Source organism: Pseudoalteromonas sp. OFAV1 (genome assembly GCF_021532595.1).
Lineage (GTDB): Bacteria > Pseudomonadota > Gammaproteobacteria > Enterobacterales > Alteromonadaceae > Pseudoalteromonas > Pseudoalteromonas lipolytica_C.
Map to the genome: position 1 here is coordinate 1 of NZ_JAKGBG010000026.1, position 57,671 is coordinate 57,671.

The window sequence follows — 57,671 nt, forward strand, 5'->3', positions numbered from 1 at the left end:
TGTTATTTCGCAACAGCGCCACAATCGCAAACTCAGAACCGGCTGCCATAAAGGCAACCGCTTCACCATCACTTTACGTAATGTGACTGAACCACTGGATATTTTATGCCGTATTAACGCGGTGCGTGCCGGTGTACCTAATTACTTTGGTGAACAACGCTTTGGTCATGGTGGGCACAACCTTGAAATGGCAAAACGCATGTTTGCCGGAGAGCGTATTCGCGACAAAAAATTACGAGGTTTAGTGATCTCTGCAGCGCGCTCTTATGTGTTTAATGAAATTGTGAGCTTGCGCGTTGCTGAACATGGCCTTGCGAAAACCATGCACCGCGAAGTATTTATGTTAAGTGGCAGCAATGCCTTTTTTGAAGATAACATTAGCGACGATAATATTGCCCGCTTAGCGTCTGGCGATATCGTGATGTCGGCCCCTATGGTTGGTAAAGGTGAAAAAGGCCTTACCGAGGCCGAAAAAACGTGGCTCGAACCTTATCAGTCTTGGATAGCTGGCCTTAGCGAACTTGGTCTTAAAAACGAGCGTAGAATGTTACGCTTGATCCCAGATTCATTAGCGGTTGAAACCCTAGACGAGACAACATTAAAGCTGAGCTTTGGGTTACCAAAAGGGTGTTTTGCCACAGCCTTGTTGCGTGAGCTGGTGGACTATCAAGATGCCAGCCCAAAAGAACAAAAACAAAAGGATGCGTAGATGAAAATTTTATTAAGTAATGATGATGGTGTAAATGCAAAAGGGATCGCAGTTTTATATCAAGCCCTGACCCAAATTGCTGATGTGACACTTGTTGCACCTGATCGTAATTGCAGTGGTGCAAGTAATTCATTGACCTTAATGAATCCACTGCGTGCAACAACCTTAGAAAATGGTTTTATTTCCATTAATGGCACGCCAACTGATTGTGTGCACCTTGGTGTCAATGAGTTAATGGATGAGCAGCCGGATCTTGTGGTTGCAGGCATTAATCATGGTGCCAACCTAGGTGATGATACTTTGTATTCAGGCACTGTTGCTGCTGCAACCGAGGGCCGCCATTTAGGGCTTCCGGCTATCGCCGTATCTTTGTGTTCTAAAGAAGGGAATCATTTTGAAACCGCCGCCGCTGTTGCTGTGAGTATCATTAAAGAATTAGCTTCGCACCCGTTACCAAAAGATCAAATTATCAATCTAAACGTACCTGACGTGCCACTTGTTGAATTAAAAGGCGTGAAAGTAACACGCTTAGGAGCACGCCATAAAGCCGAAACCATGACTAAACAGCAAGATCCATGGGGCCGCGATATATACTGGTATGGTACCTTGGGTGCTGAAAGTGATGCAGGGGAAGGCACTGATTTTTATGCCATTAATAATGGCTACGCATCAGTCACACCACTTAGTGTTGATATGACGGCTAAAGAAAGCCTACAAGCCGTTGATAGCTGGTTAGCAAATATGGAGATTAACGGTGCTGACTAATTATAATCGCAGTGCACTTGCATTAGCTGAATTATTAAAGCGCGAGGGTGTCGAAGACAGTGTCGTGCTAGAGGCAATAGCAACAACGCCTCGCCATATCTTTGTTGATGATGTTTTACAGCATAAAGCCTATCAAAATACCGCATTACCAATTGGTCAAGGGCAAACTATTTCGCAGCCTTACATTGTTGCACGTATGACAGAGTTACTTCGTTTAGCTGGGGTTCGCGATAAAGTGCTTGAGATAGGCACTGGGTCTGGCTACCAAACAGCGATTTTAGCTAAAACCTTCACCAAAGTGTGCTCAGTTGAGCGCATTAAAGCACTACAGTGGCAAGCGAAACGCCGCTTACATAAGCTTGATTTATACAATGTCACCATGAAGCATGGCGATGGCTGGCAAGGATGGCAGTCACAAGCGCCCTTTGAGGGGATCATTGTCACTGCTGCGGCAGCAACAATGCCGCACGGATTACTTGAACAACTTGCTGATGGTGGCGTGATGATTGCACCCATTGGTGAGCAAGATCAGCAATTAATGATGGTTGTTAGAAATGGCGACACATTTACAGAACATAAAGTTGCACCAGTGAGATTTGTACCTTTGGTGCCTGGTGATATTGAATAGGACCTAATACTTTGAAGTTGTTTACTAAGTTATATGATATGGCGCTTGTATGGGCTAAACACCGACATGCTGAGCGTTATTTAGCAGGGATGAGTTTTGCTGAATCTGTTTTTTTTCCGGTGCCGCCTGATGTCATGCTAGCACCGATGTCGCTTGCACAGCCAGATAAAGCATGGCGCTTTGCCAGCTTTACCACCATTGCTTCAGTGATTGGTGGTATTTTAGGTTATTTACTTGGCTTTTGGTTATTCGAACCAGTTGTTGAACCTCTTATTGCGCAAATGGGTTGGCAAGCTAAATTTGATACAGCCTTAAGCTGGTTTGAAAATTACGGTGTTTGGGTGGTTTTCTTAGCTGGATTTTCGCCTATCCCCTATAAGGTATTTACCATAGGCGCAGGTCTAATGCAGATGGCATTTTTGCCATTTTTACTTGCTTCTGCTGTTGGTCGTGGGGCACGTTTCTTTCTTGTTTCGGCACTAATGAAATGGGGTGGAGTTAAAATGGAGCAAAAATTACGTCAATATGTTGAAGCCCTTGGCTGGGGATTGGTTGTTTTAGTGGTGGTTGCGTACTTTTTACTACGATAAGCCATAAAACCATTAGTTAGTACGATAAGGAGCATTTTACGATGAGCAGGCAGATAACAGTCTATGTTACTTTGTTTACTAGTATTTTGCTCTTTGGCTGTACGTCTCGCGAAGCACCCGCTCCGGTCAGTAGTTTAGATAATCATGTAAAGCCGACGACGCGCAAAGTAAATATCACAGGCTCAAAATACACAGTGAAAAAGGGTGATACTTTATATTCAATTGCCTTTAGTTCTCAACGAGATTTTCGAACCCTCGCAAAAATAAACAATATTCCAGCACCTTACACTATCTTTCCCGGCCAACGTATCTTGATTACAAAGCAGGAACAAAAACACAAAAAGGCGAAAAAATATACGAATTCGAGTAAAAAGTCTACTTTTTCCACACAAAAAAATAACAAAAAATTAAAGAAAGAGCTTGATCAGCCAAAACAACGAGAGTATGTTCAGAAACAAGCCAACAAAATAATTAGTGACAAAAACGGTAATTCTAATTCTAAAGTTGTATGGAGCTGGCCGGCTAAGGGCAAGGTCACGCGACGCTTTTCAAATAAAGAAAACGGCTTTAAAGGGTTACAGATCACTAACAAAGAGGGGGCTTCTGTTTTAGCTGCTGCACACGGAACTGTGGTATACGCGGGTAACGCGTTGCGAGGTTACGGTAATTTAATTATTTTGAAACATAATGATGATTACCTAAGTGCTTACGCGCATAATTCAACGTTGCTTGTAAAGGAAAAACAGGAAGTAAAGGCAGGGCAGAAAATAGCAGAAATGGGCAGTTCAGACTCTTCGGTTACGGCTTTGAGATTTGAAATTCGTTATCGGGGTCAAGCAGTCAATCCTGCTAAGTATCTACCTTAGCCATTAGGGTATTGATAAAAGTGATTTAGCTCAATCACATATTTGCTCGGGAGGACGCTTATGGGTCACACAGCAAAACTAGAGAAAACAACTGACGCGATTGACGATAAATTTGATGACACGGTAGTCGAAGATGATGCTTCTGAATTATTAGAAGAAGTTGATAACGAAGAAGATATATTTGCAAAAGACGAAGTTGCTAAAAACTTAGATGCAACCCAGCTGTATTTAGGTGAAATTGGTTTTTCTCCACTGTTAAGTGCAGAAGAAGAAGTATTTTTTGCTCGCAAAGCATTGAAAGGCTGTGAAGCCTCTCGCAAGCGAATGATTGAAAGTAATTTACGTCTAGTAGTGAAAATTGCCCGCCGTTATAACAATCGTGGCCTTGCACTACTTGACCTTATTGAAGAAGGTAATCTAGGCCTTATCCGAGCTGTTGAAAAATTTGACCCAGAACGTGGTTTTCGCTTTTCAACCTATGCAACATGGTGGATCCGTCAAACCATCGAACGCGCCATCATGAACCAAACACGTACAATTCGTTTACCAATTCACGTAGTTAAAGAACTAAATGTGTATTTAAGAACTGCTCGTGAACTAACCCAGAAGTTAGACCACGAACCAACCGCAGAAGAAATTGCAGAGTGCTTAGATAAGCCGGTTGAAGACGTGACTAAAATGCTGCGTTTAAATGAAAAGATAACTTCAGTTGACACTCCTATTGGTGGTGAAAACGATAAAGCTCTGCTTGATATCATAGCCGATGAAAAAGGCTCTGGTCCTGAGGGAGAAGTACAAAATAACGACATTAACAAACACATTGTTGATTGGTTAGGTGAGTTAAACCCTAAACAACGCGAAGTACTCGCTCGACGTTTTGGTTTACTCGGTTATGAGCCATCAACTTTAGAAGATGTTGGTCGTGAAATTGGCTTAACACGTGAGCGTGTAAGACAAATTCAGGTGGAAGCATTACGTCGCTTAAAAGACATATTGCAACATGAAGGTTTAAGCACTGATAGCTTATTTGACCAATTCACCTGATATATAGCAAATTAGACAACAATACATAGGCTTTAGGGTCTAGAACACACAAAAAAGCTGACATTGCGTCAGCTTTTTTTATATCTATGTTATACCTACAGTAAATCTTTTAATTGATACAGTAGTTGGTGTGCTTGTCTTGGCGTTAGGCTGTCTGGATCAAGCTGTTTTAAGGTTAATTCAAGCTCAGACGGTTCATCATCAAAACTTAATGTTTGTTGTTGCTGCTCAATGGGGGCCGTGACAGGTTGGTGGTTTTCGAGCATTTTTAGCTTTTGTTTGGCTTGTTGGATCACCGCTTTTGGAACACCGGCCAAGGCAGCAACTTGTAGTCCAAAGCTTTTGCTTGCTGCGCCTTCAAGCACAGTATGCATAAAGGCAATTGTGTCGTTATGCTCAATGGCATCTAAATGCACATTTACCAACCCTGTTTTTTGCTCGGCCAGCTCTGTTAACTCAAAATAGTGAGTTGCAAATAAGGTTTTAGCGGCAATTTTTGAAGCTAAATAGTCAGCTGTTGCATAGGCTAGCGATAAACCATCATAGGTCGAAGTACCGCGACCAATTTCATCCATTAGCACCAGTGATTGTGCTGTGGCGTTATTTAAAATAGTTGCCGTTTCTGTCATCTCAACCATGAAGGTTGAACGCCCTGATGCTAAATCATCGCTTGCCCCAATACGTGTAAAGATACGGTCAATATTTCCGATTTCAGCACTATCTGCAGGTACATAAGAGCCAATGTGTGCCATTAGCACGATAAGTGCAGTTTGACGCATATAGGTTGATTTACCACCCATATTTGGGCCTGTGATAATCAACATTTTACGGTCGTTATTAAGCTCCACTGGGTTGGCAATAAACGGGTCTTTCATTACCTGTTCAACCACCGGGTGGCGACCTTGTTTAATACTGATGTTATCGTTATCGCACAGTGTTGGCTTAGCATAATTAAGCGCTTGTGCTCGTTCTGCCAAATTGTTTAAAACATCTAAATCAGCCAGTACGGCAGCCATAGTTTGTAACTGTTCAATGTGCGGAGCAATAAATTCGAACAGTTGCTCGTAAAGCTGTTTTTCAAGCGCAAGTGCTTTTGATTGGCTACCGAGTACCTTATCTTCATGCTCTTTTAGCTCGGGGATAATATAACGCTCATTGTTTTTTAGCGTTTGGCGACGAATATAATCTGCAGGCACTAAATGAGAATTGGCGCGGCTTACTTCAATAAAAAAGCCATGCACTTTGTTGTAGCCAATTTTTAAAGTGCTAATGCCAGTGCGCTCTCGCTCACGCTCTTCAAGCTTTTCAAGAATATCGGTTGCACCTTGGCTTAGTGCACGCCATTCATCAAGCTCACTATTATAGCCCGGTGCAATAACGCCACCATCACGAATAAGTACTGGTGGGGTTTCGATTACAGCTCGTTCGAGTAAATCTTGTAGTTCAGGTAACTGTTGCGACTGAGCAATGATTTGGCTAATACGCGGGTCATTAGCATCCGTCAGTAATTCGTGTAGTGGTGCTAGTGCTTGCAGTGCACTACGCAGGCGCGTTAAATCACGCGGTCTTGCGGTACAAAGTGCTAAACGGGCAATGACACGTTCAATGTCACCAATTTGTTTTAACGACTCTTGCAGTTCACCACATAATTGCGCATCAATAATGGCGCTAATAGCGTTGAGTCGAGAGTTGAGCTCTGTTTTACTGCGCACCGGTGTATGAATACGGCGTTTTAATAAGCGTGAACCCATCGCTGTCGCAGTTTTATCAAGTACTTGCGCAAGGGTATTTTCGTAACCGCCTGATAAGTTAACTGTAAGTTCAAGGTTTTTACGGGTTGCTGCATCTAAGATCACTGCATGTTCGTTTTGCTCAAGGGTAATGGCACGAATATGCGGCAGGGCAATGCGCTGCGTATCTTTTACGTATTGCATTAAACAGCCCGCAGCCACTAAAGCGGCATGTGCTTTGTCTACACCAAAACCAACCAAATCTTTAGTGCCAAATTGGTCGCACAGTAAATGCTGCGCAGTATCTAGATCGAATTCCCATTCTGGGCGACGACGTGCACCTTTAATGTGCTCAATTAAGTGCACATTTGCAAAGGTGTCACTATAAAGTAGCTCTGCCGGTGCTAAACGCTGTAATGTTGAGCTAAATGCTTCATCAGTATTAACTTCTAATACATTGAATCGACCAGAGTTTATATCAAGATAGGCAACTCCATATAAGCCTTGCTTGTTTTGCCAAACACTGGTCAGAAGGTTGTCTTGGCGCTCTTGTAGTAACGCTTCGTCAGAAATTGTGCCAGGGGTAACAATACGCACAACTTTACGTTCCACAGGGCCTTTGCTGGTGGCGGGGTCGCCAATTTGCTCGCAAATAGCTACGGATTCACCCATTTGTACAAGGCGAGCTAGGTAGTTTTCAACGGCATGATAAGGCACACCTGCCATTGGTATTGGATCACCACCGGCTTTACCGCGATGAGTTTGAGAAATATCAAGAAGTTGCGCTGCACGTTTAGCGTCATCAAAGAAAAGTTCGTAAAAATCGCCCATACGATAAAACAATAAAATATCCCGATGCTCGGCTTTTATTTTTAGATACTGCTGCATCATAGGGGTTTGTTGTTTTATAGTGTGCGGTGCATAAAGATCAAACGACATGTATTTACCCAAAGGCTGAATATGGAATTACATCAAGAGATTAAAACACTTGCTGCGAAATTAGGAGCTATTTTAACGGATAAACGCTTATGGATCACTACCGCAGAATCATGCACTGGTGGTGGCGTTAGTTATGCGTTAACTGATACCCCCGGCAGTTCGAATTATATTGACCGTGCGTTTGTTACTTATAGCAATCAAGCAAAACAGCAATTAATAGGTGTTAGTGAGCAAACATTAAACAATTTTGGTGCTGTCAGTGAGCAAACCGTGCTTGAAATGGCATCGGGTGCTGCAAAAGCTGCAAACGCAGATATTGCAATTGCTATCTCAGGGATTGCAGGCCCCGGTGGTGGAACACTGGATAAACCTGTAGGGCTGGTATGGTTTTGTATTCATTTTGCCGGAAAAAACTACCCAAGCGAACAGGTTTTCTCAGGAGATAGAGCTGAAGTTAGATTGCAAGCTATTGTTTATTCATTAAAAATTGTAATTGAATTGATAAAATCAGAAAATTAGCTTGATACTGTGATTTCATACAGTATACTGTCTGCATTAGCCGGATTTGGAGAACAGAATGAACGATAACAAACAAAAAGCCTTAGATGCTGCTTTATCACAAATTGAGCGTCAATTTGGTAAAGGCTCAATTATGAAACTGGGCGACAACAAAGCCCTAGACATTGAAGCTATCTCAACAGGTTCACTAGGTATCGATATCGCATTAGGTATTGGTGGTTTACCTACGGGCCGTATTGTTGAAGTGTATGGTCCTGAATCATCAGGTAAAACAACGCTTACTTTACAAGTTATCGCTGAAGCTCAAAAGCAAGGTAAAACCTGTGCATTCGTAGATGCTGAGCACGCTCTGGATCCTGTATACGCTCAAAAACTGGGTGTAAACATTGACGAATTACTTGTTTCTCAACCAGATACTGGTGAGCAAGCATTAGAAATTTGTGACATGTTAGTTCGTTCAAGTGCTGTTGATGTTGTGATTGTCGACTCGGTAGCTGCTTTAACACCTAAAGCTGAAATCGAAGGCGACATGGGTGATTCACACATGGGCCTACAAGCTCGCTTAATGTCACAAGCACTACGTAAGCTTACAGGTAACATCAAGCGTTCAAATACGCTGTGTATTTTCATCAACCAAATCCGTATGAAAATTGGTGTTATGTTTGGTAACCCAGAAACAACAACCGGTGGTAACGCGCTTAAATTCTACGCTTCAGTACGTATTGATATTCGTCGTATTGGTTCAGTAAAAGAAGGCGACGAGGTTGTTGGTAACGAAACCCGCGTGAAAGTTGTTAAGAACAAGGTTGCGCCGCCGTTTAAACAAGCTGAATTTATCATCATGTATGGTGAAGGTATTTCTAAGCAAGGTGAGCTAATCGACTTAGGTGTTAAGCATAAGATTGTTGAAAAATCAGGTGCTTGGTACAGCTACAATGGCAATAAAGTTGGTCAAGGTAAGGCAAACTCAATTAAGTTCTTAAAAGACAACCCAGAGATCGCAGATGAGATCGAAGGTAAGTTACGTGAGATGCTATTACTACAGGCAACTGTACAACCAGAAGATGGTGAAGATGCAGGCCTAATAGCTGAAGACGAGCTATAAACACCACTAAAGAGTACAGTTAAGCGTGATTTGACCCGCACTTAACACAAAAAAGACCGCTACACAGTTAGCGGTTTTTTTATGGGTGAAAGTTAGAAGGGGAAAGTTAGCAAGGGGAAAGTTAGCAAGGGGAAAGTTAGAAAGGGGAAAGTTAGAAAGGGGAAAGTTGGCAAGAGTAAACGAGAGTAAAGTTAGCGAGAGTAAAGCGTTTTGACGCGGGGTAAACCGCAGTTACAGGAGCAGGCGGTAGTTTGTAGCAGCGATTTTATATCGCGTTTAATCACTAAATTGTTGGTGGTACTCAATGGTTTCGTGTCGATTGAAGCTGTCAGAACACTCGATAGTTCCTGTAACTTTCCCCTTGCTAACTTTACTCTTGCAACTATTACATGAAAAAGCCGCATATAATGCGGCTTTTCATGTGCTTAAAGCTTAAAACTTACAGCTTCTAGCTCAAGCTCAAGCTTAAAGCTGCCAGTTGAAAGACACTGAGTAGTTACGCGGTGCGCCGTAATAACCTTGAGCCCAGAAAAGACTGTGGATGTACTTTTCGTTGGTCACGTTATTAACGTTCAAGTTAACGCTCATATTGTCATTAATATCGTACGTTGCCATTAGGTTTAATAGGCCGTACGCATCTTGCGTTGTGGTGATAAGTGCAGCATTTGTTGCCGCATCACGCACTTGTACGCGCTTTGTGTCGTCTTGCCAACGATAGTTTAAGCCAAAGGTTAAACCATCAATCTCAGGCACTTTATGAGTTACAGCAAGTTTGAACTGGTTTTCAGGTGTGTAGTCTTTGACTAACTCATCACCATCAATGTTTAGATTACTGTAGCTGAAGCTTGCACTTAGTGTTTCGTTGATTTGACCACTAAGTTCTACTTCAATACCGTCGCTGTTAATGCCATCTGCGCCATAGTAGCGAGTGTCATCAGGTAATGAATCAGGGATAGCAACAGCAAGGCCAACTTGTTTAGCGTCAAAGTAAGCAACTGTTACAAATAAGTCGTCATCAAGTAGCTGTGCTTTCACACCAACTTCGCTGCTTTTACCTGTGATTGGATCTAAGTAATCACCATTGATGTCACGCTCTGTTTGCGGTACGAAGGTTTCTGTGTAGCTTGCGTAAGTTGAGAAGTTTTCGTTGATATCATACACAGCACCGAAGTAAGGCACAGTTTGGTCGCTATCTTTGTCTTTTGCAACGCCGTAAGAGGCACCTTCAGTTTCCCAGTTTACTTGGCTTACACCAGCTAAAATACTGAAAGCATCTGTGGCACGGATACGTGTTGAAATATACGCAGAACGTTGACGGCTGGTGATATCAGCACCTGTTAAACCATCAGTAAGTGTTGGCACTGGCGCAACACCATTCCACCCACCTAGCTCCGGCATTGCAGGGAAACCATTACCAGTCGTGTAGTCATAGAGTGATTTATCTTTGTAATCTATATCTGCTTGGTTTACGCCAAAAGATAGGTCATGTTCCATACCAAATAAATCAAATTTACCCGTTGCGTAAATATCTAAAATGTCGTGCTTATCTTTGTGGTCATATTCACTTGCGTAACCTGTTAAGCCAAGACCTGTTTCTCTGTCTGGGGTACCGTAAACATAGAAAAGTTCTGAGTCTTGCTCATTTTCTAAGTGTGCGTAGCTTGCTTTTAAGAACCAAGTATTGGTAATTGCTTGCTCAATTGATAAAAACAACTGCTCTGTTGTGTTATTCCAGTATGACCAATCAGACGCTGTGCTGGTTGAGGTATCAAAGTTTGTTGCTGTACCATCGCTATAATAAAGCGGTAGCGCGCCCCAAAGTGGGCTGTCGGCATCTTTCTTTTGATTTACATAGTTAGCAGTTACAACTGTGCTATCAGTAAGCTGACCTTCGTAGGCTAGGTAATAAATTGTTTTATCTTGCTCGTAACGGTCAAGGTATGACTCTGTTTTGTGCTTGGTGAATACAGCACGCACTGCATGGTTTTCGTTGATAGCAGTTGATGCATCAAGCTCTAGACGTTTGTTATCCCATGAACCATACGATACAGATGCATTTACTTGTGTTTGGTAAGTAGGGCGCTTTAGAACCATGTTGACGGTTGCAGATGGGTTACCAGCACCTGTCATTAAACCGTTGGCACCACGTACAATTTCAACACTATCAAAAATAGAGGTATCTAGAGTACCTTGGATTGAACCGTTATCTTGTGGCATACCCATGCCATTAACTTGGAAGTTAGTGATCTCAAAACCACGGGCTTTAAAATAAGTACGGTCAGTTTCGATTTGTTCAACAGTCACACCAGGGGTGCTTTCTAATACGGCATTTAGGTTATCGAGGGAGAAATCATCCATTAATGCACGTGAAACAACAGAGATTGACTGTGGTGTTTCTTTAATTGTTAGTCCTAACTTAGTTGCTGACTGTGCTTCTTCGGTGATGTAATTTTTATGATGCTGGCCATAAACAGCTATTTTTTCAATAGCTTGTTCTTCTTTTTGTTGTTCAGCTAAAGCGTGTCCACTAAGTAGTGCTGAGGTCACTAGGCTTAACTGCGATAAGCGCAAAAATTTTGTTGATGACATGCAAAGTTCCAATTAGTTCAATTAATAATGAAATTAACGCGTAATCTAAACTAAATGAGAACGATTTGCAATTAAGTTTTTGTAGGGCTTGAAATGTTTTTAAAAATGCAACGCAGGAGAATCTAAACGCTTGATAAAAAAAAGCGGCCGAAGCCGCTTCAGGAAGTAAAACTTTTAACTTTAAAACACGTATTTTGCAGAAAATTGCAGACGATCCATATCGCCATCAGTGCCACTTTCAAGCTCACGTTCTGCATGTTTGAATTCAACCCCAAAAGTCAATTTTTTAACTGGTGAATACAATAGGTTAGCGCTAAAGCTTTGGCTTGTCTTTGTTGGGTCTATGGACATAGCTAATAAGTCGGTATTGTTATCAGCAGAGAAGAATGAATACAGGAAGGTTGAGCGCCATTGGCTGCTCCAGTTTTGTTGATAAGCAATAAAGCCAGATGTTGAATCAATCGCATCTAGATCATCGCCATCAAGTACTGCACCATGAGCAACATTTAAACCAACATAGCGGCCTAAACCAGAGCCTTGTGTAAGCATAAATTTAAGATTATTTTCACCAAAATTTACTTTACCTGATGCGCTGATACCAAACGATGATGTATCCGCATCAATGCCATTTTGTTTATAAGTAAGCTGGCGTGCCAGACCTGTTACAACAAGCTCACCCCAATCAGCCTTATGGGCATAACGTGCTGTAAAGTCAGGCATTGAAGCATCATCAGTCGCCACACGAGCACCACCTACAGTGACTGTGCTTTCAGGGTTTTCAACAGAGAATGACCAGTTACCTGTTGTATAGCGAATTTGTGCTTGGCGAGCAAACACAGTACCTTCTGCTGGGCCAACAAAGTCTAAGGTTTCAGGAAGGGCACCAACGTTTTGGAAGTTTGACCAAGCTTGACCAAATAACCATCCATCATAAGTTACAAATGCTTGGCGTATACGCGGTGCATAAGAGTTTGTAACACGCTCATTTCCACCTGGTGCAGAAGCAAGGAAATCGATTTCTATTTTGGTTTTAATTGTTTTCCCATCATCTAATTTAGTTGCTGTGCCTAGGCTAAATCGAGACTGGCGAGCATGCATATCAAAGACAGCATCACTGTCGCTGTCTGCGCCCACGGGTGTTGTACTTGGGACATAGAAGTCACGGCCAATGCTGCCACCGGCTGGTACACCTGCAGAGTAATCACTCCACATCGCATCTAGTTTTACATAGCCACCATAAGAAACGTCGGTGTTACCAATGGTTGCAGCGTTAGCGGTACCTGCAAGTGCACATAAAACAGCCGAAGCTGTCAGTGTTTTTAATGCGGTTACTTTTGTTGTTGTCATAATGTGTATTCCTGTCGAAGCTACTTGTTGATTGCATTAATGTTGTTGTATCACTGTTGTTTAAGAAATGACTTCTCTCAATTATCTATTGGTCTATTAGACTAAGGTGGTAATCGACTCAAAATCGCTTACCTGCGAACATTGGACTAGATTATAGAAGGCGATTTCGAAGTTTTTTGTGAAATGACAAGATATACAACTAAGGTCTAATACTTTCAGGGGCTTTGCTGAGTGATCCTTGAGGCAGGCCGAAGGCAAGTAATTAAAATGGAGACGACAACAATGTCAGAAAGTATCTATCCAGTACCAGCGCATATCAAGAATGCAGCATTAGTTGATAACGATAAATATAATACAATGTATAAGCAATCTATCGATGACCCTGAAGGATTTTGGCGAGAGCACGGTAAACGCCTTGATTGGTCAACTCCTTATAATAAAGTAAAGAACACCTCATTCGACAAAGGCCACATCAGCATCCGCTGGTATGAAGACGGCCAACTTAACGCTTCATATAACTGTATTGACCGCCACCTTGCTACTAAAGCAGATAAAACAGCCCTTATTTGGGAAGGTGACAACCCTGAACACAGCGAAAATATCAGCTACCAACAACTTCACGACGAAGTAGCAAAATTGGCAAATGGCCTTAAAAAGTTAGGCGTATCAAAAGGTGATCGCGTTGCTATTTACATGCCTATGACACCGCAAGCTATTTACGCTATGCAAGCATGTGCGCGTATTGGTGCGATTCATTCTGTGGTATTTGGTGGTTTCTCTCCATCAGCGATTGCTGACCGAATTAATGACTCAGGCGCTAAAGTGGTAATTACTTCAGACGAAGGTCGCCGTGCTGGCAACTGTGTACCACTTAAAGCAAATGTTGATGAAGCGGTATCACAAGACTCAGTAACTACGGTTGAACACGTTATTGTGCATCAGTTAACCGGTGGCGAAGTTGAGTGGAATAGCCACGATATTTGGTGGCATGAACTTGTCGCTGACCTACCTGCTGAGTGTGAACCAGAGCCAATGAATGCAGAAGATCCGCTTTTCATTCTTTATACCTCTGGCTCAACAGGTCAACCAAAAGGGGTGGTTCATACTACCGGTGGTTACCTCGTTTATGCATCAATGACACATGAATACGTGTTTGACTTAAAAGAAGACGATATCTTCTGGTGTAGCGCTGATGTGGGCTGGATCACAGGTCACAGCTACATTGCCTATGGCCCATTAGTAAACGGCTGTACGCAAGTGGTTTTTGAAGGTGTACCAACGTATCCAACGGCTGGTCGTATGGGTGAAGTGATTGATAAGCACAACGTGACTATCCTTTACACTGCACCAACAGCTATCCGTGCTTTAATGGCGAAAGGTGATGAGCCAACAGCTACCTCAACACGTAAAAGTTTACGTATCATGGGTTCAGTGGGTGAGCCGATTAACCCTGAAGCGTGGGCTTGGTATTACGAGCACATTGGTAACGAAAACTGCCCAATTGTAGATACGTGGTGGCAAACAGAAACTGGTGGCATCATGATCACACCGTTACCAGGTGCGACAGATATGAAACCAGGTTCAGCAACTCGTCCTTTCTTTGGTATTGCACCGGCACTTTTTGATGCTGAAGGTAATACATTAGAAGGTGCAGTTGATGGCAACCTTGTTATTTTAGATAGCTGGCCGTCACAAGCTCGTACAGTTTATGGTGACCATGAACGCTTTGAACAAACCTATTTCTCAGCTTACCCTGGTGTGTACTTCACAGGTGATGGTTGTCGCCGTGATGAAGATGGTTACTACTGGATCACTGGCCGTGTGGACGATGTACTTAATGTATCAGGCCACCGCCTAGGTACGGCAGAAATTGAAAGTGCATTGGTTGCTCACGAAGCTGTAGCAGAAGCTGCTGTAGTTGGTTATCCGCATGACATTAAGGGTCAGGGCATTTATGTTTACATCACACCAAATGAGGGTGTTGTAGTCAGCGATGAACTAACAAAAGAAGTGCGTAACTGGGTTCGTAAAGAACTAAGCCCAATTGCTTCACCAGATATGATCCAATGGTCTCCGGGTCTACCGAAAACACGTTCTGGTAAGATCATGCGTCGAATTTTACGTAAAATTGCGGCAAATGAGCATCAACAGCTAGGTGATACATCAACTCTTGCCGATCCAAGTGTGGTAGATGAACTAATCGAAAACCGATTAAATCGTTAAAATCACGTTAAAAACTTGATTAGAAGTTGATTCTAAACGTAGTATATCGGCTGTCACTTAGAAATAGGTGTCAGCCGAATTTATTAGGAGTGAACCATGAGTCAGTTTTTAATAGCGGACGATCATCCGTTATTTCGTGAAGCGCTGAAAGGGGCATTAAGTGCTAAGTTCGCTGATTTAGAAGTGTTTGAATCGGAAAACTTTGAGACCACTTTACAGGTGTTAAACGAACAAGAAGATCTTGATATCTTACTACTAGACCTTCACATGCCAGGCAATGGCGATTTATACGGCCTTATTCGCATTCGCGAAGATTATCCTAGCTTACCAATTGCTGTTGTTTCTGGCAGCGAAGATATTAACGTTGTCTCTAAAGTAATGGCCTATGGTGCAATGGGATTCATTCCAAAATCATCATCGTCAGATGATATTGCCATGGCAATCAACCACATTCTTGAGGGTGATGTGTGGCTACCATCAGAATTAAAAGATAAAGTCTCTGATGTTGATGGCGAAGATAAAGAAATTGCCGCTCAAGTCGCATCGCTTACGCCACAGCAATATAAAGTTTTACAATACTTACACGAAGGCTTGTTAAACAAACAGATTGCTTACGAGTTACATATTTCTGAAGCGACAGTGAAAGCACACATTACAGCAATTTTTAGAAAGCTAGGTGTGTATAACCGTACTCAAGCGGTATTAATTGCCTCTAAATTACAACTAGAGCCTATTGAGTCGGCATAACAAAAGATAATAACAACAATAAAGAGGCCATACAGCCTCTTCATTTTATTGCTTAAGCGAACACCACGGTTCGATTTCCATTGATAAACAGTTTATGTTCAGACGCGAGTTGCAGCGCTTTGCAAAACACCGTTTTCTCAACATCTTTCCCCATTTTTGCCATCATCTCAGCGGTATCCGCATGGCTAACATGTGTCACATCTTGTAGAATAATTGGCCCTTCATCAAGCTCATTATTAACAAAGTGAGCGGTCGCACCAATTATTTTTACACCGCGCTCAAATGCCTGATGGTAAGGCTTTGCACCAATAAAGGCAGGCAAAAACGAATGGTGAATATTAATAATCTTACCTTCAAAGCGCGCCACAAATTCAGGGCTTAAAATACGCATATATTTAGCAAGGCCGATAATGTCAGGCTGATAGCTGGCAATTAAATCACCGACTTGTTGATCATGCTCAGCACGGCTTAAACCTTCGTGCGATACTACATGAAACGGCACGCCAAAGCCTGCAGCCAGTGGCGCTAAATCTGCATAGTTGGCTATCACAGCCAGTACTTCGATGTTTAATGCTTTTTCGAATTGCTTAAGTAATACACCACCTAAACAATGTGCTTCTTTGGTGGCAAGCAATACCACTTTGGTTTTTTCACTGCTATGCAGCGCAAGCTCTGCGCCATCAGGAAGTAGCTCAGCAAGGCTTGGTAAAAAATCATCTGAAATAACGCCGCTTAACTCTGTACGCATAAAAAAGCGTTTAGCGTCTTTATCTACAAATTCGTTATTACGTGTAATGTTTAAATTATGCTGATGACAAAGACCGGTGATCTTGGCAATTAGACCAACATCATCATCGCATTGTGTGGTTAAAATCGTGTTCATAGTCCTCATTCTAATCCCGTTTGTGTGAGCCTCATTATTTGCTAATTTTTTAGCGCTGCATAGCGCAAATTGAACTATCTAATAATTTATCTGACTTCATTGTCTAACGTTACAAAATGTAATCATTATTTACTTTTCGTGTAAAAGTAAGCTGCTTTCACTATAAATGTGATTTTCTGTCCATAATTATGATTAATTGAGTGCCTTTCTATACCTTTTTCTACACTTTTTAACCTTAACGTAAGCAACTGTAAGTGAAGGTAATCGTTTGTAAAACATAGAATTTTATTGCTTTAGTTGAGTCAAAGTAGATTATTACAAACAATAAGGAATAAACTCCATGAAAAGTACTCTGCTTAAAACAATTGTTGCCACAAGTTTGCTTTCGGTGCTGGCTGCCTGTTCTAGTGACGACAGCAGTAATAGCAACAGCGGCTATGTGCAACTGTACAATGGCTCTTATAATAGCCCCTATACACGTTTATTTGTTGATGACACTGAACGTTCGGGCGCAGATTTTGGTGATGTATCAACCCGCCATAATTACAGCTCGGGTGAGTATGAGCTGAGTTTTCAGTATGTTGATGTCAACGATAGCTATATCACTATTGATGAAGAAACCATTAAAATTAAAGACGATCAAACCCAGTTGCTAGTAATGAATGGTGATTTTGCTGAGCCAACATTTACTGAGCTAAGTGTGCCATCTTCAAGCGATGAAGATGAGTTTAATGTTGGCTTTTTTAATATCGTCGGCGAAGACAATATTTACGACGTTTACATTGCTACTGATGACGGGTTATTTGATACCGCAGAGTTACTGATGACTTCGCAGTACCTGGTAGAGCCAGAACTATCTACGCTTGAGGAGGGTTATTACACTATTTATGTCACTGCCAGTGGTAGCACTGATGTGATTTTTGAATCACCAAAATTGTATTTTAATGATGAAGCAACTTACATGGCGATGATCCGCCCAAGTTATGCAACAGAAGAAGACGGCATTACCCTTGATGTAGTGACGGCAAGTAGCTCGGTGACTCAACTAAACCACCAAGACGCACAAGGCCAGTTGCGATTTATTAATACTATTGATGATTACACACAAACCCAATTTAAAGTAACCAGAGGAACAACGTCTACCAATACCGAAGTTGTAAGCAACGATAGTTACTCTGAATACATGAGTATGTCACCAAATAGTTACAGCGTAGCCATGTTAGATGAGGCTGGCGACAAGATTGTTGATAACTTCTTAATGACATTAGAGCGTGAGCAAAGTGCGGTTGGTCTATTCTACAATGACAAAGACTACGGCCCTCGTATGATGACCATTGAAGAAAACCTAACACCTAGCAGCTATAGCCACACAGTTACTGTGGTTAATTTAATTGATAACTATGCAGGGCAACAGATTGACGAAGTCGATGTGTATTTCACTCTCAATGGTGAAACCGTTGATGATACTAGTAATGTCGTTGAAGGTTTAGATCAATACGACCAAAAAGAGCAGGTGGTTGATAACGAAGTTTATACAACCTATGTGGTGTTTGAAGACAACGGCCAGCAGATTGTGCTATTGCAACAAAGCGACATGGATTTTACCGAAGAAGGTAACTATATCTTGGTGATTGAACATGATGAAACCACTGATTCAGGTTACAAAATGACCTTAGAGCGAACGGTGACTGAGCTGTCTTAATTGGCTTGAACGCAATATCGTTGTTTCTTTACTCTTGCTAAGTGTTTATTATATAAACAATTAAGGTTTTTGCTTTTTTGTTTAAAGCGTACACATGGAGTGAGTATGGACGACGGTATTGCGTTACTAGTATTACTAGCACTAGTTGTTGTAGGTGGCTCAATTGCTGGCATTATTGCCTTTTTTCAACTCTCTAGTTTGAAGCGTGAAGTAGCTGCTCTTCGAGTAGAACTTAACGCGACCTATATCCATAATCCACAAGCAACTATTGTAAATTCGTTTGATAATTTAAACGAAGCTCTGACCGACACTTCAAAACGAGAACCAAAGCCTGAAGCCATCAATAAGCCAACTGAGGCAATGGCTAAAAAGCCACAGCAAACGAAACCCAAGCCTGCAACTTTTAATCCGCTAGTTAGCCAACTAGTTACACAAATCAAAGCCAATTGGCTAACTTGGGTAGGAGCGGTTGCACTTGCCTTTGGTGGTATCTTTTTGGCCCGCTATTCACTTGAAGCCGGTTTATTATCCGAAACCATGCGACTCATACTTGGCGCTATTTTTGGCCTGAGTTTAATTGTTACAGCTGAGGTTTTACATCGTAAAGGTATTACCTTTGAAGGATTTAGCAACTATATTCCCGCGGCGCTGGCAAGTGGCGGCTTTATTAGTTTGTTTGCATTGACCTTGCTGGCCTACAGTCATTACGGCTTACTACAAGCCTTACCAGCATTTAGCATTTTAACCTTGGTTTCTTTGGCTGCAAGCTGGATGGCATTACGTTTTGGCCCCGTGCTGGCTGTAATTGGTATTATTGGCGCTTACAGTGTGCCTTTATGGGTAGATACTGGGAGTAATGACTTTATTGCACTCCTTACTTATGTTGCTTTTGTCAGTGTATCAGCTTCGCTAGTCGCACATTACGTAAAACGGCATTGGCTGTGGTATTTGTTATGGGCGGGGCATTTAGGCTGGTATTGCTTAGTTGCAATGAGTGCAACTAAAAACCTACACTGGTTTATTAACCTTTATGCGCTGTTTAGCATTGTATTGTTAATTGCGATTCCACGTTTAGGGCTAAGTATTAAACAAGTTGAATACCGCCCACACCGCTTTAAAACACTTCTGAAACAACTGCCCGACAACCCTCTGTTATTAGCAGTTGTCATGCCACTTTATCTTTTACTCATTAGCCATAATGATCTGCTTACTTGGCAGCTTAGTATGTTGTCGTTAGTGGCTTTACTGTTGTTTTTGGTATTAAAAAACAGTGCATGGGATCACTGGCTGATAATTGCTGTAGTGAGTGTGGTGTGTTTGCTAACAGGGCAATACAATACTGTTGATTACTCTGAGCAGCTTTTTGTTTTTAGACAAAATTACGGAGCAGGGCTGTTTTTTATTGCTTTGTTTGCTGGTTATGGTTTTTTGTTTGGTCGTAAATACCCTAAACGCTTTGGCTTTACCTTACTCGCTTCACTTTCAGGCTTTGTGATTATTAGTTGCTTATATGTCATCACTCCTGATCATGCCTTAATGACGGCATACCCGGTTTGGTGCTTTGTATTACTGGCACTGTCTTCTTGGTTATTTAAGTTATCAATTAATAGCACGAATCCAATGCAGGTATTTAGTTACTGGCTTGGCGGTAATGCCAATATTAGTTTGGCGTTAACCATGCTTCTTGAAGGGAGTAGCTTAACCTTGGCACTCGCTGCGCAAGTGTTGTTGATCAGTTTTTATGTCAATAAACATGCACTCAGTATTCCGACTTGGCCGCTAAAAGGTTTAGTTGGTGCTTTACTTGTTAGGTTAAGTTTTGCACCTTGGTCAGCTGATTACAGTGATGCGCTATTACTTGGTGTGCACTGGAGTTTAGTTGTTTACCCTGTGTCTGCTTGCTTATTTTACTTGGCAGCAAGACACTGGCAGCAGCAATCTGTTCGGGTGTGGCTAGAAGGTGCTACGCTTCATTGTATCGCTTTATTCGTTACCACAGAGACGAGCTATCAGTTAGTGGGGCACTATCCTGATTTTGAGAACTTGTCTGTGTATGAGCATATTTTATTAACCTGTAACTGGGGCATATTGGGCTGTGTTTACCTGATGCGTTCACGTTTTACTGCGCAATTAGCTAAGCTCTATCAAGTGGCAGGTTTTGCGTTATTAGCATTAAGCGGATTGTTAGTTCTGAAAAGCTTTACCGCTGTAAATCCGTTTTTTGAGCCGATAAATATTGGCAGTTGGCCGATTATTAATTGGCTACTATTACTTTGGTTAGTTCCAGCCATAATTGCAATTTGGGCAAGCCAGCTGACAAAATCTCAGCGCTTTTTGCATAAGTTTTTTAGTGCATTTGCAGGTGTGATGAGTGTTTTATATATCAATGCGGAAATTCGCCACAACTGGCAAGGGGAGTATATAAATCTTGCTTTACCGACCTCAGATGCAGAGCTGTATAGCTACTCTTTAGTTTGGCTTATTATTGGTGCTTTGGTGGTCGTGGCGGGGCAGTTAAAAACTATTACGGTTTTACAAAAGCTAGGCCTTGGTTTATTAGCGCTGGTGGTGTTAAAAGTGTTTCTGATAGATATGGCAAACTTAACCGGATTATTACGTGCTATTTCGTTTATCGGCTTAGGCTTGTCGTTAGTTGCACTTAGTTGGTTGTTCCAAAAATTTAAGGCAAAGCCTACTGCTTTGCCTTAAATAAAGGGAATGCATGGTGTTAAGTGCTATGGTTAAGCAGGGCTTTGAGTTTAGCTGGCTTAACGGGTTTGCTAAGGTAATGAATTTGCTCAGCTTTGGTTTGTTGTTTTAGCGCTTCATCACGTACTGCTGTGATTAAAATTGCCGGTACTGGGCTTTGCCAAATTTCCCTTAACGTTTTAATTAGCGTAATACCATCGCAATCATGGCCAAGCTGATAATCCATTAAGATCACATCGGGTGCGCCGTGGTCTTTAGCATAGGCCATGACAGTTTCTACTTGATCAAAGAGCTGATAATTGGCTTGCCATTTTTGCAACAGACTTGCCATAGCATTTAAATTCTCCGGATCATCATCAACCGCAATAATGTTCATTGCACTGCGATTTTCAACGCCTTTTTTAGGCGTGTCTTTTTGCTGAATAAATTGGCTTTCACCATATGGTACTTCAATACTAAAGCGGCTACCTTTGCCGGGCGTTGAAGTGACATCCATACGTAGCGAAAGCAAGTCGACCATCCGTTTTACTACCCCTAAACCAAGTCCGACTCCTTTGTTATCGCCCGCTTCAATACGGTAGAAGTCATTAAATATTTTTGCTTGCTCCACTTCACTTATACCCGGGCCTGTGTCCCAAACTTCAATACGTAAATGGTGTTTGCGTTTGCGACACGCAATTAAAACTCGGCCGCTTTCGGTGTACTTAACCGCATTTGACACCAAGTTTTGAATAATTCGTCGCAAATAGGTGATATCGCTGTGTACGATTGTCCCTTTTGAACGCACTGTAAGCTTTAAGCCTTTTTCACTCGACATAATGGCGTATTCATTTTTTAGCGGTGCAAGTATGTCATCAATACTAAAATGACGTGGCGTTGGGGTCATTGCCCCTTGCTCGAGCTTGGCAATTTCTAACAGCGCCGACATCAAATGCACCGTTGAATCTAAGCTTGCACCCAGCTTTTCAAAGTTATTTAAGTTGTTGCTCGAAAGGGTTTTATCATCAATAGCTGCAAGGTATAGGCGCGCCGCATTCAGCGGTTGTAAAATATCGTGGCTAGCCAAGGCTAAAAATCGCGTTTTACTGTCATTAGCTTGTTCTGCCTCTTTTTTGGCTAAAGTAAGTGCTTGCTCAGTTTGTACTCGGCTATCGATTTGCGCTTGTAAATCTCTATTTATGGTGCGTATTTCTTGGGTACGCGCTTCGATGCGGTTTTCAAGATCCATGTTAACTTCTTCGAGGGCGTTTTGCGTTTCGATATGCACAGTAATATCAGAGAAGCTTGTCACAAAGCCGCCATCAGGTAATGGGTTACCTATCATTTCAAATACTTGGCCATTTCGGCGGTGGCGAATAAAGTGATGAGGTGTGCCGTTTTTAAGATGCTGTACACGCTTTTCTACATGACGTTCAACCTCACCCGGACCACATTCACCGCGCTCTGCGTTATAGCGGATCACTTCTTCAATAGGTTGGCCAACCTCCAGAAACTCATCAGGGTAGTTAAACATTTCGGCATAGCGTTTATTCCAAGCAACCAAATTTAGTTCTTTATCAACAACCGAAATACCATGACTGAGGTTCTCAAGGGATGTGAAAAGTAAATTTTGATTAAATTGCAGTGCTTGTGTGGTTTCATCAAAAAAGTTAACCACTTCTTCAAATGCCATGCGTTTACCAGAGGCAACCGTGTGGATCAGCGCTTGTGCTGAAGATGCGCCTAGCACACCGGTTAAGGCTCGCTCACAATAAGCGATAAACTCAGGGTCTGGATGTGCGTTGTTGTCATCTAAGTTATGTGACAACGCAAAGTGAGCCAGCACTTGTTGCGAGCGTTGAACGCCTAAAAAGGTTTGTAGCAGCACTTTAAAGTCGTAAACGGTGGCTTTAACGTTTTTATTTAAGCGTCTGGCGAATACAGCTTGCTCTTTAGGGTTAACAAAGGCTGCTGCCTGAATCTTATCAATTAAACGCTCATCTGCACCGAGCGAAAAACTAATATAACAGCCAATATTGGCAAACAAGGCGATTAGGGTGCCACGCGTAATAAGTGTTTGTTGCAGCTCCGTATTTAGGCTATTACCCGCATCTAAAATAGGTAACATTAAGAATAATACCCAACAAATGAAGCCTGCTAATAATCCGGCATAAACGCCATAAGCGTGGCCTTTTCGCCAGTATAAGCCGCCAACAATGGCTGGGAGTAATTGCGACACCAAAGAAAAGGCCACTAACCCCATACTTGCCAGTGCTTTACCATGACCAAACCATTGCTGGTAGAAATACGACAAAATCAAAATACCGGCAATGGTGAAGCGCCTCACTAATAAAATTTGTGATTTATAGCTGCTGGTAATGAGGTTACGTTTAAACTTACGGCGTAGCATTAACGGTAGTACCACATCATTTGAGATCATGGTGCTGAGGGTGAGTGTAGCCACTACAATCATTGCCGTGGCTGCTGATAGACCACCAATAAATACAAAAGTTGTTAAGAAGGCATTTTCATGGATCAGTGGTAGGGCTAATACAAAGCTGTCGGGCGAAAATCCACTGCCAATACCAGGGTGAATAGCGGCAGTTGCAATAGGGAAAATCATTGCCGCAGTTAGCAGTAAATACAACGGAAACGCCCAACGAGCAGTAAAAAGATGGCGTTTATCTTGGTTATCAACCACGGTGACATGGAACTGCCTTGGTAAACAGATAATCGCTGCTGCCGCCATCATTGATTGGCCGATAAAGTTGAAGCTAAAAAAGTCAAAATTATGCCAATGCTGCCAAACTGAACCTGTTAATTGCTCTGCTTGTACCTCACTGAGGTTAAACAAAGTGTATAGTGCAAGTCCTGCCACAGCGACTAAAGCTAATAACTTCACCATAGATTCAAAAGCGACAGCGAGCATCAGTCCAGAGCGATATTCGGTAACATCCACTTTGCGGGTACCAAAGAATATCGCAAACATTGCCATGATTAAGGTTGCAGATAACGCCAACATAGAGCCTGAAATACGGCTATCGTTTTGTAGTAATAAGAAACTACTACTGAGAGCTTTTAATTGCAGAGCAATGTAAGGAATCGTCGCTAATAAAGCGATAATTGTCACCATAATGGCGGTAGTTTGTCGTTTACCGTAGCGCGCTGAAATAAAGTCGGCAATCGTGGTGATATTTTGCTTTTTACTTACCAAAACTAATTTGCGCAAAAAACCTTGGCCAAAGAAAAATAGCAACGCAGGACCAATTAAAATCGGTAAGTAATTCCAACTGTTAGTAGCGGCTGTTCCGACTGAACCGTAGTAAGTCCAAGACGTACAGTAAATGCCTAATGAAAAAGAATAAACAAATGGATGGTGACTAATTCTTTTTGCAAGAGGAGTGGTTTTGTCCCCCCAATTTGCCAACCAAAACAACACGCCAATATAGGCGAGTGCAACAAATAAAAGCGCAGCTGTCATGTTTAAATTCAGTAATTATTGTAATAACACTACCTTACCAGAATTATGCGCGATTTCGATGGCTAGATTTTTTGCAATAAAAATTAATAAAAAGTAAGTTGTTGATAATAAATGGAAAGTTATGTTTTACGCACGGTTATTAGACTAATGTCGCAGATCATTCGTTTTTACTATTTTCGCTATTTCGCAAATTTATCTTTATAGGTTAAGTTGTTGTTAATTATTGTTTTTTACCATTCATTAACAAATGATGTTTTACAGTTTACGTAAACGTAAACTGACTGTTACGACTATGGTCTCAATTCCATAAATCAGAACCCTTGCTAACTTAGTTAATGACAACTAATACCACTCATTACTTTTTTGTAATGCATAAGGGGATAAAAATGGCTTTTAAAGATGAAGAACAAGCAAAAGCTTATTGGGCGGAAAACCTCGCACTGCTATTTAAATTATTAGCAATTTGGTTTGTCGTTTCATTTGGTTTTGGCATTTTACTAGTAGACGTACTCAATGAGATACGTTTCTTTGGGTTTAAACTCGGCTTCTGGTTCTCCCAGCAAGGCGCTATTTACACCTTTGTAGCTTTGATTTTTGTTTACGTTTTCAAAATGAATACGTTAGATAAAAAATACGGCGTAGACGAATAGGAGCTAAGCAATGGATGTTCAAACACTCACGTTTATTATCGTCGGTTTAAGCTTTGCGCTTTATATCGGCATCGCAATCTGGGCCCGCGCGGGGTCAACAAATGAATTCTATGTTGCAGGTGGTGGTGTACCGCCGCTGGCAAATGGTATGGCAACCGCTGCTGACTGGATGAGTGCGGCATCGTTTATCTCAATGGCGGGTATTATCTCGTTTGCGGGTTATGACGGTGGTGTATATCTAATGGGTTGGACAGGTGGTTATGTACTACTTGCGTTATGTTTAGCACCTTACTTGCGTAAATTTGGTAAGTTCACAGTACCAGATTTTATCGGCGACCGTTATTACTCACAAACTGCACGCGTTGTTGCGATTTTATGTGCGATCTTTATCTGTTTCACATACATCGCAGGTCAAATGCGTGGTGTAGGTGTGGTTTTCTCTCGCTTCTTAGAAGTGGATATTGAGACCGGTGTTTACATTGGTATGGTGATTGTATTCTTCTACGCTGTACTTGGCGGTATGAAGGGGATTACTTACACGCAAGTAGCTCAGTACTGTGTACTTGTATTTGCTTACCTTGTTCCAGCAATCTTCATTTCAATGATGATGACAGGTCACTTCTTCCCACAAACCGGTTTTGGTGCAACGCTTAGCGATGGCTCAGGACAGTTTGTGCTTGATAAACTAGATGGGCTCAGTACTGAACTTGGCTTTGCGCAATACACCGAAGGCTCGAAGAGCATGATTGATGTATTCGCAATCACAGGTGCGTTAATGGTTGGTACTGCAGGTTTACCGCACGTAATCGTTCGTTTCTTCACTGTTCCTCGTGTTAAAGACACGCGTATCTCAGCTGCATGGACACTTGTTTTCATTGCAATCGTTTATACAACAGCACCTGCTGTAGCGTCATTCGCTCGTGTAAACATGATTGATACAATTAACGGTAAAGACGGTAGCGGTACAGAGTATGCAGAAGCACCAGCATGGGTTAAAAACTGGGAAAGAACAGGCCTAATCACCTTTAACGATAAAAATGGTGACGGCAAAATGTTCTACTCAGCAGGTAAGATTGATGATCCAAACAGCGCTAACGAAGTTAAAGTTGACCGCGACATCATGGTACTTGCTAACCCTGAGATTGCAGACTTACCAGCATGGGTTGTAGCATTGGTTGCAGCAGGGGGTATCGCAGCAGCGCTATCAACTACAGCAGGCTTACTATTGGTAATCTCGACCTCGGTTTCGCACGATTTATTAAAACGTACCTTAAAACCAGATATTAGTGATAAACAAGAGCTACTTGCTGCGCGCTTAGCAGCGATGATAGCGATTGTGATTTCAGCTTACTTTGGTATTAACCCGCCTGGATTCGTGGCCTCGGTTGTTGCCTTTGCCTTCGGCTTAGCAGCGGCGAGCTTCTTCCCAGCCATCATTATGGGTATCTTCTCTAAGAAGATGAATAAAGAAGGTGCGATTGCGGGTATGGTGACAGGTATTACATTCACAGCGGCTTATATTATTTACTTCAAGTTCGTAAGCCCTGAATTGAATACACCGGCACACTGGTTATTTGGTATCTCACCTGAAGGTATCGGTCTAGTTGGTATGATTGTTAACTTTGTAGTTGCAGCTATCGTACTTAAACTAACAGCTGAAACACCAGTTGAAATCCAAGAAATGGTTGAAGGTATCCGTAACCCTAAAGGTTCTAGCGCAGCACACGCGCACTAATAAAACCATTTTATGAGAACACACTCTTGAAGATCAAAAGCCCGACTTAAGTCGGGCTTTTTATTTATTTAAAACAGGGGTAGTGTAGATATTGTCTCTATTTTATTGCGAGAATGACCATGAATACCGAGCAACAGGAAGTCGCCCAATTTGTGATGCAACAAACGCCGTTTAATCAGCTAGATAGCGCTGCATGCGAGTATTTTGTTAATCATCTCGATATTATTTATCTGACCCGAGAGAATCAAAATCAGTGGTTAAGCTCTGATAATTTACGGTTATTTTTAATTCGCTCTGGCGACTACGACTTAGTCGACCCAAAAGGCGATGTGATCACTAAATTATCAGGTGGCGATTACTTTGGTTTTCCGTCACTGTTAACTGGCGAAGCGATTCAAAATAGCATTTCAGTGCAAAAGGAAGGCATTGTTTACATGCTAAACCAAGCGGCATTTGATTACTTACGCCGAGAGTACAAGGTGTTTGAGCAATACTTTGTTCGCGCCCATAAAAACCGTTTATTGTCGTCTCATTATAAAAGTCAAAACGACAGTTGGTCGGAGAAAAAAATTTGCGAATTGATGAATCGCAAAGCGGTCACTTTGGCGCCAGAGGCAAGTATTCGTCAAACCGCTAAAAAAATGAAACAGCATGGTGTTTCGTCGATTATGCTAACTGAGCATGATCGCCTCGTTGGGGTCGTGACCGACAGAGACTTACGCAATCGCGTATTGGCCGATGAGGTTGACCCTCAAGAGTCAGTAAGTAGCATCATGACCTGTAAGCCCAAGTTTATTTTTGAAAATAATCGCGTGTTTTCGGCATTGCACTTAATGCTTAAGCACAATATTCACCATTTACCTGTGCTTGATGAACATCACAAACCGCTTGGTATGCTCACCAGCACAGATTTGCTGCGTCAGCAAAAAAGCGACCCAGTGCAATTGATTGGACGAATTTATAAAGCGCATAGCGTGGTAGATTTAAAGCGTTATTCGCAAGAGATACCCGGCTTGTTAAAAGGCTTTTCAAACAATATTGATGACATCTCCTTGATTGGTAAATTATTAAGTGGCTTAACCGATGCACTGACTTCGCGGTTAATCCGTTTGTTCCAAGAAGATAATGGCGCGGCACCAACCAGCTTTAGTTTTATTTGTTTTGGTTCACAAGCAAGGGAAGAGCAAACATTGCATTCAGACCAAGATAATGGCTTGTTACTACCTGATGATTTAACGGACGAACAACAAGATTACTTTAAGCGTATGGGCGAGTATGTCTGTGAGCATTTAATTGAGTGCGGAATAAAACGTTGTCCTGGCAATATCATGGCGAGCAATGCAGAATGTCGAATGGGCATTAATGCTTGGACAGAAAAGTTTCATAAGTGGATCACCTCACCGACACCTGAGGCGATGCTCAATTGTAAGATATTTTTTGACTTACGTTTTATAGAAGGTTCCACTACCTTATATACACGCTTTTGTGAGCAGCTAAAACGCATTTCTAAAAATGACTTGTTCTATGCGGCTATGGCGAGCGACATTAAAAATACCCCAGTGCCCATTGGTTTGTTCAATCAGTTCAAATTAGAAAAAGACGATAAACAGCATAAATATCTCGACTTAAAAAAACGCGGTGTGGTGATCATTAACGACATAGTGCGTTTATATTCCCTCAAAGCGGGTATTCAGCGCGCTAATACCCAAGAGCGCATAGACGCGTTAATGAAATTTTCGCTACTCAATAAAGATGACCTATATAACTTAAAAGACTGTTGGCGCTTTTTAACTCAACTGCGTTTAGGCACGCAAATTAACGAAGAGGGGCTGCCTAGCAACTGCATTAACCCAAATGCGTTGAATTCATTGGAGCGACATCAATTAAAAGAAGCATTTTATTTGGTTAAGCAGGCGCAGCAAGCCGCCGCATTTAAGTTTGCTCGCGGTAGTTTATAGGAGAGGGTATGGTTAAACGCTGGTTAAGTCGGTATTTAGCGCGAAAGCAACTTTTGGCAGCTGATGCCTATAAAGAGCGCTATGTAGTGATAGACATGGAGTTAACGGGCCTTGACCCTCGCCAGCACGAAATTGTTTCGGTGGCGTGGGTAATGATAGAAGATCAGTGCATCAAATTCAGTGGTGCGCAGCACTTAATAAATAAAGACGTGCAAAGCTTAGAGCAAAGCCCGATTTATCACGGTATCGCTAAACATGATATCGCTGCAGGTGAGAGCCTCGAAACCATTCTTGGCAAGCTGCATCAGCATTTTGGTGAGTGCATTCTAGTGTTTCATAACGCGGCACTAGATTGGGGGTTCTTAAAACAGGCGTGCAGAACGCTTGGTTTAGATGCAAAGGCGCGTTTAATTCTTGATACCTTCGTTATTGAAAAAAAACGCCTGCACCAGCAAGGCCACGAAATTGGCCACGATGATTTAACACTAAGCGAATGTCGCAAGCGCTACAACTTACCGCATTACAGCTCGCACCATGCCCTTACTGATGCGATGGCAACGGCCGAGTTATTCTTAGCACAGTGTCATCAAATTAGTCGTGGTAAGGCATTGAAAGTAGGAGAGCTTGTGTGAATCAGTTAGAATTAAAAGTGCCCCCAGTTGCGCTGGTTTTGATCATTGCGTTGATGATGTGGGGCACAGCAGAGTTGTTTACGAGTTTTAGCTTCTCGTTTTTTGCAGCATCTTTTGTAGCACTACTCATTGCATTTTCAGGTGTGGTGTTTGCTTTATTAGGTGTTTATCAATTTCGCAAGCAAGGCACGACCGTTGACCCTCGAATTCCAGAACAGTCAGCAAGTCTTGTTACCAGTGGTGTTTATCAATTTAGCCGTAACCCAATGTATGTAGGTATGTTATTAATGCTAGTTGGTTGGGGAATCTATCTTGGTAATATTGCGAGTTTTATTATGCTGCCGATATTTATTCTTTATATGAATCGATTTCAAATTATGCCAGAAGAAACGTTTATGGCAGAGAAGTTTGGATTAGCATACCAGCAATACAAAAAATCTGTTCGTCGCTGGCTATAAAGGATTAAAGAAAGAGACATAGGTTGCTAACGCAGATTTATTTACCTTGCCCTCTTATAAAAACTTTTCAGGTCGATTACCAAAATTGTGCCATCTAGGGTTGTTAAAGTAGTTTTATTTACCTTGCCCTCTTATAAAAACTTCAAAGGTCGATTACCAAAACTGCGCCATCTAAAACATACTAAGCAATTTTTATTTTTGCAGACCTCTTATAAAAACTCTTCAGGTCGATTACCAAAATTGAGCCATCTAGGGTTGTTAAAGTAGTTTTATTTACCTTGCCCTCTTATAAAAATGTGTAAGGTCGATTACAATACCGCCATCTAAAAGGCAGCTGCCTTTATCTGCAAGCAAATAGAGTGGATTTTCTTCTTCATGGCAATCAAACTTGCAATTAATGGTTTTGGTCGAATCGGGCGCAATATCGTCCGTGCCCTGTATGAATCTGGGCTTGAAGATCAACTCAAAATTGTCGCTATTAACGAATTAGCCGACCCAAAGGGCATTGCCCATCTCCTTAAATACGATACATCTCATGGCCGCTTTTCATTCCCTGTTAATCTTGGCGAAGATACTTTAACGGTTGCTAACGACTCTATAGCCTTATTTGCAGAAGAAAACCCTGCAGAACTGCCTTGGCAAACACTAGATATTGATGTGGTTCTTGAATGTACTGGGGTGTATCACTCACGTGAACATGCAGAGCTACACTTAGCTGCGGGCGCAAAAAAAGTATTGTTTTCACAGCCAGCAGATGCTGATGTTGATGCCACAATTGTGTATGGTATTAACGATGATGAGCTAAAAGCAGAACATACGATTGTTTCAAATGGTTCATGTACCACAAACTGTATTGTGCCAGTGATTAAAGTGTTAGATGACGCATTTTCAATTGAATCTGGGGCCATTACGACGATTCATGCCTCGATGCATGATCAACAAGTGATTGATGCGTATCATCATGATTTGCGTCGTACTCGCGCCGCAAGCCAGTCTATTATTCCGGTAGATACAAAGCTTGCGCGTGGTATTGAGCGCATTTTGCCTAAGTTTCATAGTCGCTTTGAGGCCATTGCTGTTAGGGTACCAACTATCAATGTGACGGCGATGGATTTAAGTGTAACAGTGAATACCGATGTGAATTTAGCGACTGTCAATCAAGCACTTAAGTTAGCAGCAAAAGACCGTCTTGAAGGTATTTTAAGCTACACAGAAGAGCCATTGGTATCGGTAGATTTTAATCATGACCCACATTCTTGTATCATAGATGGCACTCAGACACGTGTTAGTCATAAACGACTGATAAAGTTGTTAGTGTGGTGCGATAATGAGTGGGGCTTTGCTAATCGTATGCTCGACACTGCGCGTGCGATGATGGCTGTAAGCCAATAATGTATAAATATAATATTAGTATCGTTAACTAAGGAGAAGTCCATGTCGGTCATTAAAATGGCAGATTTAGATTTAAACGGCAAACGCGTGTTAATTCGTGAAGATTTAAATGTGCCTGTAAAAGAAGGTAAAGTGACCTCTGATGCACGTATTCGTGCAGCATTACCAACTATTAAATTAGCGTTAGAAAAAGGCGCTAAAGTAATGGTGATGTCACACCTTGGCCGCCCTACGGAAGGGGAATATGATGAAGCGTTTTCACTCGCCCCTGTTGTTGATTATTTAAATAATGCTCTTGAGCAAACTGTTCGTCTTGAAAAAGATTACCTTGATGGTGTTGACGTAGCAGACAACGAAGTGGTTGTTTTTGAAAACGTGCGTTTTAACGTTGGCGAAAAGAAAAATGACGAAACACTGTCTAAAAAATTAGCTGCATTATGTGATGTTTACGTAATGGATGCATTTGGTACGGCTCACCGTGCACAAGCATCGACTCACGGTGTGGGCTTATTTGCTGATGTTGCATGTGCAGGTCCACTTCTTGCGGCCGAGCTAGACGCACTAGGTAAAGCGCTTGATAACCCCGCTCGTCCTTTAGTGGCTATCGTTGGTGGCTCTAAAGTATCGACTAAGTTAACTGTACTTGATTCGCTATCTAAAGTGGTTGATCAACTTGTAACGGGTGGTGGTATTGCTAATACCTTCATCGCGGCAGCAGGGCACCCAGTAGGTAAATCTTTATTTGAAGCTGATTTAATCGATGAAGCAAACAAATTAAGTGCAGCTGCAAAAGCGAATAATGGCGAAATTCCTGTACCAACAGATGTTGTTGTAGGTAATGAATTCTCTGAATCTGCAGTAGCGACACTAAAAGATGTGACTGAAGTAACAGATGAAGACATGATTTTTGATATTGGCCCTGATACAGCAAACCAATTAGCAAAAATTATTGCTAATGCGGGTACCGTTGTATGGAATGGTCCAGTAGGTGTATTTGAATTTGATCAATTCGGTAACGGCACACGTGCTATTGCAGATGCGATTGCTAACTCAAATGCATTCTCGATTGCTGGTGGCGGTGATACGCTTGCAGCGATTGATAAATACGGCATTACCGATAAAGTTTCTTACATTTCAACCGGTGGCGGTGCTTTCCTTGAATTTTTAGAAGGGAAAAAACTACCAGCAGTTGCTATGCTTGAAGAACGTGCTAAGTAATTAGTGCGAAAGCTAGCGTAGTTGTTAAGTAATTACGCTGGTTTAGCTGTTTATAAAATACCTCTCACCCTCATTTTATTTACAGCTATTACGGTAGGCGACAGCTTCTCGCGATGCAGTGATGCATCAAAAAATAACTTATATCCGTTCAAACTAGATGGTAGGTAACTACTGTCGATACAATTTGGAGAATACCAAATGGCTTTAATCAGTATGCGACAACTTCTTGATCATGCAGCTGAAAATGGTTATGGCGTACCTGCGTTTAACGTTAATAACCAAGAGCAAATGCGTGCAATTATGGAAGCGGCTGACAAAACAAACAGCCCAGTAATTGTACAAGGTTCTGCAGGCGCTCGCGCCTATGCCGGTGCCCCTTTTATTCGTCATATGATTTTAGCTGCCGTTGAAGAATGGCCACATATCCCAGTTGTAATGCATCAAGACCACGGTACATCACCGGGTGTATGTCAGCGTTCAATCCAATTAGGCTTTTCATCAGTAATGATGGATGGCTCATTAATGTCTGATGGTAAAACCCCTTCAAGCTACGAATATAATGTTGATGTAACACGTCAAACAGTTGAAATGGCGCATGCTTGTGGTGTGTCTGTTGAAGGCGAGTTAGGTGTTTTAGGTTCACTTGAAACAGGTGAAGCAGGTGAAGAAGATGGCGTTGGTGCAGAAGGTAAACTGTCTACGGATCAAATGCTAACAGATCCAGAAGAAGCGGCTGACTTCGTCCGTAAAACGAAAGTGGATGCACTGGCTATCGCTTGTGGTACATCACATGGTGCGTACAAATTCACTCGTCCACCAACAGACGATATCTTAGCGATTGATCGCATCAAAGAGATCCATGCCCGTATTCCTAACACTCACTTAGTAATGCATGGTTCGTCTTCAGTGCCACAAGAGTGGTTAGAAGTGATCAATCAATACGGTGGTGAAATCCCTGAGACTTATGGTGTGCCAGTAGAGCAGATCATCGAAGGTATTAAGTATGGTGTTCGTAAAGTAAATATCGATACCGATCTTCGTTTAGCATCAACAGGTGCTATTCGTCGTCACTTAGCTTTAAACCCAGCTAACTTCGATCCACGTAAATACTTAGCAGAAGCAACGAAAGCAATGACTGAGATCTGTGTTGCTCGTTACGAAGCCTTTGGTACTGCGGGTCAAGCGGCTAAGATCAAGCCAATCTCTTTAGATGATATGCACCTTAAATACTTATCGGGTGAACTTGATCCACAAATCAAGTAATTGATAATAAGTTGAAAAAGCCGGCTTTTTGCCGGTTTTTTATTGCCTTGATCAAGACGGATCATCGGTTTACTTACTCATGCACCTCAGGATCAGTGTTTTACTAACCTTGGCTTTCACGGATCATTATTTTACTAGTTGTAGACTGATCAGGGGCTTTTCTTTGTTCACCTTTTAAACAATGGGCTGATCGCCCTAACATTAAATCAACAAGTTAACGTACTCTCTAAGTAAAAAACTGATCTGTGATTGATCAACTTAGTAAAAACCTGATCCTGATCTGATTTAGTTGGTAGATCAGTGATCCGTGATTTTTATTTGAAATATCCTCTCCTTGCCTTGACCAAAAGCCCTTTATGTTCGATTTTTAAGTTACTGCTTAAATTAAGGATCGCTACCATGAAAAAACCTGCCATGATGTTGTCGAGCTTTGCTATGTGCTTTATTTCCTTTCATAGTGCTGCCGAAGCAGTAGATGTATATGGACGGGCTCATTTAGGGATTGCTAACAGCGACACTGGAAATGGCAGTGAAACTTCCATAGAGAGCTACAACTCACGAATGGGGATCAAAGGTAGTGGTGATATAAGTGATGGTTTAAAAGCCGTATATAAATTTGAATTTGCGGTTAATGCCGCTGATCAAGACAGCGATGGTAAAACTGAAGAGAATATTACCGCACGTAATCAATATGTAGGTTTACAAGGCAGTTATGGGCAAATTGTGATAGGCCGTCATGATACTGCGTTGAAGGTCGCACAAGGCAAAGTTGATTTAATGAATGACTTTAATGGTGATATTAAGGCTTTGTTTAATGGTGAAAACCGTCTTGGTGATGTGCTGCATTATAACTCACCAATAGTTGGTAATATGCAGTTTGTAGTGACCTATATTGCTGAAGATAACTCCAAACAAAATGATGAAACAGGTATTTCTGCAGCGATAACATATGGTGATAGCAAGCTTAAAAAAGCGCCTTATTTTGTAAGTGTTGCCCACGACAGTAAAGTAGCAGGTTACGATACAACACGGTTTACTGCGCAAGGTAAATTAGGTGAGCTAACCTTAGGCGGTATGTATCAACAAAGTGAAAAAGTATCGGGTTCAAACAAAGAAGATGGCTTTTTAGTCAGTGCCTCTTATAAAATTGATAAATATAAATTACTCGCACAATATCAAGACTCTGATGGTGACTTTGGCAAGCTCAAAGATTCAGGCAGTGGTACCTCAGTCGGTGTGGAGCGAAGCCTGTCAAAACAAGCACGTATGTATATGTGGTATACGCAATTTTCACTAGATAATAATTCTGATGAAGATCATTTAGCAGTCACTTTAAGGTATGATTTTTAGCCTGAAAAGGCTGTTTTTTCCTTAAAATTGCTTATTTTTACGCTGATTTTTTTGAAGTTTTTGAATTACTCGTTAGACTTTCATAAAAATGTCATACTTAGTCATAATAATGAAACCAGTTCGCTAACGTAAGAGATAAATTGGAATGTCACGTAAAGTACTAGTCGTCGATGACGAAGCGCCTATCAGAGAGATGCTGGTTTTTGTTTTAGAACAAAATGGTTTTCAAGCAATTGAAGCAGAAGATTATGACTCTGCTATTGAAGCGATGGTTGAGCCATACCCAGATATGGTTTTATTAGATTGGATGTTACCTGGTGGTAGCGGAATCCAAATCGCTAAAAAGTTCAAGCAAAATGAATATACTCGTCAAATCCCTATCATAATGCTGACAGCGCGCGGTGAAGAAGAAGATAAAGTGCGCGGATTAGAAGTAGGTGCTGATGACTACGTAACAAAACCTTTCTCACCAAAAGAATTAATGGCGCGTATTAAAGCGGTTATTCGCCGTGTTTCACCTACTTCATTAGAAGAAGCTATTGAAGTTCATGGTTTACGCCTTGACCCAATTTCACACCGTGTAACATCAGAAGGTAGTGAATTAGATATGGGACCAACAGAATTTAGACTACTGCATTTTTTCATGACTCATCCTGAACGTGTTTACAGCCGTGAACAATTACTTGATCATGTATGGGGAACAAATGTATACGTAGAAGACCGTACTGTTGATGTGCATATTCGTCGTCTACGTAAAGCGATTGCACCATTGGGGCATGACCGTTTAGTGCAAACCGTTCGTGGTGCAGGCTATCGTTTTTCAAGTAAATTATAAGTGTCATAGGAATGACCTTAACAAGCTAATTTACATACTTAAGGTAAAGTGAGTGTATGTATCGAGTAGTGAATAAACAGGCGTTAGCAAAACGCCTGTTTATGTATTTCTTACCCTTGTTATTAGTTGGCGTACTTGTAGGTGCGCCTTTTTTGCTTTTATTTTTAGGCTCTTTTGCACTTCTAATTTGGCATTATCATCAATTATATCGCCTCAGCGATTGGCTCCTTAATCAACGTAGTTTTAACCCACCTGAAGGGGAGGGAGCGTGGGAGCAAGTCTTTGAAGGGATTTATCATTTACAACATCGTAACCGTAAAAAACGCAATGAACTGGCAGATTTAATACGCCGTTTTCGAGATGGTGCTGAAGCGGTACCTGATGCCGTTGTGGTACTACAAAAAGATCTCAGTATTATATGGTGTAACCAGCTAGCACTTAAAGTGTTAGGGCTACAATGGCCGACCGATCATGGGCAACGCTTAGATAATCTTATTCGCGATCCCAAATTTGCTAAGTATATGCACAAAGCCTGTTTCGATGAACCGCTCGAGCTTGATGGTGGCCACAGCTACGATCAAACTCTAGAGTTTCGTGTTATGCCTTATGCAAGTTCGCAGTTGATGATGGTAGTGCGTGATGTCACGCGCTTAAAGCAACTAGAACAAATGCGAAAAGATTTTGTGGCTAATGTGTCTCATGAGCTAAGAACACCGCTTACGGTGGTAACCGGTTACTTAGAAATGCTTGATTCAGAAAGCCTGCCACCTCCTGCAATGTGGCACAAAGCGCAAACGACTATGCTCGAGCAATGTAAGCGAATGGACAGCTTGGTTAATCAATTGCTGTCGCTGTCGCGGATTGAAGGGGCGCGTCGTCAAGATAACGACAAGCCTGTCAATGTACCGCAGCTGCTTACCTATATTCAAACTGAGGCACAGTCACTAAATCAAGATAAAGGTCATGAACTGATTTTTAACATTGATGCCAGCCTCGATATAAAAGGTGCTGAAGATGAATTGCGTAGTGCCTTTTCTAACCTTGTTTTTAATGCCATTCATTACACCAAGCCTGGCGGCAAAATCGTGGTTGATTGGCAGCGTAAAAATGACCAAGCTTTATTTAGTGTGACCGATAATGGCGATGGCATTGCCGCAGAGCACATAAACCGCTTAACGGAACGTTTTTATCGTGTAGACAAGGCTCGTAGCCGCACTACTGGTGGTTCTGGCTTAGGTTTAGCTATTACAAAACATGTACTTACACGTCATGACAGCCGTTTAGATATTCGCAGTCAATTAGGAAAGGGTTCAACTTTTTCGTTCGCATTTGGTAATGAAAAAATCGTATCGATAGTAGAAAAAATTGAAAAAACTGCAAAGTCATAAAAATGTCATTTTAGAGTAATCTAACTGTCATCTAGTGTCATTAGAGTAGACCGCAGTTAGGAAATGGGACGAACAAATCGGAGTAACCCCTATGAAATTCAAAAATCTCGTTGCCGCAATGGGTGTGGCTGTAACAACATTTGTATCAGCACAAGCAGCTGCAGTAGATAAAGATATGCCTGAGTACACAAAAACAAGTGGTATCTCTGGTAACTTCTCATCTGTAGGTTCTGACACGCTTGCAAACATGATGACGTTCTGGGCAGAAGAGTACAAACGCTTCTATCCAAACGTGAACATCCAAATTCAAGCAGCGGGTTCTTCAACGGCTCCACCTGCATTAACTGAAGGTACAGCAAACTTCGGCCCTATGAGCCGTCGTATGAAGTCAAAAGAAATTGAAGCATTCGAAAAACGTTACGGCTATAAGCCAACTGAAGTACGCGTTGCAATCGATGCACTTGCTGTATTCGTACACAAAGACAATCCAATCAAAGGTTTACGTATTGACCAAGTTGACGCGATTTTCTCTTCTACACGTAAATGTGGTGCTGAAGCAGAAGTTAACCGTTGGAGCGATGTTGGTCTAGAAGGCGATTGGGCTGCAAAAGATATTCAGCTTTACGGTCGTAACTCAGTATCGGGTACTTACGGTTACTTTAAGAAAAAAGCACTTTGTAAAGGTGACTTCCGTAATAACGTAAACGAACAGCCTGGTTCTGCATCTGTAGTACAGTCAATCTCTTCGTCAGTGAACGCGATTGGTTACTCAGGTATCGGTTATAAAACATCAGGTGTACGTACAGTACCACTTGCTAAGAAAGGCGATAACTTTGTTGATGCAACATTAGAAAACGTAGCAACAGGTAAATACCCACTATCTCGTTTCTTATATGTTTACGTGAACAAGCACCCTAACAAGCCTCTTGCACCAATTGATGCAGAGTTCTTAAAAATGGTGTTATCTGTAGATGGTCAAAAAATTGTTGAGAAAGATGGTTATGTGCCACTTTCAGGCAAAATGGCAATGGCTGAACTTAAAAAGCTAGGCCTTCTGTAACAACCATACAGACATAGCTAAGAAAACCGCTCATTGAGCGGTTTTTTTTCGTTTAGCTTTTGGCAAAGAGCTTGGCTTTAATACGTTGCTGAGCAATACGTACTTGCTTACGCTTTTTACCCGAAGGTGCCTTAAAGCTTTGAATTGGCATTACCGTAGGGTATTCATTCGGTAATGCAGGAACACTAAAGTCAGCATGTTCATCTTTTGGTAAACCAATTTCTTGTTGGTGTACACGAAGTGCCGCTAAAGTATCATCGTTTTCAACTTCACTTGGGCATAAAAATAAACCCATTTTACGCATTTTAACACCTAAGCCGATGCTACTTGAGTAGCGTACAATCGGTGCAGCCAAAATAAGACCCACTAAAATAGGTGATAACCACCAAAAGAAGGTTGGTGTGAAGTAGTAAGCGACGCCTCCCCAAATAATTGCGGTAATAGTCGAAAATAACGTATAACCAATCGCTTCTTTCCAAGGCACCATGCGGCCTTCACGAGGCTGTGCATCCCAACTGACTTTTTTACCCAAAAATACGCATACTACAAAATAGCTATGAAATACCATCATTAGCGGTGCAATCACAATCGCAAAAATGGTTTCGATGACTGAACCTGCAATAAGCTTCATGGTGCCGCCAAAGGCTTTGTTACGGTGTACCAAAGTTACAATAACACCCATTAATTTTGGCAGTAACAACAGCACGGCAGTAATAAATAATAACGAATCAATTAAATCTGTTTTGGCAATTTGCCAAGTAGGGAAAAGCTGATAAGCATGGTTAAAATACACGTCACTATTCAGCGCACGAGTCACCGCATCTAAGGTACTTAATGCCAGCATAGATAACCAAATTAACGATGAGATATAGGCTGTGGCACCAAATAAAAAGTGCATTTTACTCATTAGCTTAAGGCCAGATTTAGGCAATAAACCTAAATGCTGGATATTACCTTGCACCCAACGTCTATCACGAATCGCATAATCAAGAATATTACTTGGTACTTCTTCGTAACTACCTTCAACATCGCTCAGCAGTAACACATCCCAGCCACTACGATGAAGAAGTGAAGCTTCGACGAAGTCATGACTTAAAATCTCACCACCAAATGGGGCATTGCCTTTTAAAACTGGCAGACCGCAGCATTTAGTGAATGCCTCAACGCGAATAATGGCGTTGTGACCCCAGTAGTTTGCTTGGTTTGTTTGCCAAAAAGCAGAACCGGTTGCTAGCATCGGGCTATATAAAATTGAGGCAAACTGTAAAAAGCGACCAAAAAACGTGTCTTGGCGAACTGGAATTGGAATAGTTTGGATTAAGCCTGATTTTGGATTACTGATCATGCTAGCAGTAAGCTCGAGCATACACTGACCCGTCATAATGCTATCGGCATCAAGTACAATCATGTGATCGTATTGGCTACCCCAACGTTCACAAAAGTCGGTTAAGTTACCTACTTTACGGTGTTTATTGTCTTCACGGCGACGATAAAAGGTATGCTTTGCTAAATCACCTAAGCGTTTAGTGAGTGCATTCCATGCTTTAAGTTCATTACGAGCAATTTCAGGGTCTTGCGTATCACTAAGCAAGTAAAAGTCGTAATGTGGCATCTGCCCTGTTTTTGCCAGCGAGCGAAGGCTAACTTCAAAACCAGCTATCACACGTTCTGTATCTTCATTGTAGATAGGCATAACAATGGCTGTTTTAGTTTGGCTTAAGGCATGCTGATCAATCTCGATTGGTTTTTGACGTTTTAAGGTCAACGGGTCAATACGAAATAATTGCAGGATGAAGCCCATACAGCCACTACAAAAGGCTGTAACAATCCACGCGAAGGTGACTGTAAATAATGCCAGTAAAGCGTACTCAAGCGGTGTCATGCCGTTAGAATTTAAAATATCGAACATGATCCACACGCCATAGGCGGTAATGGTGAGCGCTAGGCTCGAAAAAAGCCAAGCGCGTGTTTTTTTGAACGGCATTGCTGTTGCTTCTAATGCTTTACTATTGGACGTCGTTTGGATACCAGACATAGCTCCATACCTCGCTGATTTCTTTGTCACGTAGTTTTAACGATAAGCGCATATCTACAGGCTTATCTCCCTCTGGCGCCACTTTAAAGGCTACGCGCCATCCTTGATTATTTGGTAACTGCTGCACAGTTTTATCGCTCACTTGACCTGATGACAGGGTTAAATCGGCCATCATGGCAAAATTAGCTGAAAGTTGATTGATGTTTTCACCACTAAAATCTACGGTAAATTGACGATGACTTTTCGGTGGCGGATTCTTCTCACCCGGAAGTGCAGCACTACCAATTCGGGTTCTTAACACACTCGCTTTATCTTGAGTTGCAAGCGTGGCATTGAAAGTTGAAAGCTTGTAACTAAAGCTTAAGTTGTCACCGGCTTTCATTGGCTGCTCTGGCACCCAATAGCTAACAATATTGTCGTTGGTTTCTGTATCTGTTGGGATCTCAACTAACTCAACGCGTCCTTTACCCCACGCACCAAGTGGCTCAATCCACATGCTCGGACGATTATGGTAATGTGCCTCGGTATCAAGGTAGTTATTAAAGTCACGGTCTCGTTGCGCTAAACCAAAGCCTTTTGGATTATCGTAGCTAAACGAAGTAACGCTTAATTTTTTTGGGTTATTCAGTGCACGCCAAACCCATTGACCTTGTTCTGATTGCATCAAGAGACCATCAGAGTCATGCACTTCTGGGCGGTAATCATCAAAAAACTTGGTACTGTTTTCACCGTGATAGAACATGCTTGTTAAAGGGGCAATCCCAAGTTTTTTAATGTCTTTACGAGCAAAGATCTGCATCTCGGTTTTTACTTCAGTATTGGTAGAAGGTGTTAATTCAAAGCGATAAGCACCTGATACTGATGGGCTGTCTAATAGGGCATAAAGCACGATAGTGGTATCTTCGGGTGCTGGTTTTACTAACCAAAACTCTTTAAACACTGGGAACTCTTCACCTGAATTCAAGGCAGTATCAATAGCAAGACCGCGGGCTGAAAGACCATATACTTGATGCGGGCCTACTAAACGAAAATAAGAAGCACCTTGGAATACTGCAACTTCGTCTTTGTACTCATTATTATTGAGTGGAAAATGCAAGCGGAAACCTGCATGACCAAGTTGTGTATTGGCAATTGCTTTACTGATCTCTTGTTCTAATGGTGCAGCGGTTGCATCGTAACGATAGTAATCTGTTTTAAATGGTAAACTCTTTACTTCAGCATTTTGCTCAACAGTATTAATAGCAACCGGTGAACGGTATAAAAAGCCTGGGTGGAATAACTGCACTTCATACAGGCTTTGATCTTTCCAAATTGCTTTATCAGTACGAAAACGGATTGCACGATAATCTTGATAGCCGATGCTTGTTAATGCTTCAAGCTCTAAATCTTTTGGTGCAACATACGGTTCAGATGCTAATTTCTTTGCGCGAGCCTTGATGACTTCAAATAGCTTTTCTTGAGGAATCGTGATCATTGCAGGCTTAAGCTCAACAGCAGTATTATCCTTTACTTGCTGTTTTTCATTTTCGGTAGCTTGAACCTTGACGGCTGTTTGTTCTGTTTCAGTCGCTTTTGGCTGGTCTGGGTCTTCAATAGCGTAACTAGTACCTGCACTCATGGCTAATAATACGCCCAAGAAGGTCTTCTTTTTGACAGCGCTGAAGAGCTTAGTTCGGGTTTCTGGTCTCATTCAATTTTCCTTTAGCCGTAAATCACGTTAATTCATTCATATCTCTTAGCAATTACTGAACCCATAATAAAAACTAATATTCTCAATGGCTTTGAGTTCGTACAGTAAATGCGAGTTGGTAAAAATTTGAAATTAGTGAGAAACAATTACACGGTTGCAGTTGTTTATTCGTCACCAATATGGAGAAGTTTAATGAACGAAAGCTTGCCCTAATATGAATAGCTTAAAGGACGAACAAAAATATGAACAAAATTACCATAGGCTTAATTGTGAAAGCGAAATTGTAATCGAGGAGGGGAGTGCAGGCACTGAAGGTGTTTTCAGTGCCTCGAAAAATCAGCTTATTTAACTTCACCTAATTTTTCTGCATTGGCTTTACATTGGTTGTAAGCTTCAATGCACTTGTTGCTACAGACTTTATGAACTAAGCCATCAGCCGTGCTTTGTTGTTCACAGCTTGCTTCGCATTGATAGTTTTGCTGAGCACATTGCTGCATTTCTGGATTGTCAATTTTGTTTGAGCAGGCAGACAGTAATGTCATAGCAAACAATGTTGCTGCAATTGCTGGTAGTTTTTTCATGCTTATCCCTAGTTTATGTCTATTCTTTGCAATCCATCTTACCCAGATTGTTGCTATTTAATCCAGCTCAACTTGTAAATTGTCAATTAAACGCACTGTACCTAAATAGGCGGCAGCTAAAATAACAAGTTGTTTATCAGCCGCGGTGGCTGGTTTTAGTGTTGAGCGCTCTGCAATCGAATAATAGTCAGGTTTTAGTCCTGCCATTTCGAGCTGAGTTTTTGCATCAGCCTCAAGTGTTGCGATGTCTGCGTTACCTTGTTTGAGTGCTGTTGCTGTATTATTTAGCGTGGCAAACAGCACTTTTGCGGTGTCTTTTTGCTCATCAGATAAATAGCCATTACGAGAGCTCATGGCAAGCCCAGATATTTCGCGACAAGTAGGTACGCCAATAATTTCAACTGGAATAGATAAATCGCGCGTCATGGTTTTAATGACTTGTAGCTGCTGAAAATCTTTTTCACCAAAACAAGCAAAGTCAGGTTGAACCAAATTGAATAACTTAGTAACAACCGTCGCAACACCTTTAAAGTGACCAGGACGTGAGCCACCACAGTAACCCATAGACACACCCGGTACATCGACAAAACTTTGTTCGCCTAAACCATTCGGATAAATAGTCTCAACAGAAGGGGTAAACACAATGTCAGTACCAAGATCTGCTAAACCTTGCTTGTCTTCGTTCAACGTACGTGGGTAGCTATCAAGGTCTTCATTGGCACCGAACTGCATCGGGTTTACAAAAATACTTACAACGACTTTATCAGCCAGTGTTTTGGCTTTTTCAACAAGTGAAAAGTGGCCTTGATGTAAATTGCCCATGGTTGGCACAAGCGCAATGCTCAGGCCTGCTTGACGCCATGCTTTTACTTGGCTGCGTAACGATTTGATTTCAGTGATTGATTGCATTTATTTAAACTCGTGTTCGGCACTTGGGAAAGCACCACTTTTTACATCTTCACAATACTTTTGCACTGCTGCTGGCATATTGCCTGTCTCTAATAAAAAGTTTTTTGAGAACTTAGGAATATAGCCTGCTGAAATGCCAACTAAGTCGTGCATTACTAAAATTTGTCCATCAGTTTGATTGCCAGCACCAATACCAATAGTTGGAATGCTTAGTTCATCAGTAATACGCTTAGCAAGCTCACTTGGTATGCATTCTAATACGATAAGTTGCGCGCCGGCTGCTTCAAGGGCTTTTGCATCACTGACCATTTTATCAGCTTGAGACTGCTCGCGGCCTTGAATTTTAAAGCCACCAAAAACATGGACAGATTGCGGCGTTAACCCCAAATGACCGCAAACTGGAATACCTTGTTGCGTCATAGCCTTGATGCTGTCGTGCAGCCACTCACCGCCTTCAAGCTTGATCATATTAGCGCCTGCACGCATTAGCTCTGCAGCATTTTTACACGCATCAGTTGGGTTGGCATAGGTCATAAATGGTAAGTCAGCAATCACAAACAATTCACGGCTACCGGCACGTACGCAGCGTGTATGATAAGCAATCTCACTGTTGGTTACTGCTAATGTGTCATCACCACCTTGCAATACCATTCCTAAAGAGTCACCGACTAAAATCACCTCGACGCCATTATCATGAAACAATTTAGCAAAACTGGCATCGTAGGCTGTTAATGCGGTGATTTTTTGTTGTTCTTGTTTCATTTTATTGAGAGTTGAAACGGTGATTTTAGACATAATTTCCTCTAAGGCTTTGCCTTGGTTGATTACTGCTGAGGGAGTTGTTGTAAACCGTTTAAAGGCAACGTTTTTGTTATATCAGCAAGTGATTGATTGTTCGGTAAAATGAGTGATGGCGCGATTTCAAGTAGCGGATACACCACAAATTCTCGCTCTGTTAGGCCGTAATGAGGCACGGTTAGGCGAGGGGTGTCGATCACATCATTGGCGAACAATAAAATATCTATATCAAGGGTACGTGGACCCCAGCGTTCTTCTTTACGTACTCGACCATGTTCAAGTTCAATAGCTTGAGTTAAATCAAGTAGCTGTTCAGGTTGTAATGCTGTTTTAACACAGGCTACGGCATTTACATAGTCAGGTTGATCCTGTGGTCCCATAGGTTTACTTGCGTAATCGTGCGAGACACAGACAAACTCAACTTCCTTTAAGGCTTTTAACGCTTCAACGGCTGCATGAATTTGTTTACGTGGCGCATTTAAATTAGCGCCTAATCCTAAATAAACCGTGTTCATACTTAATCAGCTTTTTTCTTGCGAGGGCGGCGGCGACGCTTCGGCCCACCTTGATGGCCGAGGTTTTTAACCATTTCTTTTTGCCCGTTGATGTCTTGGCTTAGGTAGGTTGTCCACCAAGTTGCCAGCTCTTCGTGCTGCTCTTCACCAGCTTGAACTCGAAGTAGTAAGAAGTCATAAGCTGCTTTAAAACGTGGTTGTTGCGTTAGCCTGTAGGCGCGCTGACCACCTCGTTTATCAAGACGTTGCTGAATATGCCAAATATCACGAGCACCTAATGTAAAGCGTTTTGGTACTGCAACATGTTGCGCGTTCTCACTGAGTACTTTATTCATTGCTTGCGCAAATGCATCGTATTCTGACAGTTGGTCGCGCTGTTGTAGTTTCTTCGCAATATTAAGTAGTGGAAACCACAATATAGCGGCAAAAATAAAGGCCGGAGTGACTTTTTTATCGGCATTAATACGCTTATCTGTGTTTTTAAACATTTGCAGAATAAACGCATGCTCAATGCCATCTGGGTTAGCATCTAAGATTTTATCAAGCGCAGGAAAGAGCGCTTTGAATAACCCATATTGGCGGAGCATTAAATAGTTTTCTTCTGCTTTGCCGTTTAAGAACAGTTTAAGTGACTCTTCAAATAAACGCGCTGGCGGAATATGATCTAGTAAATTAGCAAGGCCTTTAATGGGTTTTTCTGTGGCAGGCGCTATGCTCATGCCCAACTTTGTTGCAAACCTAACCGCGCGTAACATACGCACAGGGTCTTCACGGTAACGGGTTTCTGGGTCGCCAATCAGCTCGATTTGCTTCGCTTTTATTGCGCTGATACCGTTAGCGTAATCATAAATGCAAAAGTCGTTAATCGAGTAGTACAGTGCATTTATTGAAAAGTCACGGCGTTCAGCATCTTCTTCAATACTGCCGTAGACATTATCGCGCAGGAGTTGCCCGTGTTCGCTTGATTGGCTTATTTGATTTTTACTTTCATCCGCTTCATGGTGACCACGCATGGTAGCAACTTCGATGATTTCGCGACCAAACACAATATGCGCTAGGCGAAAGCGACGGCCGATTAGTCGACAATTACGAAAGAGTTTTTTAATTTGCTCAGGCGTTGCATTAGTTACAACATCAAAATCTTTTGGTTGCTGGCCTAACAATATATCTCGAATACAACCACCTACTAGATAGGCATCAAACCCACCTTCTTTAAGGCGGTATAATACTTTGATTGCATTTGGGCTAAATTGTTTGCGTGAAATACCATGTTCACTGCGCTCGATCACCAAAGGTAACTCGCTCGTTTGTACAGCATTACTGGATGTCGTGGCATTTGGGCCAATAATCTGCCGACAAAATTGAAAAAGCTTGGAAATAATAATCTGTCTCCTACGACGCGGACTCTGCGACTCATCAAGTATAGCGCTTGTTTGTTACTTCGCCGATGAGAGATTGACTCGATAACGGAGTGTTTAATATGACGCTAAAGCAAGGTGTTGATGAATCGTACACTTTGGGTCGCTATCATATACCAGCGTGGCTGAAAAATTAAGTTACTCTACCTTTAAAATTGGCAATTTATTTTGTAATAGTAAGAAAGTCACAAAAAGCTGAGTTAGGATCCTCACTAACTTGGATTTCTAGGCTCTTAGGAACCAGTTCCATACGATAGGTTTTAATTGCCCACTCAAGCATTTGCTCAATGCTTAACGAGAGGATGGATGCCTCAGGCTGTAATCCTAAAAAGCGCAAGGCATCAAACAGTGCAGGTTTAGGATCTTTTTTAGAAATGGCCGGCGCATAATTTTGTTTTGACAATTTAAAACCCGGTTTTGCAACCGCAAGGGGTAAATGTGCATACTGCGGAGCCGGTTGATTAAGTTGCTTAAATAAGCTTAGCTGCCTAGCTGTGGGCTCAAGTAGATCCGCGCCGCGAACAACATGAGAAATACCTTGTGCAATATCATCAACAACCACAACCAGTTGATAGGCGAATAATCCATCACTGCGTTTAATTAGATAATCTTCTTGTGCAAGCTGGTTGTCTACATGGATCTCACCTTGAATTAAATCATCATAGTTGCTGGTAGCAAATTGCTGGGTTAAACGCAGCGCTGAATCAGCTAAAGAATGATTTTTATGTCGGCAATGACCTTGGTAAATGCCCCCGATAGCTTTAATTTCTTTACGGGTGCAATGGCATGTATAAACAAGGTTTTGAGAAATGAGTTCATCAACAATAGCTTGGTACTGTTCATGACGTTGGGTTTGGTAGATTACGCTTTCATCCCAGTGCAGGCCGTAAGCCTCTAGGGTGTGTAATATGTCGTCGCTAGCACCATTTACAACACGCGTTGTGTCGATATCTTCAATGCGTACTAACCATTTTCCTTGATTGGCTTTTGCATCAAGGAAGCTCCCCACAGCCGCTATAAGTGAACCAAAGTGCAATGGCCCCGAAGGGGATGGCGCAAAGCGGCCACGATATTCACGCTTTTGCGTATTAACGGCTGTGGTAGGCATGGGCTAATTAAGCAAATGGGTGTAATTAACCGCGTCCAGATTGTTTTTCTTTAATTTCCGCAAGCGTTTTACAGTCAACACATAAGTCTGCTGTAGGACGCGCTTCTAAGCGGCGGATACCAATTTCGATACCACATGATTCACAAAAACCAAAGTCATCTTCTTTGATTAGTTGAATCGTTTTTTCAATCTTTTTGATCAGTTTACGTTCACGGTCACGAGTACGAAGTTCTAATGAGAATTCTTCTTCTTGTGCTGCACGGTCTACTGGATCTGGAAAGTTAGCTGCCTCGTCTTGCATATGCGATTTAGTGCGGTCAACTTCGTTACGTAAATCATTACGCCAAGCTTCTAAAATTTTTTTGAAATGAGCACGTTGTGCTTCATTCATATACTCTTCACCTGGCTGTTCTTGGTATGGTTCCAACCCGGCCTGAGCCAATAACCCTAGTCTTTTTTGGTCTGGCATAACTTTCTCCTAAATCCTTAATATTTTGCCCAGCGTTAGCCGGCGGCTATAAATAGCAGAATCATTAGATTGAGGCAAATTTATTTTAGCTTAATTTATATGCCTCGACCCCTGATTGCATAAATTGCCATGAGTAGAGCCACTACTCATAATTTTAATAAATTTGCTAAGTTATATAGGCAAAAAAAAATAATACAACTTAAATCGTGTTTTTTATTGTCATTTTAGTAAAAGAGTTGGTTAGCTCAGAAAATCACATTTTTCTTGCAGTTTAATTTCTTCAGCAGAAATTTTTGCTTTGTAAGCAATGACTTCAACACCATTTTCTATTGCATCTGTTAAAAGCTGAGCGTATTTAGGATCGATATGTGCAGCCGCACTTACTTGGTTGATACCTTCATGTAAAACGGCAAAAAATAGCACTGCACGATACCCTTGCTGCGCCATCTCTATTAACTCTCGAAGATGTTTTTGGCCTCGCTCCGTTTTTGCATCCGGAAAATAACCTTGTCCAGATTCTGGTTCTGCTTGCGAAAGCAATGTCACTGATTTTACTTCTACGTAGCAGTGGGGTTTGTGTTCATCTGTTAATAAAAAATCGATACGACTATTTTCTTGGCCGTACTTTACTTCTGAGTTTAGGGTTTGATAGTCAGCAAGCTCTTTAATCACCCCATTTTGCACTGCCTCGTGGACAACTTGATTGGCAATAGCGGTATTGACACAGATAAGCTGATTAAACGTGTTTTCAGTTAATTGTAAAGAGTGGGGATACTTACGTTTAGTGTTGTCACTCGTTGAGTAATAAGCGTTAAAGCCGGGTTCTGCACAACCAGTCATTTTACCAGTGTTAGCGCAGTGAGCGGTAAACTCGTGACCACAAGGCGTTTTTAAATCAGCTAAGAAGCGCTTATAGCGCTTGAGTAAAGTGGCAGATTGTAATGGTGGCGTAAATTTCATGGCGTTATTGGATCGCTTTTAATTTTTGTATGTAATTCAATACATGGACTGAACCACGTCGATATTGGCTATTTATCGCAAGCAGTTGGGAACTGACGCGTGCTGTAGTAAACTCGAGCGACAATTTCTAGCGCAAAGAGTATTCTAACATGTCAGAAAAATTTTTAGTTCAACTTAGCGAGCACAGTGCTGCCGCACATTGGGGCGAAAAAGCCACTCTTTCTTTTACTGAACAAGGCGCAACTGTTCATTTAACTGAGCATGATACACTTAAAAGTGTTCAAAAAGCAGCACGCACGTTAGCTAATCAAGGTTTAAAAAACATCGCGTTAGTGGGTGACGTTTGGTGCACAGAAACACAGTGGGCCTTTTACCAAGGTTTCGTTTCACCAAAGAATTTAGATGCGATTGAATTTGTTGAGAACGCAAAAACAGACAGCAAAGAGCTAGCTTCATTAAAGCAAGCGGCTACATGGGCTCGCCAAATGATCAACGGCACAGCCGATGATATCTTCCCTGAAAGCCTAGCTGGTAAAGCGGCTGAGTTTATTCAGTCGTTAGCGCCTGAGCATGTAAGCTATCAAATCATCAAAGGCGATGCGTTGTTGGAGCAGCAATGGATTGGTATCCATGCAGTTGGTCGTGGTAGTGAGCGTCCGCCAGTTTTATTAGCACTAGATTATAATCCAACGGGTGATGAAAATGCGCCAGTTGCAGCAGCTTTAGTGGGCAAAGGTATTACGTTTGACTCAGGTGGTTATTCAATCAAACCAAGTGAAGGCATGCTAGGCATGAAGTGCGATATGGGTGGTGCTGCAACAGTAACAGCAGGCTTAGCGCTTGCTATCAGCCGTGGTATCAACAAGCGTATTAAATTGTTCTTATGTTGTGCAGAAAACCTTATTTCAGGTCATGCCTACAAACTTGGTGATATCTTAACTTACAAAAATGGCACCACAGTTGAAATCGTTAATACTGACGCTGAAGGCCGTTTAGTACTAGCTGATGGCTTAATGGCTGCGGGTGAGTCTGGCGCGCCATTAATTATTGATGCAGCAACGCTAACAGGCGCTGCACTTGTTGCTGTTGGTCAAGAGTACAACGCACTGTTTGGTCTTGATAAAGAGCTAGTACGTGACGTACAGGAATTTGCAGAGCAAGAAATGGAAGCGGCTTGGCCTCTACCTCTTGAAAAGTGGCATCAACAAAACTGCCCATCACCATATGCAGATACAGCAAATAGCCGTCCTCAAAAAGGGGGGGGCTTCGGTGGTGCTTCTAACGCGGCTGGTTTCTTATCACGCTTTGTGCCAAATGAAGGCAAAGGTTGGGTGCACATTGACCTTGCTGCAGCATTTAACATGGGTAGCACAAGCGAGTGGGCTGCAGGCGCTACAACACAAGGTATGCGTACCGTTGCAAGAACGTTACTAGAAAAAGCATAAGTAATTTCCTTGTAGCTAATTAAGCGCCTTAACTTTACCTAAAGTTAAGGCGCTTTTTTGATCTAAAGAGTAATTTTACAAACTGATACAAGCTTTTTTGAGTAAATTAGTATAAAATCCCGCCCCACATTTTCTCATCCTGTGGTTAGTTTTTATTAAATTAGCTACACTTGAATGATCATTCACACTGGGGTCTCTATTTATGTCAGATAAGTGCTATATCACAGCGCAGCAGCTTCTTGAAGATTCATTTCGTGTTGCGGCACAAGTTTATAAAGATGGTTTCCGTCCTGATTTCATCATTGGTATTTGGCGTGGTGGCGCACCAATCGGTATCGCAGTTCAAGAATATTACGATTACAAAGGCATTGAGACTGATCACATCGCGGTTCGTACTTCTTCGTATTACGGTATTAACCAACAATCAAAAGAAATCAAAGTTCACGGTTTGCATTACATCATTGAAAATGCCAATGCAGACAACTCATTATTAATCGTTGATGACGTGTTTGATTCTGGCCGCAGTATTTTTGCATTGAAAGAAAAGCTTTCTGAGCTAATGCGTTTGAACTTACCACGTGATATTCGCGTTGCATGTCCTTACTACAAGCCTAAGAACTCAAAGGTAGATATGGTACCTGATTATTACATTCATGAGTCTGATGAATGGCTAGTATTCCCGCATGAGCTGTCAGGATTAACACCGGATGAGATTATTGAAGGTAAGTCTGATTTAAAAAATATCCACGATATTTTGTTAGAAAAGTAATCCAAGTATTTCTTCGCAGTTATGCTGTCATAACTGCGAAAAACTCTCTACATAATCACTCAGTTTTTCAATATCAACAACTTGCAGGCCTTGATTACTGCGTTGTACTAAGCCTTTTTCAACAAGTTCTGTTACTACACGTCTATAAGCTCTTTCAGTTGTGGCAAAGCGCTCAGCTTCTGCATTAACCGTTGGATATGCACGCAGCAGAGTGGGATTGTTATTTTCTGCTCTCAGTAAACAATCTTTAGCTATGTTATAGCTAAGTGGTAAAAGTAATTTATCTAAATTTATTTTTTGATTTTCTTGGAATTTTGCAGCAATAGTTTGCGCTGTATATAAGCTCAGTTCAGGCTTTTCTAACAGTAGTGAACGCCAGTGCTTTAGTTCTATTAAGTTATAACTGACATCACTAAAGCAAGTTACTGTGTAAATACAGGGTAAGTTATTGAGCGCTTCAATTTCACCAATCAGGGTGTTGTTGCAATCAAGTTGACCTAATAAAAGGCGACGGCCATTACCCACATCATAGCTAAACGATACAGTGCCACTTCTCACTAAAACAAGTTTACTGAGTGGTTGATCTTGGTGAATAAGCACTTCTTTTTTAGCTTGCTGAAAACTACTGCCTGCAAATGTCAGTAGCTGGTCAACAAGGTAGCTTGAAAAATGATATTGAAACATTAACGCCGCTCTTCGGACAATTGTCCTATTTATTACATCTTAATGACGCTAGCATTAAGATTCAAAGAATTTATGCTAACTTACTAGTAAGGTGATACACGTTACTGATACCTTCATTTCCCGTGTAATGATTTTAAAGCTAAGATGATTTCTTAAGCTTTACAAGGTTTTTAGTAGGTTAGCTTTTTTATTTATTGTCAAAGTAGCACTGAGTGCGTCAAAAAAAATGACAAGCCCCAATGCTAACCTAAAGCCTAGGAGAGAACAATTGAGTTGGGAATATTTAGGCTATTTAGCATCTGCACTGTTAGTTGCTTCTTTGACGATGAGTGATGTGGTAAAGCTCCGCTGGTTCAACCTAGCAGGCTGTATTGCTTTTACCTTTTATGGTCTTGCAATTGGTGCCGTTCCGGTGGCCTTCACCAATGGCTTACTGGCATTTGTAAATATTTACCACATCATAAAGTTAAAGCGTCAGCAAAAAACTGACGCTAAAAACCCTTAATCCTCTTTTTTATATTTAAGCTCGCCTGCAATCCAAGTTTGAGTAACGCTAATATCGTGAATTTCTGATACAGGCACCTTGTAATAGTCTTTATCAATCATAATAAAGTCAGCCCATTTGCCTTGCTCTAAGCTACCAACTTTAAACTCTTGATGTGCGGCATAAGCACCACCTAAAGTAAAAGCACGCAGCGCTTCATCGCGAGATAATAATTCTTGAGGACGCCAGCCGCCTTCAGGCTGTTGATTGTGATCCATTCGTGTAATGGCTGAATATAAACCATCAAATGGGTCGGCAAGCTCTACAGGAAAATCAGAACCCGCTGCAATTACTGAACCTTGCGCTAAAAAGGTTTTCCAAGCGTAAGCCCCTTCAAGTTGTTTCTCAGTTAAACGCTGCTCAGCCATATGCATATCAGAGGTTGCATGAACGGGTTGCATTGATGGAATAATTTTTAGTGTCTTAAAGCGAGGAATGTCATCAGGGGCAACAATTTGTGCATGTTCAATGCGGTTACGCAGTAAAATGCCTCCTGATTTTTTAAACACATTTTCGTAAGCATCTAACACTACATGGTTGGCTTTATCACCAATGGCGTGGGTGTTCGCACTAAAGCCATGAGCAAAACTCAGGTTAAATAATTGTTCAAGTTTCTCTTGGGTTTCAAGCATTAAGCCATGATGATTTTTACGATCTGCATACTCTTCGATTAGAGCGGCACCCCGACTACCCAAGGCACCGTCAGCGTATACTTTGACACTGCGAATAGACAGCATGTCGTTCATATCTTTATAACGACCAGCTTTAAGCATGGCTTCTAGCTTAGGATCGGCGGCACTAAGCATGGCGACGATTCTAACTGGCAGGGTATTTTGCTCAGAACGCTGCTTATATACTTGCCATGTATCATAATCGATACCAGCATCATGGGTTGAGGTGATCCCCAAACTTAGTAAATGCTCACCAGCATTGTCTAATGCTGTATTAATGCTGGCATGGCTTACTTTTGGTACATGCTTTGTAATAAGCGTTTCGGCTTTATCAATAAATACGCCTGATGGCTCACCTGAAGTCAGTTTGATGATTTCTCCCCCAGCAGGTGAATCGGTGGCTGCAGATATCCCAGCTAATTCTATTGCTTTTGAGTTAACCCAGACCGCATGGCCGTCAACCCGAGAAAGTACCACGGGTTTATCTTTTACATATTTGTCTAAATCAGCAGCGGTTGGAAACTGTCCGCCGGGCCATTGTTCTTGGTTCCAGCCGCGGCCAATGATCCAGCCTTGTTTATCTTTAGCAAATTCAGCCAGCATTTTGCCAACCTCATCTGCTGAACGGGTATTTCTGACATCAAGTTGAGACAGATTATTACCTAAACCAATCACATGACCATGAGCATCGACTAAACCAGGTAAAAGAGTGGCTTGTTTGCCATCAATAGTGGTAGCGTCAGGGAAGCTTTTTTTAATTGAGTCATCGCCAGTTTTTACGACTTTACCGTCTTTAAAAACCAGTGCTGAAAAGTGTTGGGTTTCACCTTGGTAGGTTGGTGTATAACCATTTACATTGTAGATAACTGTGGTGTTGGCAAAACAACTCAGTGAAGCTGTTGCCAGTAGGCTGATGATAAGTTTCATAATCTTTTAATTATTTTTTTAATGTATGAAAACAGTATCAGAGTTGCAGTAAACTGCAACTCACAGAAGAAAATTTCGACTAAAAATAACGGCTATTTACTGGCATAAGCCTTGTATTCTGAGAGAGATAGCTTGTTATCTTTATTATTATCGTAATTACTAAACCGAGACCATAAAGCTGGATCTCGAGCAGATTCTGAGCGGCTCAAGAAGCCATCTTCATTACGGTCTAGTTGTTTAAATTTTTCACCAATACTATCTGCAGCGACACTGATTGTACTAAATACGCAACACATTGCGAGGCTGGCAAAGGTTAATTTTGACATTGCTTTAACTCTTATTTGTTAAGTAGTGTTTAAATTCAAGAAGCGATATTTGTTGATCTTTATTTTCATCCCACTGCGCCATATGCTTTTTTAAATGCGGTTGAGATGAAAGTTCTTCCAAAGATAAAAAGCCGTTTTTATCTTTATCTAGGTGATCAAAGCGCTGTTTTACATCCAATGCTAAGCTGTTGAAGCTTATAGTAATTAAGGTACATGAAGCAAGCCAGAAAATTCTCATAATTACTCTCCTTTATTAGGGCGCGCTGCCCTTCGGGTTCTTCCTAGGGGCGATTAACTCTTTGTTGCTCGATTTTTACTTAGCCCACTAGGTTACAAATCTCGCGCCACGATTGAATCGTCCCCAGAGTGAACAAATTTTAATCCACAAAGGTCAACACGCTTTGGTAAAAGTGCTTGCCATAATTTAAGTCCCAAAATTTAAATCCGTTTACACATTCCCTCTGGGATTATGGCAAGCACTTTAAGCCGTTAAGGTTTGAATTTCTCAAACTCTTGTTCAGACAGAACTTGATCGCCGTTTTCATCCAGATCGGCAAATTGCTTAAGTAAGTTATCGTGTTTGGTTGCTTCTGTTAATGAAATTTCGCCATCGGCATTGGTATCAAATTTCGCAAAACGCACATCCATTTGCGATGCTAAAACGGTGGCACTGATAACTAAAAACATCAACGAGAATGCTGCAAAAAGTTGTTTCATCACACACTCCTAATTAATAAATGATTTAAACTCTGCAAATGAAATTTGACCATCTTGATTGCTATCAATTTGAGTGAAGTTTCCATGTAATAAAGCGTCTTCAGATGCTTCAGCATCACTCAAAAAACCATTGCTATCTTTATCTAATTCATTGAATGTATCTTTTAAATCAAATGCATTACTGCTCATTGAAATTACACTCAACAGCACGGCTAGTGTGTAGGTCCTCGTTTTCATTTGCTGTCCTAATAAACTTATTTGTAAGTGCTAATACAATAACAGTGCCAACTTTTATTCTTCTTTTTTATCAATGATTTATGTTATTTTGCTGTTATTGGGTACGAAATAGTTACAGAGTAATGTGTCTTTTTTGCAACGTAATTATTGGTTTTTATTTTTTTATCTTAATTTTCAATTGGTTGTGTTGTTGCAAAATAGCAACGTTGCGCCTGATTTAGGCAGTAAGTTGTCTTTTTTCAGTTCGGATTCAGCGAGTGTCTAAGTTCATTCACGAATAATGAATGCCAGCGTTTCTTATGAGGGTAAGTATGCAAAGTAGCATAGTAATTAAGTGCAAACAGTGTTTAAGCTGGCGACCAAGCCTAATTGGTCAGTTTGTATGTAGTATTTTACTTTCCTTATTACCATTGTGTTTAGTGGTGATTTTGTTTTTAAACGCACTGAATAAACAGCTGGCTGTTACGCAAGAAATTGTGGGTGATAATGATGAAATCACTAAGGTATTTAACAATTTAAAGCAAGACTTAAATAGCCTTGAAAGAGCAACGCGGCAAAATTGGGTACTCAAGAGTGAATCTTTAGATACATTAATTGAAAATAAGTGGAGTTCATCAATTCAGCGTATTGATGAACTGATCTTTTTAAGTCCTACGGCTGATTATATTTTGCAGTGGCGTCAATTAGCTGAGGTACTGCAATTTGCACAGCAGCATCTTTTATTTGAACAAAAGCAAGATGGTGAGTTATTTGCCCCCGCAAGTAAGTTAATTAGTGAGCAAACCAATTGGCTTAGAGAGCAAAACGAATTACGTATAACTAAAAACCAGCAGCAATTAAAAGCATTGCAAACATCTTTTATTAACTGGTTAGTAGCACTTATTCCTTTGACTCTACTCGTAGGCGGAGGGTTTTTATGGCGGATCAGTGGTCGTCTACGAGAGCTAACGAGCGTGATTGATAAGCTAGGTCAAGGCCATTGGCAGCAAAAAATAAATGTCCGAGGCTCGTCTGAGTTAGTTGAACTTGGCAACAAACTTGAATGGGTTCAAGCGCAGCTACATATGCTTGAGCAGCAAAAAGATACATTTTTACGTCATGTAACTCATGAGTTAAAGACCCCACTTGCTTCAATGGTTGAAGGAACTGATCTATTAACAGATGAAATTGTTGGCCCTATTAATGATGAACAAAAAGCAGTCCTTGAGCTAATCACCCAAAGCATGGTGCGACTTAGAGCAATGATAGAAAGTTTACTTAGTTATAATGCGATTCGTACTAGTAAAGAGACAGTGACTGAGCTTAGTTTTGCCGCCATAAAAGATAAGATTGAGCGTCACTTTGAACATCGTCTAGTTGCACGTGAACAATCACTGTTATGGGTTGATGAGCTGCCTAAAAAAGCACTTTATATTTCAATTGAGTTACTAGAAATGATCTTGATCCAACTCACTTCTAATGCAATCAAGTTTTCGCCTGAACAAGGCTGTGTCACGATTAAAGCGAATTTCAAACATGGCAAACTTATTATCAGTGTTATTGATCAAGGACATGGAATTGATGATTCCGAAAAGGCCGCGGTATTTGGTGCGTTTTATCAAGGCAAAAATGCAAAACAGCAGAGCGAGATGGGCAGTGGCTTAGGTCTCACAATTGTTAAAGAAACCGTAGAGCAATTAAATGGCAAACTCTCTATTACAGATAACGAACCTCAAGGGTGTGTTTTTACCGCCGAATTACCAATTCAATTAACCCAAGGAGTTAACTGACATGGGCTTAGCACATAAAGCCAGTTTTATCCTCATTGCATGCTCGATGCTTATCACGGGCTGTACATTAACGCAAAAGAAGCCCGTAGCAGAGGTGAAGACAGAAAATAATCAGGTCGCATCGCAAGGAAAACCTAATCCTAAACCGCGCCCGAAAAGCGAGCCAAACTACCCGCCAGCAAGTACTGTGATTGCTTGGCATGCAGCACAGTGTGGTGGTTATAAAGCTAGTACGTCAAAGCTAAATTTTGTCGGTGAGAATGAATTGAAAAGCCTTTTTAAATCAATGTGTTTGTTAAGTGCTACAGAACCTGAAAAAGCACTTGCTCAACTTGAAAAAAGCGATCACGCCTATTACTGGCCTGACGATATAAAGCAGTATCTTTGGTTGCAAAAGCAACATTTACAGCAAAGCTTAGCAGCAAAACAAGCAAAGCAAGCGCTAAGTGATGAAATGGAAAAAACCTTGTCGTCGCTTGCGACTATCGAACAACAACTTCTGCTACGTGAAGAAACCAAGGAGCAGTAATCATGAGTGAAGAAACAAAACCACGGGTTTTATTAGTTGATGATGATGCCAGCTTATTAAAATTACTGGCTATTCG

General features: G+C 41.5%; 51 protein-coding genes (1 of these 51 running past the window's edge). 30 read left to right on the forward strand and 21 right to left on the reverse strand.

Annotation, left to right across the window (positions count from 1 at the left end; genetic code table 11):
* From truD to rpoS, 6 genes are all read left to right on the forward strand, one after another.
* Positions 1–709: tRNA pseudouridine(13) synthase TruD (gene truD / locus L1267_RS14395; RefSeq protein ID WP_235383247.1), on the forward strand; the 709-nt coding region annotated here is incomplete at its 5' end.
* A complete protein-coding gene (gene surE / locus L1267_RS14400; RefSeq protein ID WP_135926015.1) occupies positions 710–1,474 on the forward strand; it encodes a 5'/3'-nucleotidase SurE in 765 nt (254 codons plus the stop codon).
* Positions 1,464–2,102: a protein-L-isoaspartate(D-aspartate) O-methyltransferase gene (locus tag L1267_RS14405; protein WP_135926014.1), complete on the forward strand. Its 639-nt coding sequence runs from the start codon at positions 1,464–1,466 to the stop codon at positions 2,100–2,102. Before surE ends, L1267_RS14405 begins: the two co-directional genes overlap by 11 nt.
* An 11-nt stretch (positions 2,103–2,113) precedes the next feature.
* Positions 2,114–2,692: a YqaA family protein gene (locus L1267_RS14410; RefSeq protein WP_135926013.1), complete on the forward strand. Its 579-nt coding sequence runs from the start codon at positions 2,114–2,116 to the stop codon at positions 2,690–2,692.
* A gap of 41 nt (positions 2,693–2,733) precedes the next feature.
* Positions 2,734–3,558: a peptidoglycan DD-metalloendopeptidase family protein gene (locus L1267_RS14415; protein WP_138558393.1), complete on the forward strand. Its 825-nt coding sequence runs from the start codon at positions 2,734–2,736 to the stop codon at positions 3,556–3,558.
* Between the two features lie 60 nt (positions 3,559–3,618).
* The gene (gene rpoS, locus L1267_RS14420; protein WP_135926011.1) at positions 3,619–4,602 is read left to right on the forward strand and encodes an RNA polymerase sigma factor RpoS; all 984 of its coding nucleotides are present in this window, start codon (positions 3,619–3,621) and stop codon (positions 4,600–4,602) included.
* A gap of 95 nt (positions 4,603–4,697) precedes the next feature.
* Here rpoS and mutS read toward each other — a convergent pair whose 3' ends face one another.
* Entirely contained in the window at positions 4,698–7,271 is a 2,574-nt protein-coding gene (gene mutS, locus L1267_RS14425) for a DNA mismatch repair protein MutS (protein WP_235383248.1), read from the reverse strand.
* Between the two features lie 21 nt (positions 7,272–7,292).
* Between mutS and L1267_RS14430 the strand changes: the two genes are divergently transcribed.
* Together L1267_RS14430 and recA are read left to right on the forward strand one after the other, a co-directional pair.
* The gene (locus L1267_RS14430; RefSeq protein ID WP_235383249.1) at positions 7,293–7,790 is read left to right on the forward strand and encodes a CinA family protein; all 498 of its coding nucleotides are present in this window, start codon (positions 7,293–7,295) and stop codon (positions 7,788–7,790) included.
* A 58-nt stretch (positions 7,791–7,848) separates the two neighbouring features.
* Positions 7,849–8,895, forward strand: coding sequence for a recombinase RecA (gene recA, locus L1267_RS14435; RefSeq protein WP_135926008.1), 1,047 nt, complete (start codon positions 7,849–7,851; stop codon positions 8,893–8,895).
* Between the two features lie 465 nt (positions 8,896–9,360).
* Here recA and L1267_RS14440 read toward each other — a convergent pair whose 3' ends face one another.
* Both L1267_RS14440 and L1267_RS14445 read right to left on the reverse strand, forming a co-directional pair.
* The gene (locus L1267_RS14440) at positions 9,361–11,484 is read right to left on the reverse strand and encodes a TonB-dependent siderophore receptor (protein ID WP_235383250.1); all 2,124 of its coding nucleotides are present in this window, start codon (positions 11,482–11,484) and stop codon (positions 9,361–9,363) included.
* A 180-nt stretch (positions 11,485–11,664) separates the two neighbouring features.
* The gene (locus L1267_RS14445) at positions 11,665–12,831 is read right to left on the reverse strand and encodes a DcaP family trimeric outer membrane transporter (protein WP_135926006.1); all 1,167 of its coding nucleotides are present in this window, start codon (positions 12,829–12,831) and stop codon (positions 11,665–11,667) included.
* A gap of 282 nt (positions 12,832–13,113) precedes the next feature.
* On the opposite strand from L1267_RS14445, the gene acs reads away from it, so the two are divergent.
* Both acs and L1267_RS14455 read left to right on the forward strand, forming a co-directional pair.
* Positions 13,114–15,054: an acetate--CoA ligase gene (acs, locus tag L1267_RS14450; protein ID WP_235383251.1), complete on the forward strand. Its 1,941-nt coding sequence runs from the start codon at positions 13,114–13,116 to the stop codon at positions 15,052–15,054.
* A gap of 96 nt (positions 15,055–15,150) precedes the next feature.
* Complete coding sequence (locus L1267_RS14455) at positions 15,151–15,801, forward strand: response regulator transcription factor (RefSeq protein WP_135926004.1); 651 nt, start codon at positions 15,151–15,153, stop codon at positions 15,799–15,801.
* Positions 15,802–15,853: 52 nt separating this feature from the next.
* Here L1267_RS14455 and purU read toward each other — a convergent pair whose 3' ends face one another.
* Positions 15,854–16,684, reverse strand: a complete 831-nt coding sequence (gene purU / locus L1267_RS14460; RefSeq protein WP_055021009.1) for a formyltetrahydrofolate deformylase — start codon at positions 16,682–16,684, stop codon at positions 15,854–15,856.
* Positions 16,685–17,024: 340 nt separating this feature from the next.
* Here purU and L1267_RS14465 point away from each other — a divergent pair, with 340 nt between their 5' ends.
* Both L1267_RS14465 and L1267_RS14470 read left to right on the forward strand, forming a co-directional pair.
* Positions 17,025–18,386, forward strand: coding sequence for a hypothetical protein (locus L1267_RS14465; RefSeq protein WP_235383252.1), 1,362 nt, complete (start codon positions 17,025–17,027; stop codon positions 18,384–18,386).
* Between the two features lie 105 nt (positions 18,387–18,491).
* Positions 18,492–21,095: a DUF2339 domain-containing protein gene (locus L1267_RS14470; RefSeq protein WP_235383253.1), complete on the forward strand. Its 2,604-nt coding sequence runs from the start codon at positions 18,492–18,494 to the stop codon at positions 21,093–21,095.
* 19 nt (positions 21,096–21,114) lie between these two features.
* Here the strand turns inward: L1267_RS14470 and L1267_RS14475 are convergent, their stop codons facing one another.
* Entirely contained in the window at positions 21,115–24,555 is a 3,441-nt protein-coding gene (locus L1267_RS14475) for a PAS domain-containing hybrid sensor histidine kinase/response regulator (protein ID WP_235383254.1), read from the reverse strand.
* Positions 24,556–24,941: 386 nt separating this feature from the next.
* On the opposite strand from L1267_RS14475, the gene L1267_RS14480 reads away from it, so the two are divergent.
* The 12 genes from L1267_RS14480 to L1267_RS14535 all read left to right on the forward strand — a co-directional run bounded on the left by L1267_RS14480 (position 24,942) and on the right by L1267_RS14535 (position 38,494).
* On the forward strand, positions 24,942–25,205 hold the full coding sequence (locus L1267_RS14480; RefSeq protein WP_054551160.1) for a DUF4212 domain-containing protein: 264 nt from the start codon (positions 24,942–24,944) through the stop codon (positions 25,203–25,205).
* Positions 25,206–25,215: 10 nt separating this feature from the next.
* On the forward strand, positions 25,216–26,940 hold the full coding sequence (locus L1267_RS14485; RefSeq protein WP_235383255.1) for a sodium:solute symporter family protein: 1,725 nt from the start codon (positions 25,216–25,218) through the stop codon (positions 26,938–26,940).
* Positions 26,941–27,059: 119 nt separating this feature from the next.
* The gene (locus L1267_RS14490; protein WP_235383256.1) at positions 27,060–28,898 is read left to right on the forward strand and encodes a DUF294 nucleotidyltransferase-like domain-containing protein; all 1,839 of its coding nucleotides are present in this window, start codon (positions 27,060–27,062) and stop codon (positions 28,896–28,898) included.
* Positions 28,899–28,906: 8 nt separating this feature from the next.
* Positions 28,907–29,530: a 3'-5' exonuclease gene (locus tag L1267_RS14495; RefSeq protein ID WP_235383257.1), complete on the forward strand. Its 624-nt coding sequence runs from the start codon at positions 28,907–28,909 to the stop codon at positions 29,528–29,530.
* Positions 29,527–29,988, forward strand: coding sequence for a methyltransferase family protein (locus tag L1267_RS14500; RefSeq protein ID WP_199526297.1), 462 nt, complete (start codon positions 29,527–29,529; stop codon positions 29,986–29,988). The genes L1267_RS14495 and L1267_RS14500 overlap by 4 nt, the downstream gene beginning before the upstream one ends.
* A gap of 375 nt (positions 29,989–30,363) precedes the next feature.
* Positions 30,364–31,380: an erythrose-4-phosphate dehydrogenase gene (epd, locus tag L1267_RS14505; protein WP_235383258.1), complete on the forward strand. Its 1,017-nt coding sequence runs from the start codon at positions 30,364–30,366 to the stop codon at positions 31,378–31,380.
* 42 nt (positions 31,381–31,422) lie between these two features.
* A complete protein-coding gene (locus L1267_RS14510) occupies positions 31,423–32,598 on the forward strand; it encodes a phosphoglycerate kinase (protein WP_235383259.1) in 1,176 nt (391 codons plus the stop codon).
* Between the two features lie 198 nt (positions 32,599–32,796).
* On the forward strand, positions 32,797–33,861 hold the full coding sequence (fba, locus tag L1267_RS14515) for a class II fructose-bisphosphate aldolase (protein WP_063703260.1): 1,065 nt from the start codon (positions 32,797–32,799) through the stop codon (positions 33,859–33,861).
* A 399-nt stretch (positions 33,862–34,260) separates the two neighbouring features.
* Positions 34,261–35,211, forward strand: a complete 951-nt coding sequence (locus tag L1267_RS14520; RefSeq protein ID WP_135925993.1) for a porin — start codon at positions 34,261–34,263, stop codon at positions 35,209–35,211.
* A 145-nt stretch (positions 35,212–35,356) separates the two neighbouring features.
* Entirely contained in the window at positions 35,357–36,046 is a 690-nt protein-coding gene (gene phoB, locus L1267_RS14525) for a phosphate regulon transcriptional regulator PhoB (protein ID WP_054551169.1), read from the forward strand.
* Between the two features lie 56 nt (positions 36,047–36,102).
* The gene (gene phoR, locus L1267_RS14530; protein WP_135925992.1) at positions 36,103–37,434 is read left to right on the forward strand and encodes a phosphate regulon sensor histidine kinase PhoR; all 1,332 of its coding nucleotides are present in this window, start codon (positions 36,103–36,105) and stop codon (positions 37,432–37,434) included.
* A 91-nt stretch (positions 37,435–37,525) separates the two neighbouring features.
* Positions 37,526–38,494, forward strand: coding sequence for a PstS family phosphate ABC transporter substrate-binding protein (locus L1267_RS14535; protein ID WP_135925991.1), 969 nt, complete (start codon positions 37,526–37,528; stop codon positions 38,492–38,494).
* A gap of 52 nt (positions 38,495–38,546) precedes the next feature.
* Here L1267_RS14535 and mdoH read toward each other — a convergent pair whose 3' ends face one another.
* From mdoH to sfsA, 10 genes are all read right to left on the reverse strand, one after another.
* On the reverse strand, positions 38,547–40,529 hold the full coding sequence (mdoH, locus tag L1267_RS14540; protein WP_135925990.1) for a glucans biosynthesis glucosyltransferase MdoH: 1,983 nt from the start codon (positions 40,527–40,529) through the stop codon (positions 38,547–38,549).
* Positions 40,501–42,219 carry a glucan biosynthesis protein gene (locus L1267_RS14545; protein WP_235383260.1) on the reverse strand — a complete coding sequence of 573 codons (1,719 nt, stop codon included), beginning with the start codon at positions 42,217–42,219 and terminating at the stop codon, positions 40,501–40,503. The genes mdoH and L1267_RS14545 overlap by 29 nt, the downstream gene beginning before the upstream one ends.
* Before the next feature lie 341 nt (positions 42,220–42,560).
* Positions 42,561–42,761: a hypothetical protein gene (locus L1267_RS14550; protein ID WP_372799652.1), complete on the reverse strand. Its 201-nt coding sequence runs from the start codon at positions 42,759–42,761 to the stop codon at positions 42,561–42,563.
* Between the two features lie 96 nt (positions 42,762–42,857).
* Positions 42,858–43,709, reverse strand: coding sequence for a pantoate--beta-alanine ligase (gene panC, locus L1267_RS14555; RefSeq protein ID WP_135925988.1), 852 nt, complete (start codon positions 43,707–43,709; stop codon positions 42,858–42,860).
* Complete coding sequence (gene panB / locus L1267_RS14560) at positions 43,710–44,504, reverse strand: 3-methyl-2-oxobutanoate hydroxymethyltransferase (protein WP_138558378.1); 795 nt, start codon at positions 44,502–44,504, stop codon at positions 43,710–43,712.
* Between the two features lie 29 nt (positions 44,505–44,533).
* On the reverse strand, positions 44,534–45,022 hold the full coding sequence (gene folK, locus L1267_RS14565) for a 2-amino-4-hydroxy-6-hydroxymethyldihydropteridine diphosphokinase (RefSeq protein WP_135925986.1): 489 nt from the start codon (positions 45,020–45,022) through the stop codon (positions 44,534–44,536).
* Between the two features lie 2 nt (positions 45,023–45,024).
* The gene (gene pcnB, locus L1267_RS14570; RefSeq protein ID WP_235383261.1) at positions 45,025–46,311 is read right to left on the reverse strand and encodes a polynucleotide adenylyltransferase PcnB; all 1,287 of its coding nucleotides are present in this window, start codon (positions 46,309–46,311) and stop codon (positions 45,025–45,027) included.
* Between the two features lie 292 nt (positions 46,312–46,603).
* Positions 46,604–47,548 carry a tRNA glutamyl-Q(34) synthetase GluQRS gene (gene gluQRS, locus L1267_RS14575; protein WP_235383262.1) on the reverse strand — a complete coding sequence of 315 codons (945 nt, stop codon included), beginning with the start codon at positions 47,546–47,548 and terminating at the stop codon, positions 46,604–46,606.
* Between the two features lie 25 nt (positions 47,549–47,573).
* Positions 47,574–48,017 (reverse strand): RNA polymerase-binding protein DksA, encoded by a 444-nt coding sequence (dksA, locus tag L1267_RS14580; protein WP_135925983.1) that lies wholly within the window; start codon positions 48,015–48,017, stop codon positions 47,574–47,576.
* Between the two features lie 240 nt (positions 48,018–48,257).
* Positions 48,258–48,977 carry a DNA/RNA nuclease SfsA gene (gene sfsA / locus L1267_RS14585; RefSeq protein ID WP_235383263.1) on the reverse strand — a complete coding sequence of 240 codons (720 nt, stop codon included), beginning with the start codon at positions 48,975–48,977 and terminating at the stop codon, positions 48,258–48,260.
* Between the two features lie 149 nt (positions 48,978–49,126).
* Here sfsA and pepB point away from each other — a divergent pair, with 149 nt between their 5' ends.
* Positions 49,127–50,422, forward strand: a complete 1,296-nt coding sequence (gene pepB / locus L1267_RS14590; protein ID WP_135925981.1) for an aminopeptidase PepB — start codon at positions 49,127–49,129, stop codon at positions 50,420–50,422.
* A 202-nt stretch (positions 50,423–50,624) separates the two neighbouring features.
* Positions 50,625–51,191, forward strand: a complete 567-nt coding sequence (locus L1267_RS14595) for a phosphoribosyltransferase (protein ID WP_138558375.1) — start codon at positions 50,625–50,627, stop codon at positions 51,189–51,191.
* Between the two features lie 27 nt (positions 51,192–51,218).
* Here the strand turns inward: L1267_RS14595 and L1267_RS14600 are convergent, their stop codons facing one another.
* The gene (locus L1267_RS14600; protein WP_135925979.1) at positions 51,219–51,875 is read right to left on the reverse strand and encodes a Crp/Fnr family transcriptional regulator; all 657 of its coding nucleotides are present in this window, start codon (positions 51,873–51,875) and stop codon (positions 51,219–51,221) included.
* A 268-nt stretch (positions 51,876–52,143) separates the two neighbouring features.
* On the opposite strand from L1267_RS14600, the gene L1267_RS14605 reads away from it, so the two are divergent.
* On the forward strand, positions 52,144–52,380 hold the full coding sequence (locus L1267_RS14605; protein ID WP_235383264.1) for a uroporphyrinogen decarboxylase: 237 nt from the start codon (positions 52,144–52,146) through the stop codon (positions 52,378–52,380).
* Here the strand turns inward: L1267_RS14605 and L1267_RS14610 are convergent.
* The 5 genes from L1267_RS14610 to L1267_RS14630 form a co-directional block, all read right to left on the reverse strand.
* Positions 52,377–54,017, reverse strand: a complete 1,641-nt coding sequence (locus L1267_RS14610) for an amidohydrolase (protein ID WP_199526291.1) — start codon at positions 54,015–54,017, stop codon at positions 52,377–52,379. The two genes, L1267_RS14605 and L1267_RS14610, sit on opposite strands and share 4 nt — an antisense overlap.
* A gap of 92 nt (positions 54,018–54,109) precedes the next feature.
* Positions 54,110–54,343, reverse strand: a complete 234-nt coding sequence (locus tag L1267_RS14615; RefSeq protein ID WP_135925976.1) for an EF-hand domain-containing protein — start codon at positions 54,341–54,343, stop codon at positions 54,110–54,112.
* A 4-nt stretch (positions 54,344–54,347) separates the two neighbouring features.
* Positions 54,348–54,581, reverse strand: a complete 234-nt coding sequence (locus L1267_RS14620) for an EF-hand domain-containing protein (RefSeq protein WP_138558372.1) — start codon at positions 54,579–54,581, stop codon at positions 54,348–54,350.
* Positions 54,582–54,832: 251 nt separating this feature from the next.
* Positions 54,833–55,060 (reverse strand): hypothetical protein, encoded by a 228-nt coding sequence (locus L1267_RS14625; protein WP_135925974.1) that lies wholly within the window; start codon positions 55,058–55,060, stop codon positions 54,833–54,835.
* 9 nt (positions 55,061–55,069) lie between these two features.
* The gene (locus tag L1267_RS14630) at positions 55,070–55,297 is read right to left on the reverse strand and encodes an EF-hand domain-containing protein (protein ID WP_135925973.1); all 228 of its coding nucleotides are present in this window, start codon (positions 55,295–55,297) and stop codon (positions 55,070–55,072) included.
* Positions 55,298–55,608: 311 nt separating this feature from the next.
* Between L1267_RS14630 and L1267_RS14635 the strand changes: the two genes are divergently transcribed.
* The 3 genes in view from L1267_RS14635 to L1267_RS14645 are tightly spaced (at most 2 nt apart) and all read left to right on the forward strand, a layout consistent with a single transcriptional unit that may run on beyond the window.
* A complete protein-coding gene (locus L1267_RS14635; RefSeq protein ID WP_235383265.1) occupies positions 55,609–57,066 on the forward strand; it encodes a HAMP domain-containing sensor histidine kinase in 1,458 nt (485 codons plus the stop codon).
* Position 57,067: 1 nt separating this feature from the next.
* Positions 57,068–57,595 carry a hypothetical protein gene (locus L1267_RS14640; RefSeq protein WP_235383266.1) on the forward strand — a complete coding sequence of 176 codons (528 nt, stop codon included), beginning with the start codon at positions 57,068–57,070 and terminating at the stop codon, positions 57,593–57,595.
* 2 nt (positions 57,596–57,597) lie between these two features.
* On the forward strand, positions 57,598–57,671 hold the start of the coding sequence (locus L1267_RS14645; protein ID WP_235383267.1) for a sigma 54-interacting transcriptional regulator. Its footprint extends 1,270 nt past the window's final position; only the first 74 of its 1,344 coding nucleotides appear in the window; its start codon is at positions 57,598–57,600; its stop codon lies off the right edge, out of view.

Excerpts from the sequence above, each read along its gene's own strand:
- surE (WP_135926015.1), top strand. The coding sequence starts at position 710 with ATGAAAATTTTATTAAGTAATGATGATGGTGTAAATGCAAAAGGGATC.
- L1267_RS14415 (WP_138558393.1), top strand. The coding sequence starts at position 2,734 with ATGAGCAGGCAGATAACAGTCTATGTTACTTTGTTTACTAGTATTTTG.
- rpoS (WP_135926011.1), top strand. The coding sequence starts at position 3,619 with ATGGGTCACACAGCAAAACTAGAGAAAACAACTGACGCGATTGACGAT.
- mutS (WP_235383248.1), bottom strand. The coding sequence starts at position 7,271 with ATGTCGTTTGATCTTTATGCACCGCACACTATAAAACAACAAACCCCT.
- L1267_RS14430 (WP_235383249.1), top strand. The coding sequence starts at position 7,293 with ATGGAATTACATCAAGAGATTAAAACACTTGCTGCGAAATTAGGAGCT.
- recA (WP_135926008.1), top strand. The coding sequence starts at position 7,849 with ATGAACGATAACAAACAAAAAGCCTTAGATGCTGCTTTATCACAAATT.
- L1267_RS14440 (WP_235383250.1), bottom strand. The coding sequence starts at position 11,484 with ATGTCATCAACAAAATTTTTGCGCTTATCGCAGTTAAGCCTAGTGACC.
- L1267_RS14445 (WP_135926006.1), bottom strand. The coding sequence starts at position 12,831 with ATGACAACAACAAAAGTAACCGCATTAAAAACACTGACAGCTTCGGCT.
- acs (WP_235383251.1), top strand. The coding sequence starts at position 13,114 with ATGTCAGAAAGTATCTATCCAGTACCAGCGCATATCAAGAATGCAGCA.
- L1267_RS14455 (WP_135926004.1), top strand. The coding sequence starts at position 15,151 with ATGAGTCAGTTTTTAATAGCGGACGATCATCCGTTATTTCGTGAAGCG.
- purU (WP_055021009.1), bottom strand. The coding sequence starts at position 16,684 with ATGAACACGATTTTAACCACACAATGCGATGATGATGTTGGTCTAATT.
- L1267_RS14465 (WP_235383252.1), top strand. The coding sequence starts at position 17,025 with ATGAAAAGTACTCTGCTTAAAACAATTGTTGCCACAAGTTTGCTTTCG.
- L1267_RS14470 (WP_235383253.1), top strand. The coding sequence starts at position 18,492 with ATGGACGACGGTATTGCGTTACTAGTATTACTAGCACTAGTTGTTGTA.
- L1267_RS14475 (WP_235383254.1), bottom strand. The coding sequence starts at position 24,555 with ATGACAGCTGCGCTTTTATTTGTTGCACTCGCCTATATTGGCGTGTTG.
- L1267_RS14480 (WP_054551160.1), top strand. The coding sequence starts at position 24,942 with ATGGCTTTTAAAGATGAAGAACAAGCAAAAGCTTATTGGGCGGAAAAC.
- L1267_RS14485 (WP_235383255.1), top strand. The coding sequence starts at position 25,216 with ATGGATGTTCAAACACTCACGTTTATTATCGTCGGTTTAAGCTTTGCG.
- L1267_RS14490 (WP_235383256.1), top strand. The coding sequence starts at position 27,060 with ATGAATACCGAGCAACAGGAAGTCGCCCAATTTGTGATGCAACAAACG.
- L1267_RS14495 (WP_235383257.1), top strand. The coding sequence starts at position 28,907 with ATGGTTAAACGCTGGTTAAGTCGGTATTTAGCGCGAAAGCAACTTTTG.
- epd (WP_235383258.1), top strand. The coding sequence starts at position 30,364 with ATGGCAATCAAACTTGCAATTAATGGTTTTGGTCGAATCGGGCGCAAT.
- L1267_RS14510 (WP_235383259.1), top strand. The coding sequence starts at position 31,423 with ATGTCGGTCATTAAAATGGCAGATTTAGATTTAAACGGCAAACGCGTG.
- fba (WP_063703260.1), top strand. The coding sequence starts at position 32,797 with ATGGCTTTAATCAGTATGCGACAACTTCTTGATCATGCAGCTGAAAAT.
- L1267_RS14520 (WP_135925993.1), top strand. The coding sequence starts at position 34,261 with ATGAAAAAACCTGCCATGATGTTGTCGAGCTTTGCTATGTGCTTTATT.
- phoB (WP_054551169.1), top strand. The coding sequence starts at position 35,357 with ATGTCACGTAAAGTACTAGTCGTCGATGACGAAGCGCCTATCAGAGAG.
- phoR (WP_135925992.1), top strand. The coding sequence starts at position 36,103 with ATGTATCGAGTAGTGAATAAACAGGCGTTAGCAAAACGCCTGTTTATG.
- L1267_RS14535 (WP_135925991.1), top strand. The coding sequence starts at position 37,526 with ATGAAATTCAAAAATCTCGTTGCCGCAATGGGTGTGGCTGTAACAACA.
- mdoH (WP_135925990.1), bottom strand. The coding sequence starts at position 40,529 with ATGTCTGGTATCCAAACGACGTCCAATAGTAAAGCATTAGAAGCAACA.
- L1267_RS14545 (WP_235383260.1), bottom strand. The coding sequence starts at position 42,219 with ATGAGACCAGAAACCCGAACTAAGCTCTTCAGCGCTGTCAAAAAGAAG.
- L1267_RS14550 (WP_372799652.1), bottom strand. The coding sequence starts at position 42,761 with ATGACATTACTGTCTGCCTGCTCAAACAAAATTGACAATCCAGAAATG.
- panC (WP_135925988.1), bottom strand. The coding sequence starts at position 43,709 with ATGCAATCAATCACTGAAATCAAATCGTTACGCAGCCAAGTAAAAGCA.
- panB (WP_138558378.1), bottom strand. The coding sequence starts at position 44,504 with ATGTCTAAAATCACCGTTTCAACTCTCAATAAAATGAAACAAGAACAA.
- folK (WP_135925986.1), bottom strand. The coding sequence starts at position 45,022 with ATGAACACGGTTTATTTAGGATTAGGCGCTAATTTAAATGCGCCACGT.
- gluQRS (WP_235383262.1), bottom strand. The coding sequence starts at position 47,548 with ATGCCTACCACAGCCGTTAATACGCAAAAGCGTGAATATCGTGGCCGC.
- dksA (WP_135925983.1), bottom strand. The coding sequence starts at position 48,017 with ATGCCAGACCAAAAAAGACTAGGGTTATTGGCTCAGGCCGGGTTGGAA.
- sfsA (WP_235383263.1), bottom strand. The coding sequence starts at position 48,977 with ATGAAATTTACGCCACCATTACAATCTGCCACTTTACTCAAGCGCTAT.
- pepB (WP_135925981.1), top strand. The coding sequence starts at position 49,127 with ATGTCAGAAAAATTTTTAGTTCAACTTAGCGAGCACAGTGCTGCCGCA.
- L1267_RS14595 (WP_138558375.1), top strand. The coding sequence starts at position 50,625 with ATGTCAGATAAGTGCTATATCACAGCGCAGCAGCTTCTTGAAGATTCA.
- L1267_RS14600 (WP_135925979.1), bottom strand. The coding sequence starts at position 51,875 with ATGTTTCAATATCATTTTTCAAGCTACCTTGTTGACCAGCTACTGACA.
- L1267_RS14610 (WP_199526291.1), bottom strand. The coding sequence starts at position 54,017 with ATGAAACTTATCATCAGCCTACTGGCAACAGCTTCACTGAGTTGTTTT.
- L1267_RS14615 (WP_135925976.1), bottom strand. The coding sequence starts at position 54,343 with ATGTCAAAATTAACCTTTGCCAGCCTCGCAATGTGTTGCGTATTTAGT.
- L1267_RS14620 (WP_138558372.1), bottom strand. The coding sequence starts at position 54,581 with ATGAGAATTTTCTGGCTTGCTTCATGTACCTTAATTACTATAAGCTTC.
- L1267_RS14625 (WP_135925974.1), bottom strand. The coding sequence starts at position 55,060 with ATGAAACAACTTTTTGCAGCATTCTCGTTGATGTTTTTAGTTATCAGT.
- L1267_RS14630 (WP_135925973.1), bottom strand. The coding sequence starts at position 55,297 with ATGAAAACGAGGACCTACACACTAGCCGTGCTGTTGAGTGTAATTTCA.
- L1267_RS14635 (WP_235383265.1), top strand. The coding sequence starts at position 55,609 with ATGCAAAGTAGCATAGTAATTAAGTGCAAACAGTGTTTAAGCTGGCGA.
- L1267_RS14640 (WP_235383266.1), top strand. The coding sequence starts at position 57,068 with ATGGGCTTAGCACATAAAGCCAGTTTTATCCTCATTGCATGCTCGATG.